43 protein-coding genes (1 of these 43 running past the window's edge) are annotated in these 57,671 nt (G+C 53.0%); 13 read left to right on the top strand and 30 right to left on the bottom strand.

Translation table 11 applies throughout. The annotated features are described in order from the left end of the window. Together WCI03_07415 and WCI03_07410 are read right to left on the bottom strand one after the other, a co-directional pair. Window positions 1–419, bottom strand: partial view of an alcohol dehydrogenase catalytic domain-containing protein gene (locus WCI03_07415; GenBank protein ID MEI8139679.1) — the beginning only. Its footprint begins 619 nt before the window's first position; the window shows 419 of its 1,038 coding nt (coding positions 1–419); the start codon lies at window positions 417–419; its stop codon lies beyond the left edge, outside the window. A gap of 12 nt (window positions 420–431) precedes the next feature. Beyond that, window positions 432–1,946 (bottom strand): FAD-binding oxidoreductase, encoded by a 1,515-nt coding sequence (locus tag WCI03_07410; protein MEI8139678.1) that lies wholly within the window; start codon window positions 1,944–1,946, stop codon window positions 432–434. A gap of 275 nt (window positions 1,947–2,221) precedes the next feature. Between WCI03_07410 and WCI03_07405 the strand changes: the two genes are divergently transcribed. The 5 genes from WCI03_07405 to WCI03_07385 all read left to right on the top strand — a co-directional run bounded on the left by WCI03_07405 (window position 2,222) and on the right by WCI03_07385 (window position 13,499). Beyond that, window positions 2,222–2,869 carry an SGNH/GDSL hydrolase family protein gene (locus tag WCI03_07405; protein ID MEI8139677.1) on the top strand — a complete coding sequence of 216 codons (648 nt, stop codon included), beginning with the start codon at window positions 2,222–2,224 and terminating at the stop codon, window positions 2,867–2,869. A gap of 54 nt (window positions 2,870–2,923) precedes the next feature. Then, the gene (locus WCI03_07400) at window positions 2,924–4,786 is read left to right on the top strand and encodes a sialate O-acetylesterase (GenBank protein ID MEI8139676.1); all 1,863 of its coding nucleotides are present in this window, start codon (window positions 2,924–2,926) and stop codon (window positions 4,784–4,786) included. Further along, window positions 4,783–8,433 carry a PD-(D/E)XK nuclease family protein gene (locus WCI03_07395; GenBank protein MEI8139675.1) on the top strand — a complete coding sequence of 1,217 codons (3,651 nt, stop codon included), beginning with the start codon at window positions 4,783–4,785 and terminating at the stop codon, window positions 8,431–8,433. Before WCI03_07400 ends, WCI03_07395 begins: the two co-directional genes overlap by 4 nt. Further along, a complete protein-coding gene (locus WCI03_07390) occupies window positions 8,430–12,131 on the top strand; it encodes a UvrD-helicase domain-containing protein (protein ID MEI8139674.1) in 3,702 nt (1,233 codons plus the stop codon). The genes WCI03_07395 and WCI03_07390 overlap by 4 nt, the downstream gene beginning before the upstream one ends. 216 nt (window positions 12,132–12,347) lie before the next feature. Then, window positions 12,348–13,499: an AAA family ATPase gene (locus WCI03_07385; protein ID MEI8139673.1), complete on the top strand. Its 1,152-nt coding sequence runs from the start codon at window positions 12,348–12,350 to the stop codon at window positions 13,497–13,499. A 72-nt stretch (window positions 13,500–13,571) separates the two neighbouring features. On the opposite strand, the gene WCI03_07380 is transcribed toward WCI03_07385, so the two are convergent. The 4 genes from WCI03_07380 to WCI03_07365 all read right to left on the bottom strand — a co-directional run bounded on the left by WCI03_07380 (window position 13,572) and on the right by WCI03_07365 (window position 16,123). Next, a complete protein-coding gene (locus tag WCI03_07380; protein ID MEI8139672.1) occupies window positions 13,572–13,967 on the bottom strand; it encodes a type II toxin-antitoxin system VapC family toxin in 396 nt (131 codons plus the stop codon). Further along, complete coding sequence (locus tag WCI03_07375; protein ID MEI8139671.1) at window positions 13,964–14,221, bottom strand: antitoxin; 258 nt, start codon at window positions 14,219–14,221, stop codon at window positions 13,964–13,966. Before WCI03_07375 ends, WCI03_07380 begins: the two co-directional genes overlap by 4 nt. 114 nt (window positions 14,222–14,335) lie before the next feature. Next, the gene (gene pyk, locus WCI03_07370) at window positions 14,336–15,364 is read right to left on the bottom strand and encodes a pyruvate kinase (protein ID MEI8139670.1); all 1,029 of its coding nucleotides are present in this window, start codon (window positions 15,362–15,364) and stop codon (window positions 14,336–14,338) included. A 21-nt stretch (window positions 15,365–15,385) separates the two neighbouring features. Beyond that, window positions 15,386–16,123 carry an SIMPL domain-containing protein gene (locus tag WCI03_07365; GenBank protein ID MEI8139669.1) on the bottom strand — a complete coding sequence of 246 codons (738 nt, stop codon included), beginning with the start codon at window positions 16,121–16,123 and terminating at the stop codon, window positions 15,386–15,388. Between the two features lie 162 nt (window positions 16,124–16,285). Between WCI03_07365 and WCI03_07360 the strand changes: the two genes are divergently transcribed. Further along, entirely contained in the window at window positions 16,286–16,741 is a 456-nt protein-coding gene (locus tag WCI03_07360) for a DUF2059 domain-containing protein (protein ID MEI8139668.1), read from the top strand. A gap of 57 nt (window positions 16,742–16,798) precedes the next feature. Here the strand turns inward: WCI03_07360 and WCI03_07355 are convergent, their stop codons facing one another. The 11 genes from WCI03_07355 to WCI03_07305 form a co-directional block, all read right to left on the bottom strand. Continuing rightward, window positions 16,799–17,110 carry an HPr family phosphocarrier protein gene (locus WCI03_07355; protein MEI8139667.1) on the bottom strand — a complete coding sequence of 104 codons (312 nt, stop codon included), beginning with the start codon at window positions 17,108–17,110 and terminating at the stop codon, window positions 16,799–16,801. Window positions 17,111–17,569: 459 nt separating this feature from the next. Further along, window positions 17,570–19,639 (bottom strand): hypothetical protein, encoded by a 2,070-nt coding sequence (locus tag WCI03_07350; protein MEI8139666.1) that lies wholly within the window; start codon window positions 19,637–19,639, stop codon window positions 17,570–17,572. Then, window positions 19,639–25,671: a hypothetical protein gene (locus WCI03_07345; GenBank protein MEI8139665.1), complete on the bottom strand. Its 6,033-nt coding sequence runs from the start codon at window positions 25,669–25,671 to the stop codon at window positions 19,639–19,641. The genes WCI03_07350 and WCI03_07345 overlap by 1 nt, the downstream gene beginning before the upstream one ends. 13 nt (window positions 25,672–25,684) lie before the next feature. Then, window positions 25,685–27,229 (bottom strand): mechanosensitive ion channel family protein, encoded by a 1,545-nt coding sequence (locus WCI03_07340; protein MEI8139664.1) that lies wholly within the window; start codon window positions 27,227–27,229, stop codon window positions 25,685–25,687. Window positions 27,230–27,276: 47 nt separating this feature from the next. Further along, entirely contained in the window at window positions 27,277–27,858 is a 582-nt protein-coding gene (locus WCI03_07335) for a hypothetical protein (GenBank protein ID MEI8139663.1), read from the bottom strand. A gap of 71 nt (window positions 27,859–27,929) precedes the next feature. Then, the gene (tilS, locus tag WCI03_07330; protein MEI8139662.1) at window positions 27,930–29,270 is read right to left on the bottom strand and encodes a tRNA lysidine(34) synthetase TilS; all 1,341 of its coding nucleotides are present in this window, start codon (window positions 29,268–29,270) and stop codon (window positions 27,930–27,932) included. 60 nt (window positions 29,271–29,330) lie between these two features. Further along, window positions 29,331–30,614, bottom strand: a complete 1,284-nt coding sequence (gene serS, locus WCI03_07325) for a serine--tRNA ligase (GenBank protein MEI8139661.1) — start codon at window positions 30,612–30,614, stop codon at window positions 29,331–29,333. A gap of 98 nt (window positions 30,615–30,712) precedes the next feature. Next, on the bottom strand, window positions 30,713–31,153 hold the full coding sequence (tsaE, locus tag WCI03_07320; GenBank protein ID MEI8139660.1) for a tRNA (adenosine(37)-N6)-threonylcarbamoyltransferase complex ATPase subunit type 1 TsaE: 441 nt from the start codon (window positions 31,151–31,153) through the stop codon (window positions 30,713–30,715). Next, on the bottom strand, window positions 31,128–32,072 hold the full coding sequence (locus WCI03_07315; protein ID MEI8139659.1) for a thiamine-phosphate kinase: 945 nt from the start codon (window positions 32,070–32,072) through the stop codon (window positions 31,128–31,130). The genes tsaE and WCI03_07315 overlap by 26 nt, the downstream gene beginning before the upstream one ends. A gap of 39 nt (window positions 32,073–32,111) precedes the next feature. Beyond that, window positions 32,112–33,884 (bottom strand): ATP-binding protein, encoded by a 1,773-nt coding sequence (locus WCI03_07310; protein MEI8139658.1) that lies wholly within the window; start codon window positions 33,882–33,884, stop codon window positions 32,112–32,114. A gap of 2 nt (window positions 33,885–33,886) precedes the next feature. Further along, window positions 33,887–34,573: a response regulator transcription factor gene (locus WCI03_07305; GenBank protein MEI8139657.1), complete on the bottom strand. Its 687-nt coding sequence runs from the start codon at window positions 34,571–34,573 to the stop codon at window positions 33,887–33,889. A 122-nt stretch (window positions 34,574–34,695) separates the two neighbouring features. On the opposite strand from WCI03_07305, the gene WCI03_07300 reads away from it, so the two are divergent. Both WCI03_07300 and WCI03_07295 read left to right on the top strand, forming a co-directional pair. Next, on the top strand, window positions 34,696–35,328 hold the full coding sequence (locus WCI03_07300; protein MEI8139656.1) for a DUF47 family protein: 633 nt from the start codon (window positions 34,696–34,698) through the stop codon (window positions 35,326–35,328). Between the two features lie 27 nt (window positions 35,329–35,355). Then, entirely contained in the window at window positions 35,356–36,432 is a 1,077-nt protein-coding gene (locus WCI03_07295; protein MEI8139655.1) for an inorganic phosphate transporter, read from the top strand. An 83-nt stretch (window positions 36,433–36,515) separates the two neighbouring features. Here the strand turns inward: WCI03_07295 and trpB are convergent, their stop codons facing one another. From trpB to trpC, 3 genes are read right to left on the bottom strand one after another with little or no spacing between them, the layout of a single operon-like run. Continuing rightward, window positions 36,516–37,718, bottom strand: coding sequence for a tryptophan synthase subunit beta (gene trpB / locus WCI03_07290; GenBank protein ID MEI8139654.1), 1,203 nt, complete (start codon window positions 37,716–37,718; stop codon window positions 36,516–36,518). 4 nt (window positions 37,719–37,722) lie between these two features. Next, window positions 37,723–38,355, bottom strand: coding sequence for a phosphoribosylanthranilate isomerase (locus WCI03_07285; protein MEI8139653.1), 633 nt, complete (start codon window positions 38,353–38,355; stop codon window positions 37,723–37,725). A 41-nt stretch (window positions 38,356–38,396) separates the two neighbouring features. Continuing rightward, complete coding sequence (trpC, locus tag WCI03_07280) at window positions 38,397–39,203, bottom strand: indole-3-glycerol phosphate synthase TrpC (GenBank protein MEI8139652.1); 807 nt, start codon at window positions 39,201–39,203, stop codon at window positions 38,397–38,399. A gap of 216 nt (window positions 39,204–39,419) precedes the next feature. Here trpC and WCI03_07275 point away from each other — a divergent pair, with 216 nt between their 5' ends. After that, window positions 39,420–40,979, top strand: coding sequence for an ATP-binding cassette domain-containing protein (locus tag WCI03_07275; GenBank protein ID MEI8139651.1), 1,560 nt, complete (start codon window positions 39,420–39,422; stop codon window positions 40,977–40,979). 186 nt (window positions 40,980–41,165) lie between these two features. Then, window positions 41,166–42,236, top strand: coding sequence for a PAS domain-containing protein (locus WCI03_07270; GenBank protein MEI8139650.1), 1,071 nt, complete (start codon window positions 41,166–41,168; stop codon window positions 42,234–42,236). Between the two features lie 66 nt (window positions 42,237–42,302). Here WCI03_07270 and WCI03_07265 read toward each other — a convergent pair whose 3' ends face one another. The 4 genes from WCI03_07265 to WCI03_07250 all read right to left on the bottom strand — a co-directional run bounded on the left by WCI03_07265 (window position 42,303) and on the right by WCI03_07250 (window position 46,553). After that, window positions 42,303–42,650 (bottom strand): prepilin-type N-terminal cleavage/methylation domain-containing protein, encoded by a 348-nt coding sequence (locus tag WCI03_07265; GenBank protein ID MEI8139649.1) that lies wholly within the window; start codon window positions 42,648–42,650, stop codon window positions 42,303–42,305. A gap of 323 nt (window positions 42,651–42,973) precedes the next feature. Further along, the gene (locus WCI03_07260) at window positions 42,974–44,344 is read right to left on the bottom strand and encodes a sigma-54 dependent transcriptional regulator (protein ID MEI8139648.1); all 1,371 of its coding nucleotides are present in this window, start codon (window positions 44,342–44,344) and stop codon (window positions 42,974–42,976) included. 95 nt (window positions 44,345–44,439) lie between these two features. Further along, complete coding sequence (locus WCI03_07255; protein MEI8139647.1) at window positions 44,440–44,757, bottom strand: HPr family phosphocarrier protein; 318 nt, start codon at window positions 44,755–44,757, stop codon at window positions 44,440–44,442. Beyond that, the gene (locus tag WCI03_07250; protein ID MEI8139646.1) at window positions 44,754–46,553 is read right to left on the bottom strand and encodes an ATP-binding protein; all 1,800 of its coding nucleotides are present in this window, start codon (window positions 46,551–46,553) and stop codon (window positions 44,754–44,756) included. The genes WCI03_07255 and WCI03_07250 overlap by 4 nt, the downstream gene beginning before the upstream one ends. Window positions 46,554–46,691: 138 nt before the next feature. Between WCI03_07250 and der the strand changes: the two genes are divergently transcribed. Together der and WCI03_07240 are read left to right on the top strand one after the other, a co-directional pair. Further along, the gene (der, locus tag WCI03_07245; protein MEI8139645.1) at window positions 46,692–48,080 is read left to right on the top strand and encodes a ribosome biogenesis GTPase Der; all 1,389 of its coding nucleotides are present in this window, start codon (window positions 46,692–46,694) and stop codon (window positions 48,078–48,080) included. Between the two features lie 312 nt (window positions 48,081–48,392). Then, window positions 48,393–51,239: a vitamin B12-dependent ribonucleotide reductase gene (locus WCI03_07240; protein ID MEI8139644.1), complete on the top strand. Its 2,847-nt coding sequence runs from the start codon at window positions 48,393–48,395 to the stop codon at window positions 51,237–51,239. Here WCI03_07240 and WCI03_07235 read toward each other — a convergent pair. The 6 genes from WCI03_07235 to WCI03_07210 all read right to left on the bottom strand — a co-directional run bounded on the left by WCI03_07235 (window position 51,236) and on the right by WCI03_07210 (window position 55,574). Further along, window positions 51,236–52,312 carry a glycosyltransferase gene (locus WCI03_07235; protein ID MEI8139643.1) on the bottom strand — a complete coding sequence of 359 codons (1,077 nt, stop codon included), beginning with the start codon at window positions 52,310–52,312 and terminating at the stop codon, window positions 51,236–51,238. The genes WCI03_07240 and WCI03_07235 overlap by 4 nt on opposite strands. A gap of 5 nt (window positions 52,313–52,317) precedes the next feature. Beyond that, window positions 52,318–53,556, bottom strand: a complete 1,239-nt coding sequence (locus WCI03_07230; GenBank protein ID MEI8139642.1) for a tetratricopeptide repeat protein — start codon at window positions 53,554–53,556, stop codon at window positions 52,318–52,320. Between the two features lie 16 nt (window positions 53,557–53,572). Continuing rightward, window positions 53,573–53,662, bottom strand: coding sequence for an AURKAIP1/COX24 domain-containing protein (locus WCI03_07225; protein MEI8139641.1), 90 nt, complete (start codon window positions 53,660–53,662; stop codon window positions 53,573–53,575). 42 nt (window positions 53,663–53,704) lie between these two features. Next, entirely contained in the window at window positions 53,705–54,583 is an 879-nt protein-coding gene (gene hisG, locus WCI03_07220) for an ATP phosphoribosyltransferase (GenBank protein MEI8139640.1), read from the bottom strand. A gap of 77 nt (window positions 54,584–54,660) precedes the next feature. Continuing rightward, window positions 54,661–55,305, bottom strand: a complete 645-nt coding sequence (purN, locus tag WCI03_07215) for a phosphoribosylglycinamide formyltransferase (GenBank protein ID MEI8139639.1) — start codon at window positions 55,303–55,305, stop codon at window positions 54,661–54,663. A 125-nt stretch (window positions 55,306–55,430) separates the two neighbouring features. Next, window positions 55,431–55,574: a type II toxin-antitoxin system HicB family antitoxin gene (locus tag WCI03_07210; GenBank protein ID MEI8139638.1), complete on the bottom strand. Its 144-nt coding sequence runs from the start codon at window positions 55,572–55,574 to the stop codon at window positions 55,431–55,433. 132 nt (window positions 55,575–55,706) lie between these two features. Between WCI03_07210 and WCI03_07205 the strand changes: the two genes are divergently transcribed. Continuing rightward, on the top strand, window positions 55,707–57,566 hold the full coding sequence (locus WCI03_07205) for an ASKHA domain-containing protein (GenBank protein ID MEI8139637.1): 1,860 nt from the start codon (window positions 55,707–55,709) through the stop codon (window positions 57,564–57,566). Window positions 57,567–57,671 lie beyond the last annotated feature (105 nt).

The following is a 57,671-nucleotide window of genomic DNA, read 5'->3' as shown; positions in this document are numbered from 1 at the left end:
GAAGGGGACAAGGCAACGCAACTGGTCTCCGGCATGACCACGTATTCAGAGAGACAGCCTTCCGCTTGCTCCGGACAGCCCAGAAACTTAAGTTTACGACAAGTATGCGGCCGCCCCGCCAGACATTGGTCACACCCCCAGCAGGGCATGGCTGGCTCGATGGCGACATGGTCACCCGGCCTGAATTTTGAAACCGCGGCCCCGACCTGTTTGATAATTCCCGCCCCCTCATGGCCAACCGTAAAGGGATACTGCACCACCTGGGACCCAATCTTGCCTTCTGTGTAGTAATGCACATCAGAGCCACAAACCCCAACCCGCGTCATCTGAATCAGGATCTCATTGTCTTGCGTGACAGCAGGTGTGGGAACCGTCTGCATTGCCATGGCACGAATTCCAGTCAGTCTCATTGCTTTCATATTGCTCTCCTATCAGTCAAACAGCACCCCGGGGTTCAATTTCATCCCGGGATCAAAAAGTTGCTTAAGGGCACGCATCTGCGCAACCCCGTGTTTACCCACCATCAGTTCCAATAACGAGGTTTTCAGTCGACCTATCCCATGCTCTGCAGAGACTGACCCACCCATTTCCACAACACGCCGGGCCCAAACCTGATAGAGGGCTTTGCCACGTTCATATTCCTCCATGCTGCGCGGGAGGATATTGACGTGCACATGGTTATTCCCAATGTGCCCAAAAATAACCGACTCCAATCTGGCGGCTTTTAATCCCTCTTGATACATGTCCATGACCTGTTCTAATGCGGCATCAGGGACGGACATATCCGTTCCCAATTTAGTGATAGCAGGGTCTATCCGCTGCCTTTCGCCGATGAGCAGATTCACCGCTTCGGGAATGGCATGCCGGAAGGCCTTTTGTGGCTCCAGATCGCGTGGGGTCGATGCGAACCAGGAGTCTTCACCGCTCCCCCCCAACGCCGAGGCGGTCTCAATCGCCGCCATGGCGGCACTTTCCAACGCCTCCTCAACTTCTCCATGGAACTCAAGATAGACGGCAGTATGGTAATGCGACCGAAGTGGCGGTATGGAGCCCCCCCCTTTCCCCTCCCGCTTCATCTGACGCAACAGCTCCAAGGTGTCATGATTGAAAAATTCGATCGCCACCGGCCGGGCCAGTAAGCCGGTCTGAAGGCCCACGCTTTCACCGCGTACCAGCCTTACAAACGTTAACGCCGCTGCCGTGGAAGGCAGAAAAACAGTGAGCCCGCAAACCACTGCTGGCCGTGGAATCAGGCGGAGCTTCGCCTCGGTAATGATGCCCAGCGTCCCCTCCATGCCCATAAAAAGGTCGATCAAATCCATGTTATCAGCCGCATAATACCCAGCGGCACTCTTGACGGGTGGCATGGTGTAACCGGGCAATATCCCGCAGATTTCCCGACCATCCTCAGTGGCAACACGAAATTCTCGCCCCGACACGATCGCGTCACCCCGCTGGAGCGCCAACATGGATCCATCAGCAAGGACAATCCGTAGTGCCTCAATCCATTTCCGGGTGGATCCATAAAAAAACGACAAGGCGCCTGAGGCATTGGTGGCAATCATCCCGCCAATCGAGGCGGAAGTTTCCGTTGGGTCCGGCGGAAAAAATAAATTATTTTCATCGGCTACTGCCCGCACGTCTGTCAGAAGCACTCCAGCCTGCGCCTTCAGGAATCCCTTACAGGGAGTACAATACCCGACAATATTCAAGCGGCTGAGATTGAGTACAGTGCCTCCTCTCGGCACAGCCCCTCCCGCAATACCGGTACGTGCACCTTGAACAGTAAGGGTGCCGCCCGCGGCACAAACGGCCGCCACCACATGCCGGACCTCGTTTTCATTGGCGGGAAACGCAATCGTCTCCGCTCTCCCACTGAAGCGGGATTCATCATGCAAATAATCAACGTGGTTTTCACCAAAGCTTTGAATAAGGCCCGATTTCATTACAATATCCTTTCGCTCTTCAAAGGATTTGGCCGTCAGCCAGCAGACGTGCCTTGAGTAAAGATGAAGTTTCAAGTGTTTTCACAGTTTTACATCCACTTAATCCTAGTAGTTATGATTGCCAAACACCGTGATGGAAACGCATGTGGGGATCAAGGTCAAACTTAAAACAGCATGACCCATGCTTGAACTACTTTCAGCCAATAATTTCTGATTGACGCCCCTTATTCCGTGTGCGATAGGCACGCGTACAAATTTTACAAGGAACGTATTCTATGAAATTACAAAAGGGTTCGAAACTGGTGATGATCGGGGATTCCATTACTGACGCCGGGCGCACTCGCCCCGTTGCCGAGGGATTGTTCGATCCGCTTGGACGCGGCTATTCCTGCCTCGTCAATGCGCTCCTCGGTTCATCCTATCCTGAGTTGGGAATCCGTGTAGTCAACATGGGATGCAGCGGCAATACCGTCCGTGATCTCAAGGCCCGCTGGCAGACCGACGTCGTTGATCTCAAGCCCGACTGGGTTTCCATCATGATCGGTATTAACGACGTCTGGCGCCAATATGATTGCCCGCTTCAAACGGAATGGCACGTTCCGATCAAGGAATACGAAGCGACGCTGCGGGAACTGGTTAAGTCCACTCTGCCCAAGGTCAAAGGCCTGATCCTGGTGACCCCGTACTATATTGAAGCCAACAGGCGGGATCCCATGCGGGCCACCATGGATAAATATGGTGCCGTCGTCAAAAAAATCGCCAGGGAAAATAAGACTGTCCTAGTCGACACCCAGGCCGCCATCGACAAGATCCTGAACACCCAATACTCCGGCACGCTCGCCTGGGATCGCGTCCATCCCAATCAGGTTGGACACATGGTCATGGCCAAAGCATTTGTCGATGCGCTCGGCTTCAAATGGTAGAGAACAGGATTCAGTAGTCAGGATTCAGAAGACAGATTTCAGCAAGGAACTCGTATGAAAATCGAAACAGGGCTTTTTAGCCATATGGTTGTGCAGCGGAATAAAAAGAATGTCAGTGAAGCCGGTTTTTCAGGGGCATGTGACGCCCAGGGACCCGTAACGGCCACTGTTCGGCAAGGGGGGAAAACGATAAAGGGATGTGCTGGCATAAAAGTCGGCACTGCCTCCCGCGGCAAGATGAGTGGTTGCCTGAAGGGAATACCCGTGGGCGGTCCTTACGACATCGAACTCAAGGCCGGCTCCGAGTCCCTGGGCATCAAAGATATTCTGGTGGGCGATGTGTGGCTGCGGGGCGGACAATCCAATATGCAGGGCTGTGGGCTCTTCCCGAAACCGCGCCTGGCTGTCGCCCCGCAAGTACGCGCCTTCTTTATGAACGATCGCTGGGATATTGCGAAGGATCCCTTACATAACATGTGGGAGTGCGTGGATCAGGTGCATGTGGATCTTAATGGCGGGGCGCACCCGGGAAAACCTGACGCCGATTGGGGCGTCTGTCCCGGCCCGGCGTTCGGGAATGAAATGCTCCGCCTGAATGGCGTTCCTCAAGGTCTGATCGCCGCTGCCCATGGTGGCACAACGATGACACAGTGGGATCCCAAACGCAAAAACGAGGGAGGCAAGAGCCTCTATGGCGCCATGATCCGCCGGCTCAAGAAAAACGGCGGCCGCGTGGCGGGCTTGCTCTGGTATCAGGGCTGCAGCGACGCCAGTCTCGAGGCTGCCAAACTCTACACAGCGCGCATGAAAGAATTTGCCAGTTCCTTACGGCGCGATTGCGGGGACAAGACACTTCCCATTGTGATTGTACAAATCGCACGCGTGGTGGGCTGGGGTGCGGAGAATGCTGTGCACTGGAATTCAATCCAGGATCAGGAGCGTCGCCTGCCGCTGGTTATCAAAAATCTGGAGACCGTACCGGCGATCGATTTGCCGCTGGATGACGGCATTCATATCAGCGGCGCAGGCCATTATGTGCTGGCCGTTCGCATGGCGCAGGCTATGCAGGTTTTGCGCCTGGGACGTAAAGCGGGCCTCCCCCCCATCACCTTGAAAAAAGTTAGTGTCGAAACGGTCCGCGGCCTGGGCGTGGTCGTGGCGGAGTTCGAGAATGTAGTGGGCAAGCTACGCACAGGTGACCGACCCAGCGGTTTCACCATCGTTACCCCCAGTGGAGCCAGTAGTCCTTTCGATATCCAGTTGGACGGCCCGCGAGTGCGGATCCGCACGGGAATGTCTGCCACCGACCTGATGGGAGCAGCTGTTCACTACGGTTTCGGCACTGACCCCTACTGCAACATCACGGATGAAGGCGGGCGATCATTACCTGTGTTGGGCCCCATTGCCATGGGCGTTCCCCGCTCCATCACACCGTTTATCAAACAGTTAAAAGTCAGCGCTTTTCAACCCTCTGCAGGCAGACTTGATGAGTTGGAATGTCCCGCCAGTCTTGACGGCTTGCATATGACGCCGCGTAAGTTTGCTGAAAACTTCTGCAATCTGCACCCGGAAATCGCCCAGCACGGAAACACGGATGAGCTGGTTTATTTCGCCTTCCGTTTCTCCTGCAAAGAGCCCATGCCGTTATCTCTGGTTCTTGGCTATGATGGCCCCGTCAAAGCCTGGCTGGATGGCAAATTACTGTTTCAAGACCCGAACGGCATTAATCCCGCCACGGTCGATAAAGGAACGGCAAAGTTTGAAAGCACCGCAGGCGAACATGAGGTCATCGTCGCACTAGGCACCAACAGTGGCGCAGCCTGGGGGATCTTCCTCAGACTCGAACGCTTTGGCGTATCCAAAAAGCTTCTCATCAGCGGACCCGGAAATTATGTCATGCCTGAAATCCTCCCATGACCGCTCAACCGACAACCCGATCCCAGTGCCCCGACCTGCTGATCTACCCGACCGCCGTCGCCCTGCGTCAGGTTCAGCGCCGCACCCTGAAGCGGGACGGTTTCTTTGATGGACGGCGTCATCTTACCCAGGCCTCTTTTCTGCGCCTTTGCGCCGAATCCGCCGCCCAGGCCGGACTTCTTAAAAACGCCGCAGGACAATCCCTGCGTCCGATCACCGATCTTGACCGGGAACTCGCCATCGTGGAGGCCGTCTCAAAGTTTCTCGTTTCCTCGCACCCCGATAACTCCATTCTTACCGCTCTCACTCCTGCCGCGCTGGAGGAAACCCTTGAGGAACTGACAGACACTGTCGCACCGCTTGCCAACCGTGCCCCCGAATTCATTGCCCTTCTAGCCAAGGACAAACACTCCCCTAAAAACCCCGATCTGGCCGCCCTCTACAATGCCTATACCACCGTCTGCCAAAGCCTCCTTGTCGCCGACGACACCACCGTCAACACTGCCATTCTCGCCCTGCTCCATGGCCCGCGTTCCAAATGGCCGCAACCACTGCAACATGCCACCACTATCGCCTTCCTCTCCGTCCGCTGGGTGGCCCCTTTTCAGGAATCCGTCATCCACGCCCTCTCTACCCAATTCGGGCAGGCTCACGTTCATGTTCATCACATTCTGTCAGAACATGAACAGGATTGGTGGGGTCAAGATCTGATGACACAAACGGGGCGCCTCCTCTTTGAAGGATCCAACGGCCCCGAAGACATCAACGGGCTCACCTTTCAAGCCCCTTCAACCCGGGGCGCCATCGAAGAACTGACAAGCCTGCGTGAAGGTTATGCTATGCAGGATCGGGCCCTGGCAGAACCCGCACGCGCCTGCATCGGGTTCTCCACCTCCGTCGGCCTCTATGGTGAAATCGAAGATCTGGCCCGCCGTATCGCCTGGGAACTCCACGACCGGGCTGCCCCCCTGCGCCCTGAAGATATCTGTCTCGTCACCCGCAACCTCGGCACCTGTTCGGATGCCATCATGGACGTCTTCAGCCGTTTTAATATTCCCTATTACTTCCGCCGTGGCGTCCCACTACTGGCCATCCCCATTATTAAAACAATCCTCAATATGGCGCGGTTTTCAGCAACCCGAAATAGAGAAGTCTTCTGTGCCCTTCTGGAAAGCCCCTGGATCAATTGGCCAAGCAAAGGGCTTGCAGACCCCGCCTCACTTGCAGACGATATTCTCCGCTCTGGAGCGGAACCGACTCTTGATGACCCCAAGCGCCTCGCCCGCCGTCTTGTCAGTTACTACCTTGCCCCCCATTCCAAGAATCGTCAGTTCCCGACCCTCGAACAGGCCGAGACCCAGGCAAATCTTGTCAGTGACCTTTACAAAACTGTCCTGGGCCAATCCTCTATCCAAACCCTCAAAGAAGGCATTACAGACCTGCTCACACGCTGTGAACTTCTCACACTTGACTCCACACCGTCTGAAGATACCCTTTCTGCCCGTGCCGGAATTTTAAACACCAAGGCCTGTGAAGTGGCGCTCGATACGCTTAACACCCTGCGCCGCCATATTCTGGTGGCAGACAATCAAATCAATTGGGCGACCATTGTGGATCTGATTAGCCGTGCCCTTGAAAATATCACCGTCTCACCTGGCCCCTCCGATGAATCCGGTGTGTGGATTCTCAATCCTTTCGATATGGCCGGCCTTCACTTCAAAGTGGTTCTTCTGGCCGGTATGAATTCCGGGGAATTTCCCCAGCTCCCCACCCCCAGCCCGCTGTTCCCTGACGCGGAATTAATGACCTTTCGTGAACGCCTATTGAAAAAGGGACCCCTCCCCGCCTCCTCCCTGGCAGCTTCAAAAGTGCGTAACAGCCAGGAGAATTTACTTTTCCTGACAACGTTGGCCGCCGCCAAAGAACGAATCGTGTTTTCCTATCGCCGCCATGGAGAGGATGGCAAAGAACTGACGCCCTCCGTCTTTTTCAGTACTTTGTGGCGTCTCACCGGTTGGCCAACCTGGCCGTCCCTCCCGGAGGCGCCTCCTGACCCCTATGACCGCTGGCGTCTCGCTCAAGGTGCACCCCATTTGCTTGATCACTGGCAGAATCATCGTGCCATCACCACGCATAAGCGCCGCCCCTTCCCGGGTGAGTCGTTTCTGGGGACGATTCCTCTTGCCCTGTGCCGTGCTAATGATGAACGCTGGCAACGCTGCGCCCACCATCCCGACGAGGTTACTGCCGCACCTAAAACGGAGACTCAGGCAGCCCCTAAAGATCTGGCCATCCATGTCGCCCATGGCATCAGTATGGAACACGACCGCCAGGCTTTCTTTACCCGCCAGGCCCAGGGAGAACTTGAGAAGCCACTCCACGCCATCACGACCGGCGGAGAATATGCGGGAATTCTGTCGCCGGAATTGTGGGCTAAAATCAAGCCAGCAAAAGAGGGGCCCATGGACTTCAGTCCCACCCAACTTGAGCAGCTGATAGCTTGTCCTTATAAATATTATCTCCAGTACATTGCCGGTGTGGAACCGATAGAACGTAATGAACTTGAGGCCAGTCCCCGCGATTTCGGCACCGCACTTCATTTCATCATGCATGAGGGCTTCCGCCTGTTGCAGGGATTCCCCGCCCCAAATTACATTCCCGGCCTCATTACGGTCACGGAGACTTTTGCCGAACTCATGTCACCGGACTGGTCTATTCTGGATCCCAAAGGCGTCTGGCATCTCCAGGAGGGGGAAGCCCGCCCCTCGCCGGATGCTTTGCCACTCGTATCACTGAACCCCGCCGCGACGGAAAGGGTCCTTGCATTTTTCGACTCACTGTCTTCCGTGATTCTCAAATGGGCCACTAGCGGAAATGCCAAATGGATGCTGGGCGCTCCCGAACAACTCACCATTCAGTACCATCGGATTCAGCGTGCGATCCGCAACATGGTTCGAACCACCCTGGAACCCGCCGCCCTGCCCCAAGCATTTCTGGAAGATACCGGTGACGGTCAGACCTTCCGCCGTTTCCCCTGTCTGCTGGAATTTGGTTTCAACAGTCAGTCGAAACGTGCCGCGGCCCCTTCCGTCGAACTGAGTGACCCTGTTAACTCCAGCCACACGGTTCGACTCCACGGCAAAATCGACCGGGTCGATCTGGTGTTCGATTCCGATAAGATCCTGCGAGCTATGATCGTCGTGGACTATAAGGGGAAATCCAAGGGAACCCTGACCCCAGCCACTCTTGCGGCCAATATCGCCAAGGCTGAGGACTGCCAACTGCCAGCCTACGCCCTCGCCGCCTCATCCCGCTTTGCCTCCCGAGCCCAAAGCCCTTTGCCGGTCTTCATGCAGTATCTATCCTATTCACTCTCCGCCGAGGAGATGATCAAGGATTGCCAGAAACGCTGGCTCACCATGGATGGGCACCCACTGGAGGAGGAAAAACTAGCAGCCATCATCGGCGATGCCTCATCATTAATGGATGCTTTTTCCACTAGTGTCTTCACCGCTTTGGCGAAATATGAGCGGGGTGAATTCGCCGTGTCCCCCATTGAATGCAAGTTTTGCGCCTTTGCCGGATGTTGCCGCCACTACGCCAGCCAACTGACTCCTGACGCCGATAAAACGGAGGACGCCTCATGAGCCAAGTCTGCCAGAATATCCGTTTCATTGCCTCAGCCGGCACCGGAAAAACCCATCAAGTGGTCAGCCTCTATCAGGCCCTGCTGCTGGGACGCCCCTACCCACCCGATGATAACGCTCTACCCGGCGCCGCTAAAGGTTCCGTCTTTGATGGAAACCAGCGCATTCCGCCCGACCGGATTCTGATGCTGACGTTCACCCGGAACGCTGCCGCCGAAATGCGTTCGCGCGTCACCGAGGCCATCGAGAAGGAACTCGCCACAGGGAATCCAGATAACGAAGCCTTCTGCTGGAGCCTGCTGCGCCGTCTATCGGGGGCCACCATTTCAACCATTCACGCCTTCGCCCAGCAATTGTTGGCACGCCACACATTGGAACTTGGATTGTCACCCACGCTCACGGTTCTGGAGGAGGCCGATGCCGCCATCCTGAGAAACGACGCCGCACAATCAGCCCTGCGCGAAGCACTCCGGAATGGCTGCCCGGCTTATATCCATGATCTTGAGACCCTATGCGAAGGCCATGGCGTGGAGCAAATCGAGAGGGCTGCCCTGCAAACCATCACCCAATGTGCTACCTGGGGCATTGATCTGGAACAGGCGGATCCCTCCCTGCTGGTGCGTCAACCCGCAGAGCCCTGTCTCCATGACCTGCAAGCCCTGTCCGGGCCACTCCAACTGAAAGCTGACGCAGTCACCGGTAATACCATCAAAGCCATGGCTTCAGAATTGCGTGTGACGCTTCGACTTCTCGGCACCGCCCCTACGCCAGACGCCGTCGCGCAGGCAGCCGGGAAACTCATACCACTCACCCAGAAGGCCTGGGGGAAAACTGAGGATGTCAAAGCCCTGCGCGTCTCGGTGCAGGCCACCCTCATCCATTTGGCGACCTATACTGAACGAAAGGAAGCCGCCCGCCTGTTAATTTCCTTCGTTACCCTGGCACAAGATTGTGCGCTTGGGATCCGAGCCCGGAAAAATGCCCAGGGAGTGCTGGATTTCGATGACCTGTTATTCCGGGCGCGCGAACTGATCCAGCGCAACCCGGATGCGGTACCCGCCACGGACGTCATTATCGTGGATGAGGCGCAGGATAATTCCCGCCTGCAAAATGAACTCATCCGGCTTGTGCAAAAAGCCAGCCAGGCAGCCGTAGCGGCCTGCGGCGATACGAAGCAAACCATCTACAGTTGGCGCGGCGCCGATCCTGATGGACTCGATCGACTGGGAAAAGATCTGCATCTCAACCCAATCCCCCTCCGCACCAGTTATCGCAGCCAAATGGGAATACTGAACTGGGTGAATGATATCTTCGCCGGAGTGGTGATGGGTACGGAACTCTATGGCGAAACCGAGGAACTACTCCCCTGCCCGGCGGCGAAAGCCAGCGAGGGCCCCGCAGTTGAATGTCTCCTACCGGACTGGGAACTCCTGCCGTCCCCCAAGGATCAGATTACCATCCCCGGGAAAAAGTCCAAAACGGGAAGCGAAACCAGTGACGCCTGCGCCCGGATTACAATCAAGAAAAGCGATATCAGCAAATTGGCCGCTGAAGGGTCAACCCTTGCGGCTACGGACTGGGAACAGATGGCTAAACTGGCGGAACAAGCCCTCGCCCTCGAGGCACGGGCCGTGGCACGCCGCATACGCCTACTGACGACGCCCACACGCGGTGGCCACTGGCACCCCCCGCGTGTGTGGGATTCCACCAAACAGGAGTGGGGCACGCCCTCCGGCCAACCTTACCGATTCCGGGACATCCTTATTCTTTTACGCGCCACTCAACGACAGGACCTTTATGAGCAGGCACTTCAAGAAGAGCAAATTCCCTTCACCACAGATGGTGCCGGCCGCGGTTTTTTCTTGCGTCAGGAAGTCCAGGATATTTCCAATCTTCTCTCATGGCTGGCCTTCCCACTCGATCGCCAGACGCTGCTTGCCGTACTGCGCTCTCCATTCTGTGCCTTGTCGGACAACGCCGTCGCCATTCTGTCAGCCAATGTCGCCGACCCGTCATTGCGAAGCATTGTCACGGCCGACGGGGAGGTCGCTCAAAGCATTTCCAAGGATCTGACCACCAGGTCGTCTACACATGACGCCTCGTCCTTTCTCCGTACTGCAAACCTCCTACGCCGACTCTGTGAACTAGCAGGCCGTGTTAGCGCCGTGGAATTGGTGCGAGAGGCGGTACGCCTTACCGGTTATGACGCCATCCTCACCGGCACATTTCATGGGGTCCAGCGGCTGGCTAATCTTCAGAAATTACTTTCCTGGATTCAGGAACTGGAGCGCTCCGAAAACCTCGACTTCCAGTCTGTTGCCATCCGATTGTCCGGCGAAATTCTTGATGGCCGCGAAGCCCCGGATGCCGCTGTTCTCGACCCCGATGATGACTCTGTGCGCATTAACACCGTTCATGCCGCCAAAGGCCTGTCCAGCCCAGTTGTGATTGTACCTGACCTCCGCCGTACGCCGCGCAATGACAGCCGGTGGATCCAAGTTCTTCGCAGCGAGAACGACCAGGGCTCCACGATTGCGGCCCGATTAAAGTTTTACAACGAGGACGACACGCTTCAGGAGAAAGTGGATTCCGAGGGCTATGCCGAAGAAGTGGAGCAAAATAAAATCGCGCGCGATCAGGAATCACGTCGATTGTTTTATGTAGCCGCCACCCGCGCCCGGGATCTCCTGATTTTCTCAGGAGAAAACCCTAATGCAGGGAGCGGGGGTTCCTGGCGGAGCTGGCTCAACCAGCATCTCTTTGCCTGTGACTTTAAACCTGAACTGGTTCGACTCCGCCCCTACAGTGAGGTGGAAACGGCCTGGAGGGGATTGGGTGCTATGCCCTCTGATAAGGCCCCGGTATCCCCCCTTCAATTGACACAATGTCTTAATCAGGCAGAGACCCTTTCTGCGAAAGAGCAGTATCGTTATCCAGTCACCCTATTGGTACGCCCTACCCCGCAAATCCGACTGGCATCCGTGAGCGTAACCACCAAAACCGCCGACAACCATGAATCCGCCGCCGAACCCGAATTCATAGCTGAAGAAGACGATGAGCCCACCTTTAGTAAATCGCAACTGGGAACCGTCGCGCACCGGATTTTGGAGACCCTGGACTATCATTCCGGCCCCACCCTGGAGGGGCAAATTTCACAAGCCTTGGAGTTTGAAGCGCTCGCCCCTGCTGAAAGAAGCACGCTTATCTCCGGCGTAACGGCAGCTGCCTCACGCATAGCCATACTTCTAGAGGGAGTACCGGCGAAAAACCTGATCAGGGAACTACCCTTCGCAGCCCGATTCCGCCATGATGGGGCGGAAGTGATTGTCGACGGAAAAGTTGATCTACTCTACTTCAAGAATGAAGCCTGGCACATACTCGATTACAAATTCTCGTCCCATACGTCCGAGGAACTGACCGAGCGCTATGCCCTCCAGCTTGCCACCTACCGCGAGTCACTCTTCACACCCGACGCCGATGGATCCCATTACTCTCCCCGCTTTGAGACCAACATCAAAACACCGGCCACTTTCACCCTCACCCTGCTCGGAATCACCTCTACAGGAGACTGTACGGTGGTGGATGTGACCGCTCAGGCCCCGGGCAACATCGCCGCCCATCTAATCAACGCAGCTCGATTCCTGAGCAGAGCTATGCCAACAATCTGTCGTGGCGAAGCCACGCCCGCCCTGCCGTGATTTTCGCATGTTTCGTAGTGGTCTAAACTGCCGGATCATAGGTAACGAAATATGTTCCATGTAATTGAACCCACTTCAAAATATCCAATGCTAAACAGGTTTAGCACACTGTTTACAGCGCCAATTTTCACACTGATATCCTGCCCCTAAACGGATTAGCCTTTCTTCCTATTTTATGCTTGTCTACATGTAAGAATTACCGTATTTTTTACAACTATGTATTCAAGATTACTAAAGATGCCCGATACATCCATTCTCCTGCTGGGTCCAAGAGGGACAGGAAAATCAACTTGGATCTCGAAGCATTTCGCTGAGGCCACACGCTATGACCTGCTCGACACAAGGGAAGCACTGCGTCTTGAACGTGAGCCAAGTAGATTATACAACGAGTTAAGAACAGTACCTGCCGGAAAATGGATCGTGCTCGACGAAGTGCAAAAAGTGCCGGCACTTCTCGACGAAGTGCAACGCTTGATCGAGAGTTGCGGACTGCGTTTCATCCTGTGCGGATCCAGCGCACGAAAACTCAAGCGTTCCGGCGTGAACCTGTTGGCCGGACGGGCGATCGAAGCCCGTATGTTCCCGCTCGTGTCGGCCGAACTTGGACCGAATTTCGATTTGCATGCGGCCATCGCAACCGGCACGATCCCGCTGGCGGTGACTGGCACCGATCCCGTCGGGTTTCTCACAACCTACGCACATACCTATCTGAACGAGGAAATCCGCGCCGAAGCCGTGACCCGCAACGTGGCGTCTTTTTCACGGTTTCTGGAAATCGCAGCCAGACAGAACGCGCAGGTCACCAACCTGAGCAATATTTCCCGCGATGCGGCCGTTGCCCGTTCGACTGTACAGAATTACTTTGAAATCATCTCCGATACTTTACTCGGTTATTGGATTGAACCTTGGAAACTCAAGCGCGCAACAAAGCAGGTTTCCCATCCAAAATTCTACCTATTTGATACGGGAGTCGCGCGCGCGCTTTCGGGTCGTTTGCCTTACCCCCCATCTCAGGAAGAGACCGGCCCCCTGCTGGAAACCTATCTCTTCCATGAGATACGTGCGTTTTTGGGCTATTCGAAGCTTCACTACAACCTCCATTTCTGGCGCAGTTACGATGGGGCAGAAGTCGACCTGTTGTGCGAAACGCGCGAAGGATTCGTCGCCATCGAAATGAAGGCGGCCATACAGTGGCAAAAGAGGTTTTCGGGTGGACTGCGACGATTACGCGCAGAGTTATCACCGGCGCCGGTGCATACTTTTGGCGTTTACCTTGGCGAACGTCGGGCACTGCTTGATGACGTTCTCGTGCTGCCCGCGGCCGAGTTCCTCAGCATGCTGTGGAACGGCGACATTATCCGCCGGTGAAGACCAAGGCGCGAAATTATAAATTAATTTGTTCTTCCGGGTTTAGTGTGAGCGGTCTACCCTGTGAGCGTTCTACCCTTGCGTGCGAAGGATGATACCTTCTATCCTGCTGAAATGACTGTCTTCGGTGGCCAGGTTGGCGCCGTGTTCCATGGTGATCGCAGCGATCCAAATATCATTGGTTGGAATGGGCGTCCCCTTCTGCCTCAATTGATTGATGATGAGCGAATAGAACTCCGCCGTGACGGTTGTTATCAAAGCCACTTGAACCCGCTCCGTCGTTGTAAAAGCGACCAGTTGTTCCGTATTCGCCCGCTCACGGTTCCCCCCTTTGAAACCCGCCAGAAGTTCACCAAACACAACCACGGGCACTAGAATTCGCTCCGCCTGCCGCAACAGCTTTACCGCCTCGGAATCCCCCCGCATGGCATTGCAATAGACATTGGTATCAATGACAAGCGCCTTCATTTCCAGAGCTCCTCATCAATCTTTCGGCACTCCCTGCAATGCGCAGCGACCTCCCGGGCATCCTCTTCAGACCAACTGCCAAAAAAAACATCCAAGTCATGCCACTCCCGCACTTTTCCAGGCTCACCTGGAAAGGCAATCTTCCTGAGCGCCTCCACCACAAATTTATTCACACTGGAATGATTGCTTTTTGCTTGCTTCTTGAGTTGCCCAAAAGCTTCTTCATCAACACCTCGAATGGTCAACGTGCTCATAGTGACTTCCTTTTGAGAAAATATGATTCCACAAAACGACTTCACTAGCAATCACATAGTGATGTCACATCATTCTCAGTGTCTCCCCCATTCTCCTTGAGATTCAGTTACTTATCACCTCTTGTTCCCTCGCCAATTCTTCTCCGTAAACCCGATAATTCTATTCATCATCGTGACAACCCCAGCCGGATCGAGGCCTACCGCGCTCTCCGCAGACAGCATCACGAAGTCCGTCCCATCGATTATGGCATTGGCCACATCCGTCGTCTCGGCTCGTGTCGGCAGACGGTTCTCAACCATGCTCTCAAGCATCTGGGTAGCGGTGATAACCGGTTTACCCGCCACATTACAGGCGTTGATGATTTGTTTCTGCATGATCGGCACTTCCCAGATCGGCAGTGAAACCCCCATATCCCCACGGGCAACCATAACACCGTCCACAACTTTAATGATGCCGTTGATATTGCGGATTCCCTCCCGGTTCTCGATCTTGGCGATCACCTTCGGACTCGATGCAGCCCCCTTCATCAAAGCCCGAACAGCCAGAACGTCCGCAGGCTCGCGGACAAAAGATAACGCCATGAAATCCAATTCCTGTTCAAGGCAGAAATCGATATTGGGCCGATCGTGCTCTGCCACACCCTTAAAGGGAAGATGAACTTCCGGCGCATTGACTCCCTTACGCTCCTTAATCGCCCCTCCAATCAGAACACGGGTCTTCAATCGATCCTTCCCAACACTTTCAACCGTCAATGCGATATTCCCGTCATCGATGAAAATCTCATGTCCCTTGCGGAAAACGGATAAAGGACCATGATAATCAAACGGCACCACATCTCCTTCCCCGCGAACATCCCGGGTTGTCAGCCAGAGGATCTTTCGTTTTTTGACCTCAATAGGCTTTTTATCCTTCATGAGACCTATGCGGATACGATGCCCCTCCAAGTCCCCCATAATCCGTATACGACGACGGTATTTCTTATTCAGATGGCGGATCATGCGGATTCGCTCAAGGTGTTCATCAAGGGATCCATGTGAGAAATTGATCCGTGCCACATCCATGCCGGCAAGCATCATCTTGCGCAATACCGTCATGTTTGAAGACGCAGGGCCCAGTGTACAAATAATTTTAGTTCTGACCATAAACTCCTCTTTGCACTCTATTTATTTGGCGGACTCGATGGCGTATTCCAGCGTCACGACGGCTTTGGCGGTTTTTTCTATGGCCGAAGTATCATATTCCCCCCCGCCGGAGGTGTCGGTTGAGTGCCGTTCGGTAATCTGGAAAACACCCTGCTGGGCGGAGGTCAAAGCACCAATCTTACCCTTGCTTCCCTGGGCGAGCGCCAGGGCGCGTCGATAGCCATCCTCGGTCGCCTGCGCCAGCAATCTGAGTTTTGTATCCTTTAGATCGGAAACCAAAAACATGGGAGGGGCGGCTTGGATATCCACACCGTCCCGAATCAGTTCCGTGATGCGGGTGGCAGTATCACGAATAAGCGCAACATTGGTAGAGGTAACCATGATTTCCTGGGAGACGTCGTAAAATTCGATTTCATTCATTTCCTTCCCCTGGCTGTCACGCCTGGGGATTTTCCCAATCTCGATCGTATGAACGACCGTCTCATCCTCCCGCAGGCCCATCTGCTTTAAGAGCGCGAGAGTGGCATTGCGGCTTACCTGCAGCTTATCATAGGCATCCTTAAGGCTGTCACCGCGTACGTTACATCTGCTGGAAAACTTGCCGACATCCGACATGATGTCCGTTTCAGCATATCCCTTCACCGTAATCGCCTGTTCATGGCGAACGCGGAGAAATAATTTGGAAAGTATGGAGGCCGAAAGAATCATTCCCACCACCAAAATGGCCGCTATCAACGAAGACTTCATCAGATTATTCATGATCCATTCCTATTCTTTATGTGATGCCCGGGAATATAACCGTTTCAGCCATTGTTCAGAAGCGTAATATTCAGTACCCTGCGCAATGGGCGGTGGACAGGCCACGGGAGGGTGGAGTAGAGTAATGGGACTGATTAACAACCCCAATGAGGTAAGCCAAATATGAAGATAATATTTTTGCTCGCGGTAATTATAGTGGTGTCCTGCAACTCCTTCGCACAGACCGAAATCCCCGCAGAAAAACACCAGGAGATTGTGAAAATGCTTCAAATCACCGGCACGGAGAAAATTCTGAAGGGAATCAAAACTCAAATGATGAATGGCCTGAAAACCTCCATGACTAAGATCCCGGATGCATTTTGGTCCAAGTTCGAAACGAAAATGGACATGGCGACATTGATCGAACAGATCATTCCCCTGTACGACAAGTACTACACACTGGAAGACTTGAAGTCCATAAATGCGTTTTATCAGAGCCCAACCGGCCAGAAAGTCTTATCCACTTCACCGCAAATCTTTCAAGAGAGCCTGACGATCGGCCAGAAATGGGGCGAGAAAATGGGCAAAGAGGCCTCTGATGAATTTGAAAAAGAATCTGGGGACAAAAGCCAGAAGTAGAAATGCCAGAAAACAGTTTGCAGACAGCTGCACTAAAATCACCCCACAGGCTGCCTGCTAATTGAAAGAACGGGAAAAAAGATCTTTGAAGGCCTGAATCGCCTCATCCGCATCACGTCCATCGGCAAACACAGTTACCTCGGTTCCCTCCGAGGCATCCAGTGACAAAAGCCCAAGAATGCTTTTGGCTTTCACCTTTTTATGCTTGGTGCCGATATGAATCGCCGCATCAAAAGTCACGGCTAACTTTGCAATCTTTGCTGCCGGACGTGCATGCAGCCCTAACTCGTTAGAAATGAGCAGATTCACTTTGCGTTGTGTTTGTTTAGCCATCATCCCGGTATCCCATTCAACTATCCATAGAACCATCGTGTTTCTTAAAACGTCTAATCGTTTGCGAGCGGGGGATGCTAGAAGGAATGCCCGACAAAAGGAATCAGGGATTACCTGAAAACCCCATCAGGGATTACCTGATAGCGAAATTTGAACTAGTGGGCGATTTCCCGACATATGACTGCAGGCAAGAAGCAGTAAACAGGCATCTCCTTTGAACGATTCAGCTTGAGAAGAACAAGGTGAGGATGCAATTATATATGCCGACTTTCCGCGTCCTGTCTGTCCAAGAGCGGATGGCGGTTTCAGGAACCAAAGGGATAGAGCTTAATTAATGGCAAGAACCGGAGATGGAAATGAATGGAAAAGGGGATAAACCGAGACCAGTTGACAAGCAGAAATTTGATACCAATCATGATGAGATTCGTTGGAAATCAAAGGTTTCGGGCGGCAGAGTGGATCAAATTCCATCCGAGGTAGGCAGGAAGAAATAAGTTACTCCGCGCATAATACTGCTTTAAACTGCGTCAGTTGCAAGTCAACCTTCTGCCTTCCCTCCTTACAGCCCAACAAAAGTGTCACTTTTTGAATGTTGAGCAGACTTGGCGTTGCGGGAAGAGGGATACAAAGTTCCTGCGTAAGCCAGCGGGTATGCCGGAGGTTAACAAATATTTCCTGAGATACACTTCGACCATCTGAAACAGGCCGCTCAAGACTTATCACTGCCTTTAGATCAGCCTCCCGATTCCGATAGCGGATCCGCAATACATTGCCCGATAACGACACCCCTTGTACTGGCTGATCTACCATCCAAGTCACCGCTGCCTGCCGGACGTTTTCACCCATCAGGCGAAATCCGCTGTTCCCACGACTCAGCTCCAGCCTGCTTTCATCCGGCGACCAAACCACTGTGCGAACCGCTGGAACCAATAGATCTACCGGTTCACCGCGGGGATAAACCACACGCAACCGCTCGAGCATCCCTCGCTGTTCAAGATATCGTGCCATAGCCTCGTCCCCCGCCCCCAAGCCACCCACAATCAGAGACATGACATGCACGGCCGTCTGACACTTAATGGGTAGCTGTGTTACCATGTGGGTCCCCTCCCAGGGCCCATGTTGCGTAAAAAGGGATGAGATTGCAGACCAGTTGTCTAGCAAGAAAGACTCCATCTCATCTGGTAAGATACTGTAGGCCACCCCCAGTGTGTAAATTGACGGGGCATTAGTGATTCGAGGGTCATTAACGACCGTAAGTTCCGGTACCCCAATCTTGCCACTGTACTGATTGCCATTCCCACTGTAGGCCTCTGACAGAAATCCCGGCAACTTATGTTCACGGGAATAGTCCAAATTGATCCGCACGGTATTTTCAAGATTCGCCCGCCATCCGGGAATGGAGCGCTCACCCATAAACAACGAAAGGCCAAGAGCCTGGAAGGCTGAACCCTCCCACAAGCCCAGCGTAAAGAGTTCCTGCCCACTGGTCATGACCCGGGATTTTACCTTAAACGCCTGATACCGCAGTGGGTCATCCGGAAAACCGAACCGGATCAGAACAAATTGGAGGGGGCCCCGGAATTCGTTGACGTAATAATCAGCAAACGCAACCTGCCACACTCCTGAGGGATCACCCCACCCCAGATACTGTTTATGGGTGGCATTCCACCCAAAGCGAAAAAGCCCCCGCTTGGAATCATAGAGATACTGATAACCAGGCCGCTGGGCATCTAAAAACTGTTCCAATCTCCCCCGGATGCTCTTAGCCAAGGGATTATTTGCTACTTCCGGCTTCAAAAGTACCCCTATGGTCTTTGCTACTGAAGCGCTTAAGTTGGCGTTATCACCAAAAACTACCTGCACCACGCGCCGATCAAGCATCGTCATGATTTTGATCTGGCCATCATGTGACGCATACGGAGCCAATACGCCCTTAAAGCATGCCTGCCCATAGCCAAATCCCGGCCCACGGATAATCTCGCCCTGTTCGTCATTCGCCCATGGCCGAACCCAACCGCATTTTTCAAGGGCCCGCCAAACCTCTAGCCCCTCTTGCGCTCCGTACGCTTCAACAAAATCCTGCTTATAAGCATCAGAGGCCAGTGGTGCCATACGGCGACCTTTGTCGAATCCGATAAAGTTGCACAATAACCCACGATCACTGAGATTAGGATCCGCCTGATCATGAAGCAGAGATCGAGTCACACGATCAAGCTGGATAAGGGCTTCGCCCCTCGACAAATAAGGTTGATCGGCACAGCCTGCCGCAATATGGGCCAGCAATTCCAGCCATTCACCTACCGTGGTAAGCTGGGTAAATCCACGTAATTGGAGGCCGGACTGATCGTCATCATTCCACCCCTCAACCGGATATCCTGACACCTCGTCAAACAACCCCTGCCCCGGCTTGATATAGCCCAAGGCATTCTTAACCAATTGCCGCATGTGAATATGTTGCGGCTTGATGGTGGGCAAAGAAAATTGAGAAGGTGCCGGATCACTACCTATAACACCTCTGGCAACCAGTGCCAGACCGACAATACAAATATGCAAGGTTCGTTTCATCAAAGGGGACTTTCCGTCAAATTGCGCGACACCTTCAACACCCGCAACTCACCACGAGGTTCCGTAAAATCAATCGGCAGGTGTACTTGGTTGTCCTTTAGTTTCGCCCCCACAACACCTTCCAGCGCCTGCCTCAACATCCAGGCGGCCGCCCCGGTATAGCCATTCCATATCATCCGTCCGGGCTCATAAGTCGTCAGGAAATCTGCCGCCTGTTTATTCGGCTGCCCTCCATAACGCTCGATCTGGTCGGGCGTTGTGTGTTCCAGCGGTGAAATCTTACGCCACAACCGTATCGCCGTTTCCCGGTATTGTTTTGCAGCAACCTCATCCCCCGCTGCCGCCCATTCTTCCGACAACTGCCGGGCCGCCCCCACCATCCACTGGACCCCATGGCAGTACATCCCATTCTCGCGCACACCTTCAGGATAGCGACAACTCCGCCCGAGAAATGGTTTGGTCTGCTCATTCAGGGCCGGCCAACCGAGTAAAATCACGTTATCCCGCTCCAATGTCCGAAGCGCGGTATCAAACATCGTCCTTCCCCGCTCCTTATCAATACCGGAAAAAACCGCCCAGGCAGCTGTCAGGGCATCCACTTCCCAAATCCCACTCCCTTTAACCCCGATCTCGGTACCATCATCGTGAATGGCTCGCAAATACCGATCCTCCCGCCACATCGCGTTAATGGCCACCCCTAACACCTCCCTACGCTGCCGGTACTCCGCGGCATGACGCGGCTTACAGTGTCGCTCCAGCAAGGGCATCAACTCGCGCAAAATGTAGTAGAGGAAGAAGCCCATCCACACACTTTCACCACGCCCCTCACTGCCAATTTCATCCAGTCCGTCATTCCAATCGCCAGTTCCCATCAAGGGCAAGCCATGCGCCCCCATCCGCTTGTGCAAGACCAGATCCAACGCCCGTCGCACGTGATCCAGAACAGAGTCTGCCCGGGTGGATCGAAGGGGAAAGAATCCCATACCCTGTTTGCCCTCAGGCAACGGTAACAGGGGAATCTCGGCATCCAGGTACGGCACCGTTTCATCCAACAGCGTTTCATCCCCTGTCATACGGACATATTCCGCTACCGCCCAGCCCAACCACAACAGATTGTCACAGGCATGTGAGCGGCTGGAAAAACTGGAGCGCCCGTCCTGTTGCAGGAAGAACCAATGCACGGTATCCCCCTCGACAAACTGCTGAGCGGCATGGAGCAGAATCTGACGCCGTGCCAATGCCGGATCCACCCAGATCAGATTTACCGAATCCTGTAACTGATCACGGAACCCGAAAGCACCACTGGCCTGATAGAACCCTTTACGCGCCCAGATGCGCTCGGCCAGCGCCTGGTAACGTAGCCAGTACAAATAGCTATCCAGGGCCGGATCGGAGGTTTCTACCACCAGCGTCCCCATAAACCCGTTCCACCAGCGGCGGGTCGCCTCAAGCTGACTTGCCGCATGTCCGGTCTCACCATAGCGAATAATCAGCCGTTCGGCCTCCACACGGGATCCAGCCTGCCCCAGTACCACAACCACTTCACGCTCAGAATGAGGCGGGATATCCAGCGCGATTCTGAATGCGACAACAGCCTGATCATCTCGATCTAAAAGCAAGCCAACCGCACCCTCCACCCAGACTGGATGAGCGACTGTCCTGCCAGCCCCGAAAAATTCACCTCGCCGGGTCGTACTCGCCTCGGGCCCCGGCGTCACCGCCACATAGGCGGGCCCTGAGCGGAATGTATTTCGGGGATTCTCAAACAACCAGCCATGCCCTACCGAGGCCGGATAACGATGTAACACCCCGGAGTGTTCAGGCTGAGCCGCCAAAGTAATCTGGAAATATGGGGCACAATAAAAACGCCGCACCTGGTCACCCTCATTACGCAACTTCAACTGATACACACCGATTGCCTCATCAGGCGGAACAAACACCGTCAATTCGCTGCTCAACGTCCCGTGCCGCATATGGAACACCGCCGTGCCATCAGTCCGAAAATCGGCCTCATATTCAGCACCCGGCGAACGCAGGGGCTCATAAGTAGGCGAGTACCACTGATTGTTATCGCGATCATACAGATAGATGGCCTCACCCGGTAACTCACGGGTCGTGGTATCCGCCCAGTCAGGAGTCAGCCGGTTCTGCTGGGAATTCACACTGGATGAAGTATGTAAACCACGATTCGTAACCGCCATCACATGGCCCAATGCATTTGCCAAGGTGTGATCAAACGGACGCGGCGTAAAGGGCGTCAGCACCCGCATCACACGCCCCCCCTCATCGAAGCGGGTATAGGGTCCCACCATACCCCGCGGGGGTCGCCCATGCCCGATGCGCAATCCGGTGGCCGGGGATACTGGACGTGGAAGACCAGGCGGGCAAGCGGCTTTTACCATGGCCTCGGCAGCCTGACGCGACGTCGCACAGCCCACCCATAGACGCACCGTCAACTCGCCGCCGGGCGGAAGTTCCAACCGCAAGGCCAAACTCCCGATACAATCGAACATGGGGCATGGTGCCAGGGCCACAGGCTCACGCCACTGCATTTCGTGCAGGGCTTCGGGTGCCCACAACGAGCCCGCTCGCCCAATGAATTCAACACGTGCCACATGCACCCCCTCCGGAGCACGATCTGCGGCCAGAAATCCAGCCAACTTACTGGTATGATGCACCGCGACCACAGCGTTCAACTCAGGCAGGAAAGACACATCCGGAAACAACCTGTTATATTGGGTATGCCCGCGATCAGCATCCATGCTGTTCAGCGACCATTCCACATAGGGAACCAAACATAGAGAGCGGACCCTCTCATCCGTATTACGAACCGTCACCGTCCAGGCTTCAAGCGACAACCCCTCATCCGGCAAGGTTACGCTGATATTGGCTTTAATTTCATGCTGAGCATGCAGGAACCGCAGATGGTCGCCCTCATCCAGCACCTCAGGCTGTGGCCCGATCTCCGCCGGGAAGTTACCCAACACCGGCCAAACCCGGTGTTTCCCGGAGGCATCCGGAATTTCATCCACTAAGAAAAATGCGCGCCCCGCAGGATCACGACCTTCATATGAACGCCGATGGACATCAAATTGTTGCGTCAGATACTCGGCACGGGGTGCCCCTCCAGGCTGTATGGAAAACGCATAGACGCTATTCTGTAACTCCGGCACGTCAGCAGGAATCTCTCCCCGGGCACGCATGATACGCCAAGCGGAAGCCAACAACACAACAGCCACAAAAATCACACCACCTTCAAGCAAGCCGGCACCAATCGACTGTCCCCAAATACGTTCAACTAACGGTGTCGCAGATAACTGCAGGGCTTTTGACTGATCCCAAACCTGATCCCAAGCCGCCCCGGCGGGAATGTAAAAGGGAAGCAATAAGGGAGCCCATGTGGTAAATCGTTTGATCCCCTCCGGAATAAAGCGGGCAGCAGCGTGGGAACCAAGGAAGCGTGATACACGCTCATCCAGCCGATCCATACCGAGAAAGCTGAGGTTCACAAGCGTGGCCACCCTCAAACCCATATGATCCAGCCAGATCAACACGCGAAACGTATCATAGGCCAAAACCCACATGAATACTTTCAAACTCCAGGCCGTAAAGGCAGATCCATCCAAAAGGCCGGTTTGTGCCACGCAAAAAATTGTGCGAATCGCACCGTCCTGATTATACCAGGTAGGCACGGGCATCTGGCGCAGGAACGTAAAAATAACAGGTGCCATCCATAATCCCCAGCGGAGGACAAAAATGGTCCCATCCGCCAGTTCCGCCACCCCCTCACGCGATGCCAGACGACGTACCGGCGCCCACTCGCGTTGAAACACAGCCAGCAGGAAGGACTTATTGATTGCAAACAGCCAGGCTGCCACGCCCCAGGAAATGACACCAGCCAAGGCCTCATTCCATAACAGCCTTGCCCCGCCCATATAGTCACCCAAACTCAGAAAACCCCAACGACTTAAAAGCGGATACACATCGTAGGGCATGGAGGCCTTTCCATATCCACAGTAAACCGCCAACTTCGTGGCCACCACCGGAGTTTGCGCCGCATCGAAATAGAAGCCCAAGGCCGCCCCTACCAGCCCCCCCAATACCGCCTCCACCCCATAAAGCCGCCACCCTGCCAGGCTCCCACGCCCGACAGCCACACGCCCCACATCACTCAAAATACTCATGCCGGCATAAACCAATACCCCGGCTACAAACCCCGCCCCGGCCCGTTCGGGGAGATCCCAGTCAATAAACTGGTGGCTCCAGGCCCAGACAATGACGAGGCCAACCGTCGCTCCGCGCAATGTCAGGGCTGGCCTGCAATAATTACGGAACAAGCGCCGGACAAACGAGGGGCTCCCGTCAAAACTCTCAATAATCGTTTTGATCAATGGAAACGTAATGGCACCCAAACATGCCCATGCTAAATAAGGAGCAGCAGTATAGGCCTGCATCCAGAGGGAAGAGGCTGCTAACAGTTGTCCCAATTGCAACAACCCCATGAACCACCCGCTGAAAACGAGGCCATTACGAAATCCTTTATGAGCAGAATCCGTCAAGGCGAACGATTGTAGCGTCCTGCGATGCATGGCATCTAACAGCATGCCGGTTAACAGGTAGGCTTCAGCCCATAACAATCCTTGTGACAGCATGGTGGCGACAACAGAAGCGAGCGGCTGCAGGAAACCAGGAAGGTCATAGAGGCCAGCCCCCATATTGGCAATGATGGGAGAGACGGCAACGGCCAGTGCAACGGCCACCAACACTTTGGCTGAGCCTGCCCCCCATAGGTTTCCCCCTCCACCGGCGGTGGTCGCCCTCCGGCCACATGCTGCGGCGGCCCCAAGGTTAAATATCATTAACATCAACATCCGGCCCACAACCACTCTGAGCTCATACCCGCCCCACACGCCGGGCAGCAGTAGTGAACCAGCCTGCAGCATCAGGTCGCGATTGGGAAGAGCCAGCAGGAGCCCAAATAGAAAGGGGATCGAAACCAGACGCAATCCCGTTACAGCATCCAACGGATGCTGCGTTGCCAACAGACGTCGCACATGGGTCACATGGTACAGCGCCCAGAACACAACAGCGCTCAACCGGGTCATTTGCCCCAGATCACCCCATTCTGTAGCGGCCGTCCAAATTGCCGGATCACTCGCTGCCACCATCAAGAGGCCGGGAATGATCACATGTTGAAAAGACTCCGCCGCAGTAGGCCCGCGTCCCGCCCAAAGCCGGGTGAATAAGGCGGCCATCAAGGCCCCGGCTAACGACACCCCTATAATTGTTAACGGAGACCGCCCAGGGCTCGTATTGGCGTTTGCCAACATGGCGAGCATCGCCCCTACGCCCAGGACACAGGCTAATCCGAAAATGAGATCCCGCTGCCAGCCCTGTTTGAGTCCGACTTTGTCGGGGTGTGCACAGGGTGCGCAGTCCCTTGCGCGCCGCATGACGCCCGCCACGGCGGCCGCCAGAAGCGCGGTCGCTAGCAAGCAAAGCCAGCGTCCGAAGGGACTGGCCAACACCAGCCGCCAAGGCGCCCAAACCACGAGTTTGGTTTTAATCCCAAGTCCACCTGAAAGAGCGGTTGCCCCCCCGGGATGCGCGACAACCAACACGGTTTCATTCCAGGAACCGATGCGGGCGGCATCAATGAGCAGCTTCCCCTGCCCTTGCCGCTTCCGCAGTACCAGCGGAATAGTCTGTACCCCTGATGATCCCTTGATTTCCCAACTGACACGCAAAGGAATCGGGGTATCGCGGGCAAGTTCATAGTCATAACGCAATACATGAGCCTTGGATGGAAGCCCATCCGTTTCCGTATATTTGGCCCAAATACCTGCCGCCGCCCCGGGAGGCAGGGAAAATTGAAATTGCCATGCCCGATTGGATTGAGTGAGTGAGGCTGAGGCACCCGCAATCTGAAAAACACCTTGCTGAGACGCATGGCTTAAAGCGCCATCATCCGGGAAAGCAGAGCGCGAAACACATAAGGCGGACAGGAGCCCAATAACTAGAATTTTTCTCATGATCCAAATTCTTTTAAACGAGCCCAAAAAATCGCCGGATCCGCGCGGCAAGCATAGATTGATTCTCCGGCACAGGCATTTTCGTTGATGAGATCGCCAGATGGGCCTGGCGCCCGGCTAACCGCTTTTCAAGCGCAGCCGCAAGTTTGCTGGCCAACTCGGAATTCGCCTTGAGCAAAGCGGCAAAGTCCTGACTCGACACCCGCACCACCTCTACATCTTCATCAGCCACCACCGAGGCCATACGTCGCTCTCCGGTAAGCAATGACATCTCACCGAAAAATTGGCCTTTTGACAGTCGCGCCACTTCAACTGAGACCCCATCAGTACCGCGGATTTTCACCACCACTGTTCCAGACCGGATCACATAAAACGAATCACCGGGGTCCCCCTCACGACAAAGAGTTTCTCCTGCTGCAAAGGGCACAGTATCCACCGAAGCAACCAACCCTTCACATTCGGCATCAGACAAGGATTGAAACAACTCCACCCGCTTCACGAGGTCCCGCACCGCCTTGCGATTGACCTCAAGGATATTTCGCTCACTTACCACCCGATTGCTGAGTCTCACATCCTGAATGGGATAGGGGATTCCAATTCCCTGGCGTTTAAACACATACCAAAGCCGATCCATGACCATGCTTTGAATTGGATCAAGTTGAGAATAATCTGCGATGAAAAACTTAATCGTAAAATTCATCGAAAAATCACCATACCCCGTAAGATTAGCGACAGGGGCGGGGGAACTCAACACCTCCGGGATATCCGCCAATACACTCAGTATGGCGCTCCTTACCGCATTAGGCGGACTCTCATAATCCACACCGATGGGAAGATAGCACCCATGCTGCGTGGTAGGCCTGGAATAATTGATAATCGCGTCCCGTGCGATGGAAGCATTAGGAATAATAATGTAATCCTCGGACTTGGTGCGCAACCTCGTCGCACGCCAGGTTGTATCCACCACGCGCCCCGTATTGCCGCTCACCGTCACCCAATCGCCAATTTGAAATGGACGCTCAGTATTCAGCGCCAGACCGGCAAATAAATTCCCCAATGTGTCCTGCGTCGCATTACCAACAATATAGCCAACGACCAGCGACGACATGGCGAAAATATCGAGATTCACTCCGGGGAAAAAACCGCGAATGATCAGGATCAGTGCCACCAGGGAGAGCACCCAACGCCCGATATCGCGCAATAGGAGCGGTACTTGGGGGCGCTTCCTCCACTGGGCCATCACATCAAAAAGAAAAACATCAGCACCTTTAAGACCGATAGAGGCTCCAAGAAAAATCGCAGCCGCAAGAATCGCATTAAGAACGTAAGGATTCAACTGACTGAGGAGCGGCTTAAAGCACACCAACAGCAGCAACACCATCATCAACAAATTCAAGGGAAAGCTGACATTGCGGAGAAGCCGTTGCTGGATCCAGAATCGCTGGGCCACCGAAAAGACCAGATATGCCGAAATAAATAAACCAAACCGGACCAGAAGACTGACGGAGTCGAACCGCCCCCCCTCCTGCACCAACGTCCACATTGCTAATTCCATCATGACGTCTCCGGCAATAAAAAAAGAGGAGGGCAGTTATCAGAAGCAGGTTATTTGCCCACCTTTTCAACAGCGGCACCTACCTTGGCACCACCAGGGACTTCGAGACCCGGGGCGGCATCTTTGCCACCACCCGCACCGCCTGCTTTGGCAATCAAGGCATCAAGTTTGGGCTGAACCAGATCCAAGGCTGCCTGAAGATCTGCGTCCTTGTTATCCTTATCTTTGCCCTTGCCCTTTGTTTTATTCTTCTTGAACTCCCGCTCCTCTTTCTTCGACTGGAGCTCCTCATATTTTGAGAGCGCCTCTTCGGCTTTTTCTGAGGTTGAATATTTCATCGAGGTCAGGATCGTACGGGGCGTCAATCGATTCCCGAGAAAAGGAGTGCCTTTGTTGAGTTCATCCGCGCGCCACTCTTTCGCCGCCTCTGCCACGGCCGCCGGTAAATATTTCTGTTCAAGTTTGATAACCGCCTCGAGCGCCTTGTATTCTGTCGCCGACATCGTCTTCACTTCGATTTGTTTATCCAGACCCTTAGTCTTTACAAAATAAAATTCCTCAGAAGCAGCCTGAACCGTCAACGAGGTCGCCACAAACGCCACCATTCCCAACATCCATTTATTTACACTCATAAAAACTCCTTACTAAGGTTTGACAAAGTGAATCTAAATATTAGCCCCGCCCCAGCCCTAGCACAAGCGGATTATACTTCTTTAAAAACGTCCACTTGAAGGTTCTTGTTAGCGGAATTGGCGACGGCCCAACCTGCGGCAATGCGGTAGCCGGGGATCCAGATGATTTCCCCGTCACACTCCACCACCGTCACCCGGTGCCGGTCGGCTCTCGGAATTTTCGCATCTACCAGAATATCCTGGATTTTCCTGGATCCCGTCATGCCAAATGGAACCATGCGGTCTCCCGCCTTCCACCCGCGAATCCACAGGGTTCGTTTAGCCCATACCGCCGCATTTAAGCTCGCCTTAGCAGGAAAAATTCCTGGGCCCGCCCCTTTCTCTTTAACCACGCCCGGTTTCTCCGTTATGGAAACGGTGAGGCCCCATTCTGGTATCACCGTCTTGCCAGGTACCTTCAGCTTGAGGCGCGCTGTAAGTGTCTCAACACATTCACGGGACTGGACTTGCAGGCAGCCATAATGTCGCCGCACTTTCCACCCACCCGATAATTCAACGGCTCCACTTCCCGTTGTTTGCCCGACCAACCGGTCAACTCGGGACACTGAATCAAAGCCCAATCCCTCTTCCGGCACGCCCTGCCCATAAAGCCATAATCGGATTACCCGCCTTCGGGCCGCAAGTGGATAAACGCCTAAACGGTCACTCCGCAGGGGGACACTCACCCCTTCCTCAAGACACTCCTTGAGGATTCCCCGCGCCAAGTCATCCAACCACTCATCTTCCGCAACCAACACTTCCCGGGTACGCTGTAGCGTCTGGCGAATTCCGGGATTATATTCCCGCGCCAACAAAGGAAGCAGTTCATGCCTGACGCGATTCCGCATAAAGGCGGAGTCCGCATTGGATTCATCTTCGCGCCAGAGATATTTTTGTGCCCGCAAATAGGCCTCAATTACAGATCGATGAATCTCGAGTAAAGGCCGCACGACCCTGATTCCTGAAACCTCTGTGGAGGGAGCTATTCCTGAAAGACCGCCCCGCCCTGCCCCGCGCAGGAACTTCAACAGCAGTGTCTCAACCTGATCATCAGCGTTATGAGCCGTCGCGATCATATCAGCCCCGACACGGAGAGCCGTTCGCACTAGAAATGTATAACGGGCCTCACGAGCGGCCATCTCCAGGGAAACACCTTCACGTTTAGCCAGAGCGGGAACTTTGGCTCGCCCGACAATGCAGGGAATTTTCAGGCGACGGGCCAGCTTCTGGACAAAGGCAGCATCGTCACGGGACGTTTTACCACGAATCCCATGTTCCAGATGAGCCACCGTCAATCGCCAACGATTGACCTTTGCCAGGGAATGCAGCACATGAAGCAGTGCCACCGAATCCGCCCCCCCTGACACTGCCACAAGAATCCGCCCCCCCTCCGGGAGGTGAGAATGATTGATTTTCAGCCTACTGCCCACTGCCTACTGCCCACTGCCCACTGGCGTAAGCTGGCGAATGCCGCCCATATAGGGAACAATCGCTTCAGGCAGCGTCACGGACCCGTCGGCTTCCTGGCCATTCTCCAGAATGGCAACCATTAAGCGCGGTAAGGCCACGCCAGAACCATTCAAAGTGTGGACAAAATCCAGTTTGCCATCTTCACGCCGGTATCGGATGTTCGCACGCCGTGCCTGGAAAGCTTCGAAATTACTGCAAGAGGACACTTCCAGCCACCCATTCTGGCCCGGAGCCCAGAGTTCAATGTCGTAACATTTCGCGGCGGCAAAACTGATATCACCCTTACAAAGCGACAGCACTCGATAATGTAGGCCCAGCCGCTGTAAGACATCCTCAGCATTCACCACCAACGCCTCCAACTCCGCATAGGATGTGGAGGGCTCAACAAACTTCACCATCTCCACCTTGTCAAACTGATGGACACGTATAATGCCACGGGTTTCCTTACCAGCTGCACCCGCCTCACGGCGGAAACACGGGGTATAAGCCGTCAGATAAACCGGCAGGGGCTTATCAATCACATCGTCCCGATAGTAGTTCGTCACCGGCACTTCAGCTGTGGGAATTAACCAGAGATCGTCGGTGGCGTGGTACATGTCTTCCGCCATTTTGGGCAACTGCCCGGTACCAATCATGGACGCGGTGTTGACAACAAACGGGGGCAACATTTCCGTATAACCATGCTCAGTCGTATGTAGATCAAGCATAAACTGGATGAGGGCACGCTGCAATTTGGCGCCCTGCCCGAGATATAGAGGAAACCCGGAGCCTGTCATACGGGCGCCTCGGGCAAAGTCAAAGATCCCAAGCCGTTCCCCGACATCCACATGACCCTTGGGCTGGAAAGCAAACGAACGCGCCACCCCATGAGTCCGAGCCACCACATTGGCGGCGGCATCAAGCCCGTCTGGCAAGCTGCTGTGCGGAAGGTTGGGTATTCGCAACAGGTTATCCTTAAGGCGGCTGTCAATTTCCCGAACTTCGACATCCTTTTGAACAATCAAGTCGCCCAACTCGCGCATAGATTTTTGTGTTGCAGCGGTGTCCTGGCCCTTACTCTTAAGCATACCAATTTCTTTCGAAACCACATTACGCTGATTTTTCAGGTTTTCGACTTCGGTCACCAGCTTGCGGCGGACGGCGTCATCGACGACCACGGCATCCAGAAACTCCAAACTGACGCCCCGCGATAATAATCCCTGGCGCACTTTATCCTCATGATCACGAATCAATTTGATATCCAGCATAACTCACCCCAATGGTTGGTTCATTAAAAGTGGGATGATGCTAGCGAAGCTAACGGCAGGATGCAATGATGGAAGAAAGGCTTAATTTGATTTGCATATCAGGGCTTCAATTTCATTGGCGAGGTAATTGTAATTTGTCGGGAATGCGAGGAGGTCATGGTTTGGAAGGAAATGTGAATCGTTTGTGGCGGAAAGATATCTTCAGCCCGATCCGCCCACTCAATGGCCGTAATTCCGTCCGATTCAAAATATTCTTCGAGTCCCAGCATCAGGGCATCGAGCGAATCGCGTAACCGATAGAGATCCACATGAACTAGTGAGCGGGTCCCACGGTATTCATGAACAAGTGTAAACGTGGGACTGGTTACTGGGCGATCCACTCCCAGTGCCGCCGCAAGACCTTGCACAAAACAGGTCTTGCCGCTTCCCAGATCGCCATGCAAAGCCAGTATCTGAGGCCCCGGCAATTGCTTCAACAAATGCCTGGCCAACTTATGCGTATCTTTCACGCTATTAGAGACGACGACTAAAGTGCTCATATCCATGAAGCATCAATTCCTTGGAAACTTGCCCATCACGCAATTCTACAAGCCCTGGCTTCGCTGTCATCGCCCCGATCCTGGAGCAAGGCAGACAAAACGCTTTTCGCCATGCAGATTCAAAAGACGCCGCTTTCCGGCGTTGAACTGAGAAGAGTAATTCAAAATCCTCGCCGTCGGCAAGTGCATGTTCAAGTGCCGGGCGTTTATCCTTCATTCGCCGGGCGGCCGCCGACACAGGAATGCAGCCTGCATCCAGCACCGCTCCGGCTCTGCTTGCGGCAGCCAACCGCCGCAAGTCCGTGGTTAACCCATCGCTGATATCCATCATGGCGGTAACCACACCAGACTCGCGCAGCCATTGTCCCTCGACCAGACGAGGTTCGAAGCGCAGATGGCGCCCCAGTAAACTCCCGCCAAGAGCGCCCGTCACATAGAGAAGGTCATCAGTCCGGGCTCCTGAGCGCAACACCGCCTGTCCACGGGACACGCGCCCCACGGCAAAAACATGCACCTCCAGAACGTTCCCGCTACTGGTATCACCCCCGACAATCGCCGCACTATGCCGGCGGGCCAATCGCGCCATACCCCGATAGATCGACTCAATGCGGGCTACCGATTCCGTTGGAGGGGAAACCAGATCCACAAGAATCCACAACGGTTCGCCACCCATTGCTGCGATATCGCTTAAGACCCGCCCCAAGGCTTTATGTCCAATGGCCGCCCCCGCCGTATCCGCCCCAAAATGGATCCCCTCAATTACAGGATCACTTTTCAGCAACAAATCATAAGGATCGCGACGCCCCGTCCGCACCACGGCACAGTCATCTCCAATGCCAGCGATCACATCCGCACGCCCCGGCACCAACCGTTTCAGACGCCGGATCAAGTTGTCTTCACCTATCTGTTGAGCGTTCATGGAATGATTATCCGTTAATTGTTATCGGTTCCTGGCTGCTCACCCCGCCCGCGGAATGCGAAGATGAAAAGTGCTGCCCTGACCGGGAACACTTTCGACAGAGACGCTGCCATGATGGGCGAGGGCGATATGTTTGACAATCGCCAACCCCAGGCCGGTCCCGCCCAGGGCACGACTCCGCGCCTGATCCACCCGGTAGAAGCGCTCAAAAATACGCGTCCAGTGCTGTCGCTCGATCCCCCCACCCTGATCCGTCACCCGAATCTCAACGAAGTCCTGAGCCCGAACACCAGTTACCGTAATACGCGTTTCTTCGGGGCTGTATTTGATGGCATTGTCCAGCAGGTTACCAACCGCCTGCTCCAATAACGGAGCATTGATAAGCGCCTGACAGGCATCCGGGAAATCCATGACCAGCAGAATTTCTTTGGCCTCAGCCCGCTTTGAAAACGACTGAACGGCACGGGCAACAACATCCTGCACAGAGCCCGGCCCCAATACGATCACCCCGCGCTCCGATTCAAACTCCAACCGGGACAGTGCGAGAAGATCCTCCACCATCAGTTCAAGCCGGTTCACATGACGTTCCATCATATCGAGAAAATGCTTCGCTTCCTCGGGCCGATTCACCGCCCCGTCAGACAAGGTTTCAACACACCCCTTCAATGTTGTGATGGGCGTCTTCAATTCGTGTGAAACATTGGCGACGAAATCACGCCGCATGGTTTCCAGCCTTTTCAGCCGGGTGATGTCATTCATGACTACCAGTGCCCCGATATTTTTCCCGTCCGCGTCTTTGAGCGCCGTGCCATGCAATTGAATGAAGCGTTCCTCCTCACCACGCAGCACAATCTCCCGTTCCTTAGGATCCGATGCGGCCAAGGTCTCGGCCAGAAATTCCTGCAACTCAATATTCCGGATCGTTTCAAGAATATGGCGACCACGACCTTCATCCGGCTTCAGTCCCAACAAGCGACAAGCCGCAGGGTTGATATGCAACACACGTTCCGTCATATCTACCGCCAGAACGCCCTCCATCATATTCGCCAACACCGCCCGCTGCTCATTATGCTGAAGCGCCACAGTACGTACCCGTTCATGAAGTTGCAGCGCCATTTGATTCATGGTCTTCGCCAATACGCCCATCTCAGCAGTGTCCGGCACGGGAATCCTGGCATGCAACTCCCCATTGGCAAATTGTTCGGAAGCCTGTCGCATATATTCCAGTGGCCGGGTAATCCGCCGTGAGAGCGCCAGCGCCAACAGGGCAAACAAAGTCGCCACCACTACCCCCCCAAAAGCAATGGTGCCATAGAGGGCCTTGAGCGCGTCATCAATCACCGCGATGGGGAGCGAAACCCGCACCACCCCGGCAATGGTCGCCTCCTGCCAAACCGGAATGGCCAGATACATCAGACGGCGTCGCAAGGTATCACTATAACGAGAAGCCTTACCCGTCCGTCCCGCCAGTGCCTCGCGAATCTCAGGCCTGTTCTGATGATTTTCCATGCCCGCCGGACTTTCAGAAGAGTCGGCAATGACCCGGCCGTCCGGCAGAATCACCGTGACACGGGTCAGCGTCAGCCGTCCCAGATCGTTGATCAGTTGATTCAAAGCTGCCGCATTCTGCTCCAGGGGGGGCGTAAGCTCCAGGGCAATGATCCTGGCTCGCGCCAACAGGTCAGAGGCAACCTGATCCTGATGGAACGTGTACAATGAGCGATCAACGTACCAGGCGGTTGCCGCAAGAGTACCGAGGGTTACGATCAGAAAATAGGTGTAAATTCTCCAGAACAATCGCTTTGGTCGCATACTCACTCCTTAAACCGGTACCCTACCCCGCGTACGGTTTCAATATATTCGCCCCGTTTTCCAAGTTTCCGCCGCAGCGAAACCATCTGCACATCCACCGCACGGTCGGTAACCGCATAATCCTCACCCTTCACGCCGTCGACAATCTGCTCGCGGGTAAATACCCAACCCGGACGCTGCGCTAAAAAATGCAGCAAACTGAATTCCGAGGCGGTGAGTTCAATTGAGGTTCTTCCACACAACACTTCATGCCGTCCTGGATTGATCACGATGTCATGCACCTTGAGTGTCACATCGGGTTTGGCCTGGATTTGTTCGTGACGTCGGAGCACGGTATGAATCCGCGCCAGCAACACCTTCATACTGAAGGGCTTAGCAACATAATCATCCGCCCCCATTTCCAGCCCAACGACCACATCCGCTTCTTCACCCTTGGCGGTGACCATGATAACGGGAATTCCCACCGTTTCGGGTCCGGCCTTGAGTAACCGGCAGATTTCCAGCCCCCCCACACCCGGCAACATCAAATCCAACAATATCAGATGCGGCTTTTCCCGGGAAATCGCCTGCAGTGCCTGCTCCCCGTTGGCAAGGCCGGTGACCTCAAACCCCTCCCGTGTCAAATTATAGACCAGGAGATCCAGAATATCGCGTTCATCCTCGACAACCAAAATGTGTGTTTTAGTCATTTGCATCATTTACCTTTGAGCATAGTAGGCAAACTCCGCGGTAAAGGGAAAAAGTTTCTTGTTAGAAGTTCATGAGGAAATTTTCGTGATTTTTTCACCTTCTTATGGCATAAGTTCTCCCCATGATAACTGCCATCAGACGACTACTCGGGTATGACGATAAGTTCTTCAACCTTCTGGAAGCCAGTGCCGACGAAGCCAAGGCCAGCGTCCAGCTTCTACTCACCATGATCAAATCGCCGGAGAGCACCACATCCATGGGTGATTTCATCCAATCCCGCCGCAAGGATAAGCGGATTACGGAACAAATCACCGAGGAATTATGTAAAACCTTTGTGACGCCGCTGGAACGTGAGGATATCGAGTCCCTCTCCCTCGCGCTATATAAGATCCCGAAAACTGCAGAAAAATTCAGCGAAAAATATATGCTCTGCAAGAGCATGCTGAAAGATGTAAGTTTTCTCGAACAAGCGGCTATCCTTGAAAAAACCACCGATACCGTCGCCCAGATGGTTAAAAAGCTCCGTGCAAAAGCCCATCTTGAGGAGGTCAAAGAATTCAACAACCGCCTCCACTATCTCGAGGGTGAGGCCGATAAACTCATGCTCGATCTGGTCAAGGACTTGTATAGTGGCAAACATGACCCTTTAAAGGTCATCATCATTCTCGACCTGCACGAGACGCTTGAGAAAATTATAGACCGCTGTCGCGATGTCGGGAATATCATCTTTCAGGTCGTTCTGAAGTATTCCTAGCCGAACCCCGCACCCAAGAATACAAGCATGCTCACCCTCATTCTGATAGTGCTGCTGATCGCATTGGCCTTTGAGTATATCAACGGCTTTCACGATACCGCCAATTCCATTGCCACCACGGTTTCAACCAAGGTGCTTAGCCCGCGTCAGGCCGTGTTCATGGCCACCTGCTTCAATCTACTGGGTGCCATGGCTGGAATTTCAGTAGCCAAAACAATCGGACAGGGTTTGGTGGATACGGCTTATGTGGGGATCGATACCATATTGGCATCCCTTTTGGGGGCGATCATCTGGAACCTGCTGACCTGGTGGCTGGGGCTCCCCTCCAGTTCAAGCCACGCCCTGATTGGCGGACTCTGCGGAGCCACGCTGGCATCGTCCCATGGAAACTGGCACGTTATTAAATGGGCCGTACACAATCCTGCCACAGGCCACTCGGAAGGACTCTGGCCCAAGGTGATCATGCCTATGTTCGCGTCACCTGCAGTTGGCTTTGTTTTCGGTGCGCTGCTGATGGGGCTCCTGGTCGTCATCCTTCACAAAATGCGCCCGCTTCTAATCAATAAAATCTTTTCAAAACTCCAATTGGCCAGCGCCGCCTGGATCAGTTTCAGTCACGGCACCAATGATGCCCAGAAAACCATGGGCATCATTGCCTTGATTCTTTTTACGGCGACCACAAAAAGTGACGCCTTCGGAGCGCTCCCCCCCTGGCTGGAATTCCTGAGAACTCCGGAATTCACCGTGGCCACCTGGATCAAGGTCACCTGCGCCATAACCATGGCTGCCGGCACTGCGGCAGGAGGCTGGCGCATTATCCGCACCATGGGACATAAAATTGTACGGATGCAACCCATTCATGGCTTTGCCGCTCAAACCACAGCTGCCGCCATCATTTCGGTGGCCACCCATTGGGGTATCCCTCTCTCCACCACCCACGTCATCTCCACCTCGATCATGGGGGTTGGTGCCACCAAGCGGCTCAGCGCTGTAAAGTGGGGTATTGTGGGCCGCATTGTCTGGGCTTGGGTACTGACCATTCCTGTAACCGCCATCCTTGGTTACTGGCTCGAAAAGGCACTCCTACCCATCTGGATGAAATAACTCATTAACCGGGCCGATGTCGAATGGATGCTGGCCCAGCTCTTTGCCCCACTGGACCACTCAGGTTGATGTGCCTTATGGTCTCACTTTCTCAAGGATTGATATTCGAGTACACTCTCCAAATCTTTATCTCCACGCCCGGAAAGGCATACCACGATAGTACCCTCTTTCCCAATCTCCTGAGCACGTTTTCGTGCCTCGGCAATGGCATGACTGGATTCAAGTGCAGGGATGATTCCTTCCAACAACGTCACATCATAAAATGCAGCTACCGCCTCACGATCAGTAATCCCCGAGTAGACCACACGTTTTAAATCCGCCCATAGAGCGTGCTCGGGCCCCACCCCAGGATAGTCCAGCCCGGCACTGATCGAGTGGGCATTGACAATCTGACCGTCTTTATCCTGAAGCACATAGGATTTGCTGCCATGAAGAATCCCCGCCCGCCCGGCTTCGATACTGGCCGCATGTTGGCCTGACGCCAGCCCATGTCCCGCGGCCTCCACCCCAACCAACCGGACGGCGGTGTCATTGATGAAGGGATAGAACATACCAGCCGCATTACTGCCGCCTCCCACACAGGCGATCACCATGTCGGGCAAACGCTGTACCTGTTCCAGAAACTGTTCCCGCGCCTCAATTCCGATAACGCTTTGAAAATCCCGGACCATCATGGGATAGGGGTGCGGCCCGGCCACTGTGCCGATAACATAAAACGTGGTATCCACTTCCGCCACCCACGCACGCAACGCCTCGCTCATGGCATCCTTCAGCGTCCTGGTACCACTAGTCACAGGCACCACGCGCGCCCCCAGGAGTTTCATCCGGGTCACATTGGGAGCCTGCCTCCGAATGTCCTCCTCCCCCATATAAACGTCACATTCCATACCAAAGCGTGCCGCCACCGTAGCGGTAGCCACACCATGCTGACCAGCACCGGTCTCCGCCATCAATTTCTTTTTTCCCATCCGTCGCGCTAATATCGCCTGCCCCAGTGTATTATTTACCTTATGAGCCCCGGTATGATTAAGATCCTCGCGTTTAAGGAATATCCGGGCTCCACCAAAAGCTTCTGTCAATCGCGGCGCAAAATAGAGGGGCGAAGGCCTCCCGACATAGTGCTTGAGCAAGTCGCGAAATTCCGCATCAAACGCGGGGTCAGCCTGAGCGGCCCGATATGCCGTTTCGACTTCAATCAATGCCGGCATCAAAGTTTCCGCCACATAGCGCCCGCCATAAACCCCAAAATGCCCCATCTCATCCGGACCTGATTTCAAATCTTTCATCTTGTCACATCCTGTCTTCATTGACCTCTGCAGCGGCCCTGGCATGAGCGATAAAAGCAGTTACTTTACGAAAATCTTTCTTTCCAGGCAAAGATTCCACCCCACTTGATACATCAACTCCGATGGGGCGAACCTGCCTGATAGCCTCTGCCACCGTTTCAGGCCTGAGGCCACCGGCCAGCATCGCCCGACACCGCGAGGCGAAGTTTCGGCCCTCTTTCCAATCAATTTTTTCTCCGGTTCCGCCATAGGCAGGAGAAGCGGCATCCAAGACAAATCGATCCACCTTCCAATGCTCCGGACTTGGACTCCACCGCCCTTCCTCCAACCTTACGGCACGCCATAACGGAACGCTTAAATCCTTAAAATCCGCAGAATCCTCATCCCCATTAAGTTGCACGGCGGCCAACCGGCAGGCGGAAACAATCTGTTTTACCAAAATAGGCTCCTCGTTTACAAATACGCCTACAGGACAGGCATGCTCCGGCAGATGGTCCACAATATGTGCCAGAGTCTCGGGCGTAACATACCGGGACGACTTCGGATACATAACAAAGCCCAGATAATCGGCCCCTTCCTCCAACGCCCACCGCGCATCATCAATATTGGTCAAACCGCATATTTTCACAGTAAACATAGCCGCTCTTCTCCCCAAAAAGCGCCCCCTACCCCAGGGGCTCAACCCGGTGTCCGTAAAGCTTTCAGAGCCTTTCCGGGAAAGGTCTCACGAAGTAGCGATTCGCCAATCAAAAAACCTTTATAGCCAGCATCCTGCAAGCCCCGAATATCGTCTTTCGTTTTGATCCCGCTTTCAGCAATACAAATACGCTCCTTCGGCATCATCTTTGCAAACTCATAAGCTACCGCCAAATCCGTCTTCAGGGTCTTCAGATTCCGGCTATTTACCCCGATAATGGCCTCATCACAAGTTAACGCGACCTTCAATTCTTCCGCCGTGTGGACTTCCACAATGGCTTCCAATCCAAGTTCCCGACTCTCCTTGTATAGGATCTTTAATTGCGGCGAACTCAACGCCGCGACGATCAATAAAATCACATCGGCACCCCAGGCTGCAGCCTCTATCAACTGATAAATATCCACCATGAAATCCTTGCGCAACACGGGAACCGTAACACATCGCCGGACGGCCTTGAGATCCGCCTGAGAACCCATGAAATAGTTTGGTTCAGTTAACACCGAGACCGCTACAGCGCCTCCGGACACATAGGCTTGCGCCAGTGCTGCAGGATCAAATGAGGGACGCAACAGCCCGGACGAAGGACTTGCCTTTTTTACCTCGGCAATAATCCGGGGTGCGGGACTATGGAGCAAGACCTTTGACAGGCTGCGATAGTCAACTCTTTGCTCAATGAGACAATAAAGTTCATTCACAGCAACCGAACGCTTCGCAGCCGCGATATCCTTACGTCGATCACGCACAATACGCACCAAAACATCTTCTTTAGGTTTTCCGAGATTATCCATGAGACCTCAAAATATAGAAAATTCACACGACACGAAATTCCCCGTGGACATACGGAGAAACTGAGCACCCTTTTTACTCTCTCGGTTCGGATAAGAAAAGCGAAGAGTTTCGCGATTGAACCCTATTACGTAAAAACTTGCCGTAGTTCGATCAGTCGGGCATTATATCTGCCCGCCATTGAGAATTGATACTTATTTTGAGATTGGAATGAATCCGTGATTGCGACAACAAAACTTACCAAAAGATTTGGACCGGACATTTTATTTGAAGACGTCAGCGTCCAATTTAACCCGGGAAACTGCTATGGTCTGATCGGGGCCAATGGATCCGGGAAATCCACATTTATTAAAATTCTGGCGGGTCTCATGCCCGCAAGTCAGGGCGAAGTCTCTATCGGCCGTGACTGCACACTTGGCTATTTGCGGCAGGATCATGCCGAATTTGATGATGTGGCGATTTTGGACACCGTCTTCATGGGCAATAAGAAGCTCTGGGATCTCCATTTGGAACGGGAAGCCCTTTACTCAAAATCAGATCTTTCAGATGCCGAACATGAACGCAGTGGTTTGGTCGAAGACGAATTCGGGCAGGCAGGCGGTTACACCATGGAGGCGGATGCGGCCAAACTGCTACATGGTCTTGGTTTCGGTGAGGACGTTTTCACCAAGGAAATGCGAACCTTACAGGGCGGATTTAAACTCCGGGTCCTGCTGGCTCAAGTCTTGTTCGCCCATCCTGATGTCCTGCTGCTGGATGAACCCACCAACCATCTGGATATGGACTCCATCGAATGGCTGGTGGATCTCTTGAAACGCTATGAGGGCACTGTCGTGGTTATCTCTCATGACCGGTTTTTCCTGAATCAGGTTTGCACACATATCGCCGACCTGGATTATCATGAGATCCGCATGTTCACGGGCAATTATGATGATTTCACCATCGCAAGTCTGGAATCCCGTGAACTGCGAGAAAAGGCTAATAAGAAGATGGAGAAGCAGATTCACGATCTGAAAACCTTCATCAGTCGGTTTAGCGCCAATGCATCCAAGGCCAAACAAGCCACATCACGGCAGAAGTTATTGGGCAAAATCGAACTTGAAGAAGTTAAGCCCAGTTCCCGAGTATCCCCCTTTATCCGATTCACCCCCAAACGCCGACTGGGAGACAAAGTCATTCAGGTCCATCACATCTCAAAAGGTTACGACCTTCCTCTTTTCAAAGACTTTAGCTGCGAAATAGGGCCGAAGGAAAAAATCGCCATTATCGGTAAAAATGGCGTCGGCAAAACAACGCTTCTGAAAATTCTGTGCGGACACCTTCCACCGGATTCAGGAACTGTTGTCCTGGGTGATACCATTGAGTTCAGTGTCTTCCCCCAAGACCCTGGGGAAGTTCTTGATCCGAGTTCTCAAGCATTGACCTGGCTGCGTCGCTTTGCGGACGATAAGGATGCCACCGAGACCGAACTTCGCTCCTTTATGGGGCGTATGCTTTTCAGCAAGGACGATGTGTTTAAGCCCATCCAAGTTCTGAGTGGTGGTGAAAAAGCCCGGCTCATTCTTTCCAAGATGATGCTGGAGGGCGGAAATGTGACCATTCTGGATGAACCCACCAATCATCTGGACTTGGAATCCATTGAAGCACTGAACTTCGCCTTGGCCAAGCTCGAAAATACAGTTATTTTTGTCTCTCATGATCATCGGCTGATCAAGTCGCTTGCCACACGAATTTTCGAAATTAAAGACGGCAAGATCTGGGACCGTTCCTGCGACTAAGATGGGGTCTGGGATTCAGGCAGATCGGCTTGACACACACGAACAATGGGGTTAGATTTCGTGCAATAGAACGTTTCAGCAGGGAGGGGGGGGAGACACATAAAGCTTGCATCTCAAACAATGCGGATTGATATTCCGCCGGATATAAGGCTTGCGCAGCGACTGACCAATAATAAAGGGAGAGTCATGCCGCAGCCCGAACCCTCCCCGCAAATCCCCATACGTGGCAAGGCAAAATCGACCCTTGGTGACCCTGATTTCCAGGAACTTTTTCAAAGTGTTTATGACGGAGCAATTATCGCAACTATGGCTGGAAAAATGGTCGACGCCAATGTCCGAGCGATCAATTTCCTCAAGTACTCTCGCGAGGAGTTACTCTCCCTAAATCTGACAAATATCATCTCAGGCGCCAACGCCTCTACCCTGACGACACTTGAAGCTGGCGTCAAAAAGGATCGCTTCATTCTCATCCAAGCTTACTGCACACGCAAAGATAAGGTGCTTTTCCCAGTCGAAATTGCCGTAAACCCTTTAACCGTCGGGGGCACCGAGTATCTCTGTTGTTTTATCCGCGATATCACCTGGCGGCAACAGGCAGAAGAGATGTTGAAAACCATTCATACGGCTATTCAAAATGCCGCCACGGGAATTGTCATTGCCGATTTGAATGGGCAAATTGATTACGCTAATCAGGCCGCAGGGCAACTTTGCGGAAAAACTGAGTCGCTTTCCGGACATCATGTTCAAGATTTGTTCCCGGAAAGCGAAACCTACCCGGTAATTCTTACAGCCATTAAAGCAGGAACAAACTGGTCTGCAGAAGTTCTTATGCCCCGGAAAAATGGATTTCCGCTTTATGTGCAGGTATCTGCGGCCCCTAACCGTAACGCCGACGAAGAGTTAACCAGCATGATTCTCTCATTCCTCGATATCAGTGATCGTATTCGGGCACAAGAAGCCAATCAACAAGCGGAACGTCAAAACGTCATGATGGAAAGTCTCGGAGCCGCCTGCCATCACTTGGGTCAACCTGCCACAGTCCTAATGGCCAGCCTGGAGTTAATGGCTAGGGTCAAGGATAACGATAAAGCCCTTGGGGAAGAACTCCTTACCTCCAGTATTGAAGCCGCAGAATCACTACGCAAGATGCTGCATAAGCTCAACGATATTACTGAGTACAAGACCACCTCGTACATCGATGGTAAAGACTCGCCCGGCCAAACTGAATCCCGCATTTTAGATGTGATCGCGAGATGATGTTACGATAAAAAAACACAGCCCACTGATGGGGCTGTGTTTTCAAACCTTGCTATACAAAGCAGGTTAGTCCGCCAAAACATGTCCAGCCTGATTGCAGGCCGCATTGGTGCCGACAACGTTAAAGGTAATCGTGCCGCCACCAGGACAGTTCGTCGCAGAAACAGGATTCTTGACATAGGCCAAAACCGCCGCCTTATTAGCGTCAGCATCAGCATTCGCCGGCTGCTTCGTTGCCAAAGCCCACTGTTCCTTACCGGCTTCAATCATGCGCAAGTTATTGATACAAGCATTGGCCTGAGAAGTAGTTCTGGCCTTCATGAATGAAGGAATTGCAATCGCGGCCAACAAACCGATGATCGCGACCACAATCATAATCTCCACCAGTGTAAAACCTTGTTTCATCTTCTTCATTTTACCATCTCCTTCTTTTGTTTGTTTCTAAAAAACTTGTTCCTCACGACTGTTAATAATAAGCAGTAGTCATGCCAAGTTTATATTTCGCGATTATAATCGCTAATTATTTGTATTATCACTTTTTTTGCCTCACATTTCAAGATGAATCTCTCTTATTTTCTCAATATTGTTAAAGGTTCATGTGCAAAACTGCATGGAAAGCAAATTAATTCTCGATTTTGAGATAAGAATTATAGATTTTTGTCTGGATTCCATGGCCAAAATTCGTAATAGAGGCATCTAGAGGCCGATCTCAACCGTCTCATCATTCCGGGGCAGCCTTATTCTTCAGGTAATTTCCTATAAAGCGTCGCCAAACTGATCTTTAACGATTTGGCCGCTTTTTCCTTATCCCCTTTTGATGCCGCCAAAACCTGCTCAAGATATTCTTTTTCGCGCTCACGCAGGAAGGTTTTCAGTGATTTATTTTTGAAGGTATCTGCAGCTCCCTCCGGGGCCCCTCCCATACGCTCGACGGGTTTGACTTGGTTCAAAATCCGAGGCGGCAAAACTTCCAGTGTGATTTTGTTATCCTGCGCAAAAGTGATTGCATGCTTCATGGCATTCTCAAGTTCCCGCACATTTCCCGGCCATGAATAACGCTCCAGTATATCGCGAACTTCAGGCATCAATTTAGGAATTTCGCGCCCTTCTCCAGTTTCATTACGCAAGACATGGTAGACAAGAGGGAGAACATCTTCCTGACGTTCACGCAAAGGCTTAATATCAATAGGGATAACACTCAGACGATAATAGAGATCCTCACGAAATGTTCCCTTTTTAATCATGGCCTCAAGACTGGTATTTGTCGCCGCAATCACACGGACATCAACCTGAATATCATCATTTCCGCCCACCCGCCGGATTTCCTTTTCCTGAAGAACCCGCAAAAGCTTACCTTGGATACTGAGGGGCATGGAAGGGATCTCGTCCAAAAAAAGTGTACCCCCATTAGCTGTCTCGAAAAGTCCATCCTTATTGGATGAAGCCCCCGTAAAAGCCCCTTTCATATGCCCGAACATTTCAGATTCAAGGAGTGCTTCTGGAAGAGCCGCACAATTGACCGCCACAAAACGCTTATCTTTTCGACGACTATTCAGGTGTATCGCCTTGGCTACCAACTCCTTCCCTGTTCCACTCTCCCCGGTGATCAAAACCGTAGTATCCGCAGGAGCAACACGCTTGATCATTTCACACACGTTCCGCATGGCCGCACTTTCGGCTACAATATTTTCGAATTTATAGCGCCCGACCAATTCTTCCTTGAGTTCAATGTTCTCTGAAAGTGCCCGGCTATATTCCAAAGCACGCTGAATGGTTATCAATAACTCATCCATCTTGAAAGGTTTGGTGACATAATCAAAGGTCCCTAATTTCATAGCCTCAATAGCCGTTTCGACAGACCCGTAGGCGGTCAAAATAATGACGGGCATTGAAGGTCGAACTTGCCGGGCCTTTTTGAGAAGCTCAAGGCCATCAATAGGAGTCATACGAATATCCGTGATCATGAGATCAAAGATTTCCGTATTTAATAACTCAGGAACTTTGCTGCTATCTTGGACGGGAGTGAGGGTATACCCTTCTCCCTTAAGGATAGTATTCAATAGACTCAGCATCCTGGGTTCATCATCAATAAGCAAAATTCGCGGCATGGCTTACTCCCCCTTGAAAAAGGTCACAACGATACATTGAACGTGATACTAGAATCTATATTCCTAAGAAACAACATGTTTTCTCATTTTTAAGATTAGTCAGTGCTTAATGAATTAAGCACCATACTCCGGCCATCTGCGGATAGCGGCGGAAAATCAAATTGCGTCTCAAATAAATCCACAATACGATTACAGACGTCCGATTCATCTTCACCAGTAACCTGAATCCGAATTGTACTCCCCTCCTGAAGTCCCAATGATACAAGTGACAGTAAGGAGCGTAAATCCGCCTCACCGGATTCTGCCAGAACGCGAATTAGACAGGGATGTCGGCTGGCCTCAGTCACAATTTTTGCTGAAGGCCGGCAATGAATCCCCTGCCCATTTCGAATTGTGGCCGTTCGCTCAATCATACTTCAACAGGGATCCTTTCAGTATTCAGGATTTCGCGCAATTTACCAGCCAAGGCTGCCTGTTTATAGGGTTTCACAAGAATATGGTCAAAAACGGGATCGACCCCATATTTTATTGCAGATTCCTGATCAAAACCAGTGACATAAAGGACCTTAACATCCGGCCTGAAACTCTTGATTTGCTTCAGGAGAACAGACCCGCTCATTCCCGGAAGGACAATATCGGATATGATCAGATGAATCGATTTGGAAACATCCGAACAGATTTTCAGTGCTTCTTCAGGGCTCGCAACAGCCAGCACCTGATATCCTAATTCCGTCAGAATCCGTTGCGTACAACCCCGCACAGGGGCGTCATCCTCCACAACCAGAATAGTTTCTGACCCCACCTTAACTTGTGCTGTGGAATCGCCCCCACCCGTTACCGTCACCCCTTCAGCGGAGGGTAAATAAATACGGAATTCAGTCCCCGCATTGACTTGGCTATCCACCTCAATATACCCGTGACACTGGCGCACAATGCCATAGACCATGGACAGCCCAAGCCCGGTTCCCCTCCCCCGCTCCTTGGTTGTAAAAAATGGTTCAAAAATATGTTCCTGAACCGCCGGGGCCATACCGCATCCGGAATCTTTTATTTCGAGCACCCCATAGCGACCGGGCTCAACCGACACATGGGCATCACAATACCCTTTATCCAATGTAACGCAGTGGGTTTTTATCCGTAAGGTGCCCCCTTTGGGCATGGCATCCCTGGCGTTTACGGCCAGATTGAGAATGACCTGTTCAATACCTCCAGAATCCGCCTCAATGAATTCAGGTTCCGGACTCATCTGAATATCAAGCGCAATATCCTCGCCCAAGGTGCGTTTTAACAACAACACCATTCCCGCCACCGATTCATTCAGATTCATGCATTGGATCTGCAGGCTTTGTCGTCGCCCGATCGCTAACAGTTGCGCCGTCAACTTTGCCGCTCGCTCGGCACTGTTGAGAACCTCCTGAACGTCCAACTTCGCAGAATGACCTTCAGGTAAGGCCTCCACCGCCAATGATCCAAACCCGAGAATGGAGGTCAGTAAATTATTAAAGTCATGCGCCACCCCGCCTGCCAACAATCCCAACGCTTCCATCTTCTGGGATTGGCGAAGTTGCATTTCCCTTTCCAACAATAATTCCTCAGCATTTTTCCGTTCAGTAATATCCCGAAGCAGCAAAACACTGCCGCCATGTCGCTTCAAGACTCCGGAAATGATCTCCAAAGGGAAGGTTCGCCCGTCTTTCCGTTTCCCCGTCGCCCACCCTATATGAAAACCTTCCCGTTCCAGCGCATCATAAATTTCGTGTTTGTTACTTGTCGAGTTACGCCGGTCAGAATAAATCAGATCCGTCTTGCGTCCCAACACCTCTCGGGGATGATGCCCGAACATACGCAATACAGACACACTCGTCGTTAAAATGTTCCGATTGGGATCCACCACCAGAAGCACATCAGGACTGATGGATGCAATAATATCCTCCAACTCCTCATTTTTCAGGGCGGCTCGACGCCATCGAATATATGAAGAAATTAATAGAATAATCACCCATAACACGAGAAAGTTGATCACAAATTGAACCAATATCGAGTCTGCATGAGGACGGAAAAACCTTGCTAATTTTTCATTGAAATTGATGATCACCCCAATGATGGCTACAGCGAAGGCCACCAGCAGTGACGTAGCCAGCACAAACCACTCCCGGAATTCCAGGTTTGCATACCAGATTGTTTCGTTATGGCGCTTTTGTATTCTCATTAGGATGACGAAATCATAATTCCAATAGAAAATATCGTGATTTTGCTGCAAATGCCAGTATATTCTCTCTTATCGACATGGATTGCATTGTGCGGCTAATTGACGTATCCTGCACGACGAAAGAACGAAAACATATTCATGAAAACCATATCTGATCCCATTCCTCAAAATACTCACCCTGTTGTGGCGTTAGTTGGGCGCCCCAACGTCGGAAAATCGGCCCTATTTAATCGTATTCTTGGCCGCCGTCTGGCCATTGTACATGAGGAATGCGGTGTCACCCGTGATCGCATCATTGCCCGTTCGGAATGGAATGGCAAAAATTTCGATCTGGTGGATACGGGTGGACTCACAAAATTCAACCGGGCAACCAACACCAACATTATTGAGGCTGAAACACGACAGCAAGCCGAAGCCGCCATTGAAGATGCCACGCTCGTCATCCTGGTCGTCAATGTGGAAGATGGCATCCTCCCCATCGATAAGGAGGTTGAACGCCTGATCCACCAGAAAGGCACACCCGCAGTGGTGGCGGTCAATAAGTGTGATAATCCTGAACGCGGCGAATTGGATGCCGCCCCGTTTGAGCGCCTCGGCTTCCCGATTTTCAGCGTTTCCGCACTCCATAATCTCGGACTACAGGAATTGCTTGACCATGTTGCAAGCCAACTTCCGACCGCCCCGCCAGAACCTGTTCATGAACCGTTGAAAATCGCCATCGTCGGTCGGCCCAACGTCGGCAAGTCCTCCTTCATTAACCGTATCATTCGCAAGCAGCGGGTCATTGTTTCCGATGTTCCCGGCACAACACGCGACAGCATTGATATTCCGCTGGTTATCGGTAGCGGCCCAACCGCCCGGCATTACCTGCTCACGGATACGGCCGGCATGCGCAAAATGGGCAAGGTCGATGGCGCCGTGGAACGCTACAGCGTATTCCGCGCCCAAGCTAGCATCGAGCGGGCTGATGTTGTCGCCCTGATACTTGATGCCACGCAAGGCCCCACGGCACACGACAAGACCATCGCGAGCCTGATTAAGGACAACGATAAGGGATGCGTAGTGATCGTTAATAAATGGGATCTTATGTCTGATAAGACCACCCAAAAAGAATACCTGACCGCCCTCTCACATACAGTCCCCTTTTTACACTGGGTCCCGATCCTTTTTGTCTCGGCTAAAGAGGGATACAATATGCGCCAATGCCTTGAGGCCATCGACCAGGTAGCAGAGCAAATCCAAACCAAAATCCCGACCGGACTGTTAAACCGCGCCATCATGAAAGCCTACGAGCGGGTGCAGCCCCCCGTCATGAATAACAAACGTTTCAAAATCTATTACGCCACCCAACTTGGCGTTAAACCTTTACGAATTGGCTTGTTTGTCAATGACCCCAAACGACTCCCCGATACTTATCGCGAATATCTGGTGAATGCTATGCGTAAAGCCTTCGGCCTTCTCGGCGCTCCCGTCATTTTCATAGCAAAAGAGCGTTCCAGAGCCCAATTTGTGGCAAAACCTAAATAATCTAGCTGTTGTGTGCGAGATATTTTATATCCACAATGGGTGGTATGCAAAAAACCCTTATAAACAGCTTTTTTTCGAATAATGATTCAGGTATTAATTCACAAATCACTTATAACTAACACGTTATAACGATCGTATCTGATCAGGATTTTCTTCAGAAAAGTCGAAAATTTTATTATTTTCTCATTGCACACCACAAGGGGTAGTGGTATCCATTACCTAGTTAGCTGTGGTGGCGCAATATTTTGTGCTGATGACTCAAAAGACATCGAACCTTTTTTTCACAAATATAAGTTCTAGGAGCAGTGTGTCATGATTGAAAATAAAACAGAATTAGCCGAACAGAAGTCTTCAAAAGCCGCCCGTTCCGCGAAAGCGAAAAATAAGCGAAAAGGAATGTCTGTCAGTCGTTCTTTTGCACCGCAGGGGACAAATCCCTATGAAGGAATGGAATGGAGCCTTCGCAAGGCGTCGATTACCGACGACAAGGGTAAGGTTATTTTCATCCAGGATAATATCGAGGTTCCCAAAGCATGGTCGATGCTCGCAACCAATATTGTTGCCTCTAAGTATTTCTACGGCGGAGCCAAAACCAAGATCCGGGAAAACTCTGTTCGTCAACTTGTGGATCGTGTTGCCCGAACCATCGCCGACTGGGGTAAAGCAGAGGGTTACTTTACCACGCCCGAAGATGCTGAAAATTTCTATTGCGATTTGGCATGGTTGTGCGTGAACCAATTTGGATCGTTCAATAGCCCCGTGTGGTTCAACGTTGGTCTTTACCAGGCCTATGGAGCCACTTCAGACAGCCGCTCAAGCTACTATTACAATTCAGAAGTCGATAAAATCGTTTCGTCCCGCGACAGCTATAAGCACCCTCAGGCGTCTGCCTGTTTCATCCAGTCCGTTAAAGACACGATGGAAGACATTATGCGCCTCGCCAGCACGGAGGCCATGCTATTCAAATACGGCTCAGGAACCGGCACCGACCTGAGCACTCTGCGAAGCAGCCGCGAAAAACTCTCGGGCGGAGGTACCCCTTCCGGACCCCTGAGCTTCATGCGTGTCTTCGACCAGGTGGCCGCTGTCATCAAGTCGGGCGGCAAAACCCGCCGCGCAGCCAAAATGCAAAGCCTGAAAATCTCGCATCCTGATATCATGGATTTCATCACCTGCAAAACCACCGAGGAGAAAAAGGCCTGGGCGCTGATCGATCAGGGTTATGATGGCTCGTTCGGCGGTGAGGCTTATGAATCTGTCATGTTCCAGAACGCCAACCTGTCCGTTCGCGTCACCGATGAATTCATGAAGGCCGTTGAAACGGATAGCGAATGGCAAACCCGTTCCGTCACCACCGGCGAAGTCGCGGAATCTCTTTCGGCCAACAAACTGATGCACCTGATGGCCGAGGGGACCCATCTCTGCGGTGATCCCGGGATGCAATATGACACCACCATCAACAAGTGGCACACCTGTATCAACAGTGGAAGAATCAACGCCAGTAACCCTTGCTCCGAATACATGTTCATTGACAACAGTGCCTGCAACCTCGCGTCCCTGAATGTCATGAAATTCATGAACAATGATGGAACCCTCGATGTCGCGCGCTTTAGTGCCGCCGTCAGAATCTTTATCATTGCCCAGGAAATTCTGGTCGGCTGCGCAAGCTATCCGACTGAAGAGATTGCCACAAATTCCCACCTCTTTCGCCCTCTTGGCCTCGGCTATGCCAATCTCGGTGCCGTGCTCATGAGTCTCGGTCTCCCCTATGACAGTGATGAAGGTCGTGCCTTTGCCGCCGTCGTTACCTCCATCATGACGGGGCACGCCTATGCCACTTCCTCGGAACTTGCCGTGGTCAAGGGTACCTTCTCCGAATATGCCAAGAACCGCGACCCCATGATGAACGTCATCCGTATGCATGCCAATGCGTTGGTGGATATGGATAGTTCATTGTGCCCCCCAGAGCTCTATCAGGCGGCTGGCACCATCTGGGCCAAGGTTCAAAGTAACGGCGTAAAAACAGGATTCCGCAACGCTCAGGTGACGCTTCTGGCTCCCACCGGGACGATCGGATTTATGATGGATTGCGACACCACCGGCATTGAACCTGACCTCGCGCTCATTAAATATAAGCAACTGGCAGGCGGCGGTCTTATGAAGTTGATCAACATGACGGTCGAATCCGGTTTGCGCAAACTCGGCTATAACGGAAGTATCGCAAATATCCTGAAATACATCGATGCAGAAGAAACCATAGAAGGCGCACCCGATCTGAAGGATGAGCATCTGGCGGTATTTGACTGCGCCTTCAAGGCCAAGAAAGGGATCCGCTGCATCTCTTACATGGCTCATCTCAAGATGATGGCTGCCGTTCAGCCCTTCCTCTCCGGCGCCATCAGTAAAACCATCAATATGCCCAAGGAGGCCAAAGTAGAGGACATCATCCAAGCCTATATGGATGGCTGGAAAATGGGCCTGAAGGCTATTGCGATTTATCGCGATGGATCCAAACGCACACAGCCTCTCAATACCAGTCGTTCTGATTTTGACGGAAGCGACAAGGGAGGCGAGGTCAAACCCGACAGCGAGGTTAAGCCGACCCTGCGGGCCCGCATGCCCGCTACACGCAGTTCCATCACCCATAAGTTCGCCATCGCGGGACACGAGGGCTACATGACGGTGGGCCTCTATGATGATGGTCGTCCGGGCGAACTGTTCATTACCATGGCCAAGGAAGGCAGCACCGTGGGCGGTATCATGAACGCCTTCGGAACAGCTATCTCGCTATGCTTGCAATATGGGGTCCCCCTGCGCGCACTGGTCGGAAAGTTCTCGCATAGCCGTTTTGAACCCAGCGGATACACGAATAACCCGGACATTCCCATCGCCAAGTCACTTGTGGATTATATCTTCCGCTGGCTGGAATTCACGTTCCCAAACGGATCCACCCCGGAACGGACTCTTGCCCAAAAGATAGCGACAACAGCCTTGCCGACGCAACAGGTACCCGCAGAAATGTCGGATGCGGAAAAGATGCTTAGCCAGATTCAGAATCAGGAGGATTCTCCAGTCTGTGACCAGTGCGGACACATTACCACTCGTAATGGCGCCTGCTACCGTTGCCACAACTGCGGCAACTCCATGGGGTGTTCCTAACTTCCCAGTAAAGGGGACAGGTGAGCGTGAAGCTCCACACCAAGGTCACGCGACTTAAGTTGAAGTAGGCGCTTATCCTGGCCGGCCAGAAGAGAGGTACGCAAAGCTGAGTGATGGGTCATACGCCCCATCATTTCAGCAATTGCTTCAAATTTCTTTTCATGGAATAACACGCCTGCCCCACCCAGAGTTTCCGGTACGGCACAGGCAGAATAGGCCAACACCGGAACCCGGTACACCAGACTCTCAACCAGCGGGATACAAAATCCCTCATGTTCGCTCATACACAAAAAAACATGGGAACTCTGAAAACAGGCGTTTAATTGGGGCTGCGGAACCGATCCGGTAAATACCACATTTTCAAGCTGAAGATCCCGAGCCATGGTGATGAGCAGTCGATGATAGCGCTCTGTCCCAGCATAGGAACCTGCCAAAATGAGACGTGAATTGGATTCAACCCCTTGCTGAAAATAGGCAAAGGCTGAAATCACATCTTCAATTTTTTTGTTGGGGGCACAGCGCCCTACAAACAAAATATTCACTTTACCATCACCGAACTGGCGCATCACCGAACGGTCAGGAGCCCCCCCTAATTTGCCAAAATCCAACATCAGGGGAAACACCGCTGAAGGGGGATACCCCCAAGCCGCCAGCTCCCGGGAATTAAATTCACTATCAGCTAAATTCACAGAAGCCACACCGGCCAGTCTGGCGGCCTGCTGCCGCCCACGCGCCAGATCCAGGGCAGTGGAAGGCTGTACAAGCTGATAATAGTCAGGGGGCGTAATGTTATGGTACAAAATCGCCTTTTTAGCGGGTAAATCCCTAAACACTTCATTGGCTTGTGAGCCGATGGAGAGATGCAACAATACCACATCACCGGGTTCACAGCCGCTCCGCAAGTCATTGAGATCAAAGGCCTCAGCGCGTAATTCAGGGAGTATCCGGCGACGCTCGCAATAAATCTCAGAATTGAACCCCCAACTCCGGAATAAGGCACGCATAACCATCGCCTCATTACTTATCGCATCACCCCGGCTAAACCCCGCCACTAGTTGATGTATGGAAGCCATGACAATCACCTTTTCTTTAATACGGCCCGTACAGCACGAAGATGCGCCAAAATGGTCGGATCTTTCCCAACCAACCGTAACGCCTTTTCCAGGCTCGATAAAGCTTTGATCGTATCCCCCCGCTTAAACTGAATCCAGCCCAGAGTATCCAAATAGGCCCCATTTTCAGGCTCCTGTGCCAAGGCTTTCGTGATATTGGACTCAGCCTGAACAAGATTAACCCCCTGCTCCGCCCACATATACGCCAGATAATTCAAGGCCTCACCAGAATCCGGATGAACGGCAAGAAACCGACCAAGATATTTTTCACTATCCTCTATACGGCCAACCCGCTCACAAGTAATGCCATACCAGAAGTCAAAAATGGCAGGTATCTGGTTTGTGCAGGCGGGATCCTGCGATACCCGCCGCTCCACTTGGTCCAACTGCGTCAAAGCCTCGGCAAACTGCTCTGTTTGCATATAAAGATTCGCCTTACGCAAAGCCACGGGCACTTTGAACGGATCGCCTTTGCCAGCAAGCGTGTAGGATTTCAGTGCCTTTTCGCGCTTCCCCTGCAGTTCATACGCCTCTCCGAGCCAGTATGAAACTTGTGGATTATCGGGCACCTGTTCAAAGAAAAGAATGGCACTGGGAATGTCTTTCCCTGCAACAAAAAGACGTCCCGCACTCTCACAAAACTCAAGCAGGGGTTGCGGATTACTGACATGACGAAATCCATCTCGGACGACTGCCAGCGACCTTCGCGCATCAAACTCAACCGCCAAAAGGGCAGCCCATCGCAGATATCCTTCAGGTCGTTCCGGCGCCATGCGGACAACCGATCGAAACTGATGAACCGCCTCATCCTGATTCCCCTGGACCTGATACACCGACCCCAATAATAATCGTATTTCGGAGGATTCCGGATGGGATAATTGAAGTGATTTCAGAACGACAACCGCCCCCGTATAATCCTTTCTCCCTATTAAATCAGCTGCAACCTTGAGGTTGATGGGGATATGGTCAGGGTCAAGGACCGCTGCCTGTCGAAAATGCAAAAAAGCCGACTGCGACGTCCCCTGCGAGGCCTCTGTAATGAGCCCCTGGCTATAATGAGCCAGCGCCTCGCCCAGATTCGTATCAGCCACCGATAAAGAAAGGGCTGATCCGGAACTGGTCAAACGAGACGTCTGTTGTAACGTACTGCAACCGGCAATAACAAAGAGTGGAGCCAGCGCGAGCCATTGTGTAAACGCTCGCATGTTCCAATTCCCTGCCTTACTTGTTCTTATGCCGCAGGGCCTTCATGCGTTTTTTGTACTTATGTTTGGACATTTTGGACCGGCGTTTTTTCTTAATAGAACCCACAGTATTGCTCCTTTACGTTATACAACTACACGAATTATTACTCTATCGGATTACTTTGTTCAAAGGCAACTCGATTATGCCCTCAGCGCCGACTCGTTTCAACTCCGGAATAATCTCCCGGACAATCTTTTCCTCAACTACTGACTCAATGGCCACCCAGCCATTTGTACTCAAATGATTAATCGTCGGGGCATGCAAAGCTGGCAGAATCTTGGATACGGCCTCCACCTTATCAACCGGGGCATTCATTTTCAACAACACCCGCGACTCAGCAGCAAGGGCGCCCTGCAACAGCATGGCAATCTGCTCCACTTTCGCACGCTTAAACTCATCTTTCCACGCCGCCTTGTTGACAATGAACTTAGTGGTGGACTGCAATACCACATCCACAATACGCAGGTTATTGGCACGCAGCGAGGAGCCGGTCTCGGTTAACTCAACAATGGCATCCACCAGTTCCGGCACTTTCACTTCAGTGGCGCCCCAGGAAAACTCTACCTCAGCCTCCACCCCATGTTGGGCGAGATACCGCCTGGTCAATCCTACCGCCTCGGTGGCAATCCGCTTGCCTTGTAAATCTTTTACCGATTTGACCGTGGAATCATTATGAACAGCCAACACCCACCGCACAGGACGCATCCCCTGCTTGGCATAAATCAGGTCAGCCACCTCATGAACATCAGAGCCATTTTCCTGAATCCAATCAAAACCGGTAATACCGGCATCCAATACGCCCAGCTCGACATAACGACTGATTTCCTGCGCCCGGATCAGACGCCCTTCAATTTCAGGATCATCCACAGTGGGCAAGTAAGATCGGGAGCCTACAGACACCTTGAAGCCCGCCTTCTGAAACATGGCAAACGTGGAATCCTGAAGACTGCCTTTGGGTAATCCTAATATCAATTTTTTCATAGTCATGCCTTTCTTCCGTAACCCCTTCACATTCTGGGTAAAAGCGGGTGGATACTAGGTGAAGAAGAGGCGAGAGTCCAACATTATCTTATGGTGCTGAAAGAGGGGCGTAAACGCACCCGCCTCCCTTCAACCTGCAGCTGCCCACCAGCCAATAACCCGAGCGCTTCAGGCAAAGCGATATGTTCCTGTTCCTGGATGCGAGCATGCAAGGATTCCGCCGTGTCATCATCCAAAACCGGCACCACTTTCTGTAAAATAATCGGCCCCGTATCAGTGCCCGCATCCACAAAATGAACCGTACAGCCTGCAACCTTGGCCCCATACTCCAGTGCCTGCGCCCAGGATTCCATGCCGGGAAAAGCTGGCAACAGGGCCGGATGCAGATTGATAATCCGATTTGAAAAGGCGGACAGCAAGCCACCTTTGATGATGCGCATGAACCCGGCCAAAACGATGACCTCGGCACCATAACGTTGCAGCGCCTCCAGATATCTGGCCTCACCCGCCCCATCCAGCTTCGTCTTATAGGGGGCTGCGCTGACATATCCGGCAACAATGCCTTGCTGACGCGCCCGCTCTAAAATATAGGCGTTTTCAACATCAGAAAGAACGCAAACCACCTGGGCGTTTAAGCGCCTTGCAGCAATGGCATCAAATATGGCCTGGGCATTACTCCCTTTCCCGGAACCTAAAATCGCAATTTTCAAGAGGGTCTTTGGTTTCATTGGGGCTCATGATAAATGGCGCTCCCTCCCCTGACAAGCCCAAGGTTGGGCCAGTCATTGAACCGGGCCGCGGGCAACTTCCTTGTGGTCTGGGACTGACAGCGTGGCAATGCTGCCGGGTTTGGTCATGATGATGTGACTGCCGCGCGGGCAGTTTCGATGGTGAGCGGCATTCCCATCTCGAACCGGACTTCCAGACATCCGGCAATGGCATCCTTTACCATTTCCAGCGCCTCATCATGGGTGGCGCCCAGGCGGATCTTCGACATCCAGCCACGGCTCGATGATGCGTTCGCCGGATACAGTAGTTCATATGCGAATTGCTGAGAGGAGTCACACACGATTTGCCTTCCATCTGCATTTGGTATATTGTCTGCCGATATTTTACCGAGGCCCAATATATGATCACAAAAGAAGTAAAAGTGCTTTTTGAACCTTCAGGAAGGACGGTTCATGCTCTGCCGGGAACCATTCTGCTTGAGACTGCCGCCCGCGCCGGGTTTATCATTCACACTCCCTGCGGCGGTGCGGGGAAATGCGGCAAGTGCGTCGTTCGCATCCGCCATGGGAAATGCCCCCCCAGTGCTGAGGAAACTTCGGTGCTGGGTGAAGTTCGCGTGGCCGAGGGCTTCCGACTGGCTTGTCTGGCTCGGGTGACAGGCCCTCTCACCATCGAGATTCCTGAAACCTCCTTGTTTCAGGCCCAGCAGCAAATTCTGATTACGGATGCCGGCGGTCACATGGATGTCACCCCGCGCGTTATTAAAAAATATATCCAGCTTCAGCCCCCGGGCCAACATGATGAAGGCTCCGACCTGGAACGACTACGCACGGTGATAGGAGCCTGTCCGGTCGCCATCTCCGCCCTGCAGGCGTTGCCCGATGCCCTCCGTGCTTCTAGCTTCACTGTAACCACCGTTCAGGTGGACGATGAATTAATTGCCGTTGAACCAGGGGACACCGCTGCCGCCTGCTACGGACTGGCCTTCGATATTGGCACGACCACCATGGTGGGCACACTGGTCAATCTGACAACCGGCGTGGATGTCGCCGTCGAGGCCCGAGTAAACCCCCAGACTTCCTTCGGGGATGATGTGGTCTCCCGGATCCAGAAATGCCGCACAGACCCGTCCGGCCTGTCTCAGCTCCACACCGCCGTAATCGAGGGGGTCAATAAAATTATAGATGATCTGGCCCGCAAAACCCGCATTTCGCCCAACAACATCTATGAGGTCGTCTTCGCTGGCAACACCACCATGCAGGAGATCCTCTGCGGGATCAACCCCTCCGCACTGGGCGAAATGCCTTTCATGCCCGCCTTCCGGGAAGCGCTGGAAGGTGAAGCCGCGCTCCTCCGGATCCAGGTTCACCCCCGCGCAAAATTTTATATCTTTCCACAAATCGGCGGTTTCGTCGGAGGCGACACCACCGCCGGCATTCTCGCCACACGACTGGAGCAGACCACCGCCCCTACCCTTCTGGTGGATATCGGAACCAATGGTGAAATCGTACTGGCCCACAACGGCCAACTGCTGGCGACCTCGGTTGCCGCCGGCCCGGCCTTTGAAGGAGCCCGCATCGCCAATGGCATGCGAGCCACCCACGGGGCCATCGAGAAAATCATCCTTGATGGGGATGTGCGCCTTAATGTGATCGGTAATACCAAGCCTGCAGGCCTTTGCGGAAGCGCTTTGATTGATGTTGCCGCAGAGCTGCTGCGTGTGGGCATTCTCGATTTCACCGGCCGGATCCTGCCCCCGGATGAGGCTCCGTCATCTCTCCCCGCCCCTCTTCGGGTAAGGCTGATCGAGGAGAACGGGGAAACCCATTTCCTGCTCGCATCGGCTGCTGATTCTGCCACCGGAGCACCCCTGCTTCTATACCAGCGCGATATCAGGGAACTTCAATTGGCAAATGCTGCCATTCGCGCAGGGATCAATATCCTCTTGAAAATCGCCGGGCTTCAACCAGAACAACTCGGGACCATTCTTCTGGCCGGAGGCTTCGGGAACTTTATCCGACGCAACCATGCCAGACGTATCGGAATGCTGCCCCCCATCGCCTGTAGCAAAATCAGGTTCGTGGGAAATACCGCCTCATTTGGGGCCAAGCGGGCGCTCTTGTCATCAAACGAAAAACTCGCCGCCGCCAAGCTGATCGAAATGGTCCGTCATGTGGATCTCTCCCTGGACCCTGAGTTCCAGGCAGAATTCGGAAACGCCATGTTGATGCCGGAGGGTGAGTTTGAGGATAGAGAGTAGGCAGTGCGCAGTGCGCAGTGCGCAGTGCGCAGTAAACAGTAAACAGTAAGCAGTAAGCAGTAAGCAGTAAGCAGTAAGCAGTAAGCAGTAAGCAGTAAGCAGTAA

The sequence above is a fragment of the bacterium genome (genome assembly GCA_037143175.1).
GTDB lineage: Bacteria > Verrucomicrobiota > Kiritimatiellia > CAIKKV01 > CAITUY01 > JAABPW01.
This window is presented reverse-complemented; position numbering and strand designations above follow the sequence as displayed.

What these genes read in the sequence shown, in the direction of transcription:
- WCI03_07410 (MEI8139678.1), bottom strand. Translation starts at nt 1,946, where the DNA reads ATGAAATCGGGCCTTATTCAAAGCTTTGGTGAAAACCACGTTGATTAT.
- WCI03_07405 (MEI8139677.1), top strand. Translation starts at nt 2,222, where the DNA reads ATGAAATTACAAAAGGGTTCGAAACTGGTGATGATCGGGGATTCCATT.
- WCI03_07400 (MEI8139676.1), top strand. Translation starts at nt 2,924, where the DNA reads ATGAAAATCGAAACAGGGCTTTTTAGCCATATGGTTGTGCAGCGGAAT.
- WCI03_07395 (MEI8139675.1), top strand. Translation starts at nt 4,783, where the DNA reads ATGACCGCTCAACCGACAACCCGATCCCAGTGCCCCGACCTGCTGATC.
- WCI03_07390 (MEI8139674.1), top strand. Translation starts at nt 8,430, where the DNA reads ATGAGCCAAGTCTGCCAGAATATCCGTTTCATTGCCTCAGCCGGCACC.
- WCI03_07385 (MEI8139673.1), top strand. Translation starts at nt 12,348, where the DNA reads ATGTATTCAAGATTACTAAAGATGCCCGATACATCCATTCTCCTGCTG.
- WCI03_07380 (MEI8139672.1), bottom strand. Translation starts at nt 13,967, where the DNA reads ATGAAGGCGCTTGTCATTGATACCAATGTCTATTGCAATGCCATGCGG.
- WCI03_07375 (MEI8139671.1), bottom strand. Translation starts at nt 14,221, where the DNA reads ATGAGCACGTTGACCATTCGAGGTGTTGATGAAGAAGCTTTTGGGCAA.
- pyk (MEI8139670.1), bottom strand. Translation starts at nt 15,364, where the DNA reads ATGGTCAGAACTAAAATTATTTGTACACTGGGCCCTGCGTCTTCAAAC.
- WCI03_07365 (MEI8139669.1), bottom strand. Translation starts at nt 16,123, where the DNA reads ATGAATAATCTGATGAAGTCTTCGTTGATAGCGGCCATTTTGGTGGTG.
- WCI03_07360 (MEI8139668.1), top strand. Translation starts at nt 16,286, where the DNA reads ATGAAGATAATATTTTTGCTCGCGGTAATTATAGTGGTGTCCTGCAAC.
- WCI03_07355 (MEI8139667.1), bottom strand. Translation starts at nt 17,110, where the DNA reads ATGGTTCTATGGATAGTTGAATGGGATACCGGGATGATGGCTAAACAA.
- WCI03_07350 (MEI8139666.1), bottom strand. Translation starts at nt 19,639, where the DNA reads ATGAAACGAACCTTGCATATTTGTATTGTCGGTCTGGCACTGGTTGCC.
- WCI03_07345 (MEI8139665.1), bottom strand. Translation starts at nt 25,671, where the DNA reads ATGAGAAAAATTCTAGTTATTGGGCTCCTGTCCGCCTTATGTGTTTCG.
- WCI03_07340 (MEI8139664.1), bottom strand. Translation starts at nt 27,229, where the DNA reads ATGATGGAATTAGCAATGTGGACGTTGGTGCAGGAGGGGGGGCGGTTC.
- WCI03_07335 (MEI8139663.1), bottom strand. Translation starts at nt 27,858, where the DNA reads ATGAGTGTAAATAAATGGATGTTGGGAATGGTGGCGTTTGTGGCGACC.
- serS (MEI8139661.1), bottom strand. Translation starts at nt 30,614, where the DNA reads ATGCTGGATATCAAATTGATTCGTGATCATGAGGATAAAGTGCGCCAG.
- tsaE (MEI8139660.1), bottom strand. Translation starts at nt 31,153, where the DNA reads ATGAGCACTTTAGTCGTCGTCTCTAATAGCGTGAAAGATACGCATAAG.
- WCI03_07315 (MEI8139659.1), bottom strand. Translation starts at nt 32,072, where the DNA reads ATGAACGCTCAACAGATAGGTGAAGACAACTTGATCCGGCGTCTGAAA.
- WCI03_07310 (MEI8139658.1), bottom strand. Translation starts at nt 33,884, where the DNA reads ATGCGACCAAAGCGATTGTTCTGGAGAATTTACACCTATTTTCTGATC.
- WCI03_07305 (MEI8139657.1), bottom strand. Translation starts at nt 34,573, where the DNA reads ATGACTAAAACACACATTTTGGTTGTCGAGGATGAACGCGATATTCTG.
- WCI03_07300 (MEI8139656.1), top strand. Translation starts at nt 34,696, where the DNA reads ATGATAACTGCCATCAGACGACTACTCGGGTATGACGATAAGTTCTTC.
- WCI03_07295 (MEI8139655.1), top strand. Translation starts at nt 35,356, where the DNA reads ATGCTCACCCTCATTCTGATAGTGCTGCTGATCGCATTGGCCTTTGAG.
- trpB (MEI8139654.1), bottom strand. Translation starts at nt 37,718, where the DNA reads ATGAAAGATTTGAAATCAGGTCCGGATGAGATGGGGCATTTTGGGGTT.
- WCI03_07285 (MEI8139653.1), bottom strand. Translation starts at nt 38,355, where the DNA reads ATGTTTACTGTGAAAATATGCGGTTTGACCAATATTGATGATGCGCGG.
- trpC (MEI8139652.1), bottom strand. Translation starts at nt 39,203, where the DNA reads ATGGATAATCTCGGAAAACCTAAAGAAGATGTTTTGGTGCGTATTGTG.
- WCI03_07270 (MEI8139650.1), top strand. Translation starts at nt 41,166, where the DNA reads ATGCCGCAGCCCGAACCCTCCCCGCAAATCCCCATACGTGGCAAGGCA.
- WCI03_07265 (MEI8139649.1), bottom strand. Translation starts at nt 42,650, where the DNA reads ATGAAGAAGATGAAACAAGGTTTTACACTGGTGGAGATTATGATTGTG.
- WCI03_07260 (MEI8139648.1), bottom strand. Translation starts at nt 44,344, where the DNA reads ATGCCGCGAATTTTGCTTATTGATGATGAACCCAGGATGCTGAGTCTA.
- WCI03_07255 (MEI8139647.1), bottom strand. Translation starts at nt 44,757, where the DNA reads ATGATTGAGCGAACGGCCACAATTCGAAATGGGCAGGGGATTCATTGC.
- WCI03_07250 (MEI8139646.1), bottom strand. Translation starts at nt 46,553, where the DNA reads ATGAGAATACAAAAGCGCCATAACGAAACAATCTGGTATGCAAACCTG.
- der (MEI8139645.1), top strand. Translation starts at nt 46,692, where the DNA reads ATGAAAACCATATCTGATCCCATTCCTCAAAATACTCACCCTGTTGTG.
- WCI03_07240 (MEI8139644.1), top strand. Translation starts at nt 48,393, where the DNA reads ATGATTGAAAATAAAACAGAATTAGCCGAACAGAAGTCTTCAAAAGCC.
- WCI03_07235 (MEI8139643.1), bottom strand. Translation starts at nt 52,312, where the DNA reads ATGGCTTCCATACATCAACTAGTGGCGGGGTTTAGCCGGGGTGATGCG.
- WCI03_07230 (MEI8139642.1), bottom strand. Translation starts at nt 53,556, where the DNA reads ATGCGAGCGTTTACACAATGGCTCGCGCTGGCTCCACTCTTTGTTATT.
- hisG (MEI8139640.1), bottom strand. Translation starts at nt 54,583, where the DNA reads ATGACTATGAAAAAATTGATATTAGGATTACCCAAAGGCAGTCTTCAG.
- purN (MEI8139639.1), bottom strand. Translation starts at nt 55,305, where the DNA reads ATGAAACCAAAGACCCTCTTGAAAATTGCGATTTTAGGTTCCGGGAAA.
- WCI03_07210 (MEI8139638.1), bottom strand. Translation starts at nt 55,574, where the DNA reads ATGTCGAAGATCCGCCTGGGCGCCACCCATGATGAGGCGCTGGAAATG.
- WCI03_07205 (MEI8139637.1), top strand. Translation starts at nt 55,707, where the DNA reads ATGATCACAAAAGAAGTAAAAGTGCTTTTTGAACCTTCAGGAAGGACG.